This window comes from Geodermatophilus sp. SYSU D01106 (genome assembly GCF_054049995.1).
On the sequence record NZ_JBJGYM010000001.1, the window covers coordinates 334,657 to 391,486 of the forward strand.

At 76.4% G+C, this 56,830-nt stretch carries 55 protein-coding genes and 1 tRNA gene (2 of these 56 running past the window's edge); 31 read left to right on the forward strand and 25 right to left on the reverse strand.

Annotated elements, in window-relative coordinates; genetic code table 11:
- From ACI78R_RS01745 to ACI78R_RS01775, 7 genes are all read right to left on the reverse strand, one after another.
- Positions 1–293: the 5' portion of a MarR family winged helix-turn-helix transcriptional regulator gene (locus tag ACI78R_RS01745; RefSeq protein ID WP_336030901.1), read on the reverse strand. Its footprint begins 184 nt before the window's first position; only the first 293 of its 477 coding nucleotides appear in the window; it begins with the start codon at positions 291–293; its stop codon lies beyond the left edge, outside the window.
- 153 nt (positions 294–446) lie between these two features.
- A complete protein-coding gene (locus ACI78R_RS01750) occupies positions 447–992 on the reverse strand; it encodes a MarR family winged helix-turn-helix transcriptional regulator (RefSeq protein WP_245794620.1) in 546 nt (181 codons plus the stop codon).
- The gene (locus tag ACI78R_RS01755) at positions 989–1,459 is read right to left on the reverse strand and encodes a heat shock protein transcriptional repressor HspR (protein WP_457039444.1); all 471 of its coding nucleotides are present in this window, start codon (positions 1,457–1,459) and stop codon (positions 989–991) included. Before ACI78R_RS01755 ends, ACI78R_RS01750 begins: the two co-directional genes overlap by 4 nt.
- Positions 1,456–2,688 carry a molecular chaperone DnaJ gene (gene dnaJ / locus ACI78R_RS01760; protein ID WP_073421036.1) on the reverse strand — a complete coding sequence of 411 codons (1,233 nt, stop codon included), beginning with the start codon at positions 2,686–2,688 and terminating at the stop codon, positions 1,456–1,458. Before dnaJ ends, ACI78R_RS01755 begins: the two co-directional genes overlap by 4 nt.
- Before the next feature lie 46 nt (positions 2,689–2,734).
- Positions 2,735–3,304: a nucleotide exchange factor GrpE gene (gene grpE / locus ACI78R_RS01765; protein WP_457039445.1), complete on the reverse strand. Its 570-nt coding sequence runs from the start codon at positions 3,302–3,304 to the stop codon at positions 2,735–2,737.
- 149 nt (positions 3,305–3,453) lie between these two features.
- Positions 3,454–5,334: a molecular chaperone DnaK gene (dnaK, locus tag ACI78R_RS01770; RefSeq protein ID WP_073421033.1), complete on the reverse strand. Its 1,881-nt coding sequence runs from the start codon at positions 5,332–5,334 to the stop codon at positions 3,454–3,456.
- Positions 5,335–5,598: 264 nt separating this feature from the next.
- Positions 5,599–6,627: a type IV toxin-antitoxin system AbiEi family antitoxin domain-containing protein gene (locus tag ACI78R_RS01775; RefSeq protein ID WP_457039446.1), complete on the reverse strand. Its 1,029-nt coding sequence runs from the start codon at positions 6,625–6,627 to the stop codon at positions 5,599–5,601.
- Between the two features lie 486 nt (positions 6,628–7,113).
- Here ACI78R_RS01775 and ACI78R_RS01780 point away from each other — a divergent pair, with 486 nt between their 5' ends.
- The 3 genes from ACI78R_RS01780 (at position 7,114) to ACI78R_RS01790 (ending at position 11,806) form a co-directional block, all read left to right on the forward strand.
- Entirely contained in the window at positions 7,114–9,405 is a 2,292-nt protein-coding gene (locus ACI78R_RS01780; protein WP_457039447.1) for a heterodisulfide reductase-related iron-sulfur binding cluster, read from the forward strand.
- A 101-nt stretch (positions 9,406–9,506) separates the two neighbouring features.
- Positions 9,507–10,478: a DUF389 domain-containing protein gene (locus tag ACI78R_RS01785; RefSeq protein WP_457039448.1), complete on the forward strand. Its 972-nt coding sequence runs from the start codon at positions 9,507–9,509 to the stop codon at positions 10,476–10,478.
- A gap of 59 nt (positions 10,479–10,537) precedes the next feature.
- Entirely contained in the window at positions 10,538–11,806 is a 1,269-nt protein-coding gene (locus ACI78R_RS01790) for a CynX/NimT family MFS transporter (protein WP_457039449.1), read from the forward strand.
- Here ACI78R_RS01790 and dcd read toward each other — a convergent pair.
- Positions 11,781–12,362, reverse strand: coding sequence for a dCTP deaminase (dcd, locus tag ACI78R_RS01795; protein WP_073421027.1), 582 nt, complete (start codon positions 12,360–12,362; stop codon positions 11,781–11,783). The two genes, ACI78R_RS01790 and dcd, sit on opposite strands and share 26 nt — an antisense overlap.
- 157 nt (positions 12,363–12,519) lie before the next feature.
- On the opposite strand from dcd, the gene ACI78R_RS01800 reads away from it, so the two are divergent.
- The 4 genes from ACI78R_RS01800 (at position 12,520) to ACI78R_RS01815 (ending at position 19,813) form a co-directional block, all read left to right on the forward strand.
- A complete protein-coding gene (locus ACI78R_RS01800) occupies positions 12,520–15,345 on the forward strand; it encodes a S8 family serine peptidase (protein ID WP_457039450.1) in 2,826 nt (941 codons plus the stop codon).
- Positions 15,346–15,459: 114 nt separating this feature from the next.
- A complete protein-coding gene (locus ACI78R_RS01805) occupies positions 15,460–16,032 on the forward strand; it encodes a PAS domain-containing protein (protein ID WP_073421025.1) in 573 nt (190 codons plus the stop codon).
- A gap of 1 nt (position 16,033) precedes the next feature.
- Positions 16,034–16,984: a methyl-accepting chemotaxis protein gene (locus tag ACI78R_RS01810; RefSeq protein WP_457039451.1), complete on the forward strand. Its 951-nt coding sequence runs from the start codon at positions 16,034–16,036 to the stop codon at positions 16,982–16,984.
- A 132-nt stretch (positions 16,985–17,116) separates the two neighbouring features.
- The gene (locus tag ACI78R_RS01815) at positions 17,117–19,813 is read left to right on the forward strand and encodes an ATP-binding protein (RefSeq protein WP_457039452.1); all 2,697 of its coding nucleotides are present in this window, start codon (positions 17,117–17,119) and stop codon (positions 19,811–19,813) included.
- Positions 19,814–19,819: 6 nt separating this feature from the next.
- Here ACI78R_RS01815 and ACI78R_RS01820 read toward each other — a convergent pair whose 3' ends face one another.
- Positions 19,820–20,458, reverse strand: coding sequence for a maleylpyruvate isomerase family mycothiol-dependent enzyme (locus tag ACI78R_RS01820; RefSeq protein WP_457039453.1), 639 nt, complete (start codon positions 20,456–20,458; stop codon positions 19,820–19,822).
- Between the two features lie 123 nt (positions 20,459–20,581).
- Here ACI78R_RS01820 and ACI78R_RS01825 point away from each other — a divergent pair.
- Positions 20,582–20,652: transfer RNA gene (locus ACI78R_RS01825), tRNA-Gly, on the forward strand.
- Here the strand turns inward: ACI78R_RS01825 and ACI78R_RS01830 are convergent.
- A complete protein-coding gene (locus ACI78R_RS01830) occupies positions 20,644–21,117 on the reverse strand; it encodes a VOC family protein (RefSeq protein WP_457039454.1) in 474 nt (157 codons plus the stop codon). The genes ACI78R_RS01825 and ACI78R_RS01830 overlap by 9 nt on opposite strands.
- Positions 21,118–21,231: 114 nt before the next feature.
- Here ACI78R_RS01830 and ACI78R_RS01835 point away from each other — a divergent pair, with 114 nt between their 5' ends.
- From ACI78R_RS01835 to ACI78R_RS01850, 4 genes are read left to right on the forward strand one after another with little or no spacing between them, the layout of a single operon-like run.
- Positions 21,232–21,786, forward strand: coding sequence for a TOPRIM nucleotidyl transferase/hydrolase domain-containing protein (locus ACI78R_RS01835; protein WP_457039455.1), 555 nt, complete (start codon positions 21,232–21,234; stop codon positions 21,784–21,786).
- A 47-nt stretch (positions 21,787–21,833) separates the two neighbouring features.
- On the forward strand, positions 21,834–22,694 hold the full coding sequence (locus ACI78R_RS01840) for a putative protein N(5)-glutamine methyltransferase (protein WP_457039456.1): 861 nt from the start codon (positions 21,834–21,836) through the stop codon (positions 22,692–22,694).
- Between the two features lie 10 nt (positions 22,695–22,704).
- Positions 22,705–23,124 (forward strand): hypothetical protein, encoded by a 420-nt coding sequence (locus ACI78R_RS01845; protein WP_457039457.1) that lies wholly within the window; start codon positions 22,705–22,707, stop codon positions 23,122–23,124.
- Positions 23,125–23,162: 38 nt separating this feature from the next.
- Positions 23,163–24,830, forward strand: a complete 1,668-nt coding sequence (locus ACI78R_RS01850; protein WP_457039458.1) for a GAF domain-containing protein — start codon at positions 23,163–23,165, stop codon at positions 24,828–24,830.
- Between the two features lie 12 nt (positions 24,831–24,842).
- On the opposite strand, the gene ACI78R_RS01855 is transcribed toward ACI78R_RS01850, so the two are convergent.
- The 4 genes from ACI78R_RS01855 to ACI78R_RS01870 form a co-directional block, all read right to left on the reverse strand.
- The gene (locus ACI78R_RS01855; RefSeq protein ID WP_457039459.1) at positions 24,843–25,481 is read right to left on the reverse strand and encodes a response regulator; all 639 of its coding nucleotides are present in this window, start codon (positions 25,479–25,481) and stop codon (positions 24,843–24,845) included.
- A gap of 66 nt (positions 25,482–25,547) precedes the next feature.
- Entirely contained in the window at positions 25,548–26,576 is a 1,029-nt protein-coding gene (locus ACI78R_RS01860) for a type III polyketide synthase (RefSeq protein ID WP_457039460.1), read from the reverse strand.
- Between the two features lie 40 nt (positions 26,577–26,616).
- A complete protein-coding gene (locus tag ACI78R_RS01865; RefSeq protein WP_457039461.1) occupies positions 26,617–27,372 on the reverse strand; it encodes a methyltransferase domain-containing protein in 756 nt (251 codons plus the stop codon).
- Between the two features lie 7 nt (positions 27,373–27,379).
- Positions 27,380–27,721: a DUF3140 domain-containing protein gene (locus tag ACI78R_RS01870; protein WP_073421002.1), complete on the reverse strand. Its 342-nt coding sequence runs from the start codon at positions 27,719–27,721 to the stop codon at positions 27,380–27,382.
- Between the two features lie 90 nt (positions 27,722–27,811).
- Here ACI78R_RS01870 and ACI78R_RS01875 point away from each other — a divergent pair, with 90 nt between their 5' ends.
- The 10 genes from ACI78R_RS01875 (at position 27,812) to ACI78R_RS01920 (ending at position 34,614) form a co-directional block, all read left to right on the forward strand.
- The gene (locus ACI78R_RS01875) at positions 27,812–28,363 is read left to right on the forward strand and encodes a DUF6328 family protein (protein WP_073421001.1); all 552 of its coding nucleotides are present in this window, start codon (positions 27,812–27,814) and stop codon (positions 28,361–28,363) included.
- 28 nt (positions 28,364–28,391) lie between these two features.
- A complete protein-coding gene (locus tag ACI78R_RS01880) occupies positions 28,392–29,570 on the forward strand; it encodes a PfkB family carbohydrate kinase (RefSeq protein ID WP_457039462.1) in 1,179 nt (392 codons plus the stop codon).
- 128 nt (positions 29,571–29,698) lie between these two features.
- Positions 29,699–29,839: a hypothetical protein gene (locus ACI78R_RS01885; protein ID WP_175562896.1), complete on the forward strand. Its 141-nt coding sequence runs from the start codon at positions 29,699–29,701 to the stop codon at positions 29,837–29,839.
- Positions 29,840–30,014: 175 nt separating this feature from the next.
- Positions 30,015–30,653 (forward strand): TetR/AcrR family transcriptional regulator, encoded by a 639-nt coding sequence (locus tag ACI78R_RS01890; RefSeq protein WP_073421000.1) that lies wholly within the window; start codon positions 30,015–30,017, stop codon positions 30,651–30,653.
- 107 nt (positions 30,654–30,760) lie between these two features.
- Positions 30,761–31,183 carry a hypothetical protein gene (locus tag ACI78R_RS01895; RefSeq protein ID WP_073420999.1) on the forward strand — a complete coding sequence of 141 codons (423 nt, stop codon included), beginning with the start codon at positions 30,761–30,763 and terminating at the stop codon, positions 31,181–31,183.
- Positions 31,184–31,229: 46 nt separating this feature from the next.
- Positions 31,230–31,415 carry a hypothetical protein gene (locus ACI78R_RS01900; RefSeq protein WP_073420998.1) on the forward strand — a complete coding sequence of 62 codons (186 nt, stop codon included), beginning with the start codon at positions 31,230–31,232 and terminating at the stop codon, positions 31,413–31,415.
- Between the two features lie 59 nt (positions 31,416–31,474).
- Entirely contained in the window at positions 31,475–31,873 is a 399-nt protein-coding gene (locus ACI78R_RS01905; protein ID WP_073420997.1) for a lipopolysaccharide assembly protein LapA domain-containing protein, read from the forward strand.
- 203 nt (positions 31,874–32,076) lie between these two features.
- On the forward strand, positions 32,077–33,921 hold the full coding sequence (locus ACI78R_RS01910) for an acyl-CoA dehydrogenase (RefSeq protein ID WP_457039463.1): 1,845 nt from the start codon (positions 32,077–32,079) through the stop codon (positions 33,919–33,921).
- Positions 33,922–34,175: 254 nt separating this feature from the next.
- Complete coding sequence (locus tag ACI78R_RS01915) at positions 34,176–34,412, forward strand: hypothetical protein (RefSeq protein WP_073421883.1); 237 nt, start codon at positions 34,176–34,178, stop codon at positions 34,410–34,412.
- Positions 34,413–34,422: 10 nt separating this feature from the next.
- Entirely contained in the window at positions 34,423–34,614 is a 192-nt protein-coding gene (locus ACI78R_RS01920) for a hypothetical protein (RefSeq protein ID WP_073420995.1), read from the forward strand.
- 7 nt (positions 34,615–34,621) lie between these two features.
- Here ACI78R_RS01920 and ACI78R_RS01925 read toward each other — a convergent pair whose 3' ends face one another.
- From ACI78R_RS01925 to ACI78R_RS01945, 5 genes are all read right to left on the reverse strand, one after another.
- Complete coding sequence (locus ACI78R_RS01925; protein WP_336030845.1) at positions 34,622–35,227, reverse strand: response regulator transcription factor; 606 nt, start codon at positions 35,225–35,227, stop codon at positions 34,622–34,624.
- The gene (locus ACI78R_RS01930; protein WP_457039464.1) at positions 35,224–36,438 is read right to left on the reverse strand and encodes a sensor histidine kinase; all 1,215 of its coding nucleotides are present in this window, start codon (positions 36,436–36,438) and stop codon (positions 35,224–35,226) included. Before ACI78R_RS01930 ends, ACI78R_RS01925 begins: the two co-directional genes overlap by 4 nt.
- A 41-nt stretch (positions 36,439–36,479) precedes the next feature.
- Positions 36,480–37,295 (reverse strand): ABC transporter permease, encoded by an 816-nt coding sequence (locus tag ACI78R_RS01935; RefSeq protein WP_457039465.1) that lies wholly within the window; start codon positions 37,293–37,295, stop codon positions 36,480–36,482.
- Positions 37,296–37,319: 24 nt separating this feature from the next.
- Entirely contained in the window at positions 37,320–38,267 is a 948-nt protein-coding gene (locus tag ACI78R_RS01940) for an ABC transporter ATP-binding protein (protein WP_083628703.1), read from the reverse strand.
- Positions 38,268–38,435: 168 nt separating this feature from the next.
- Complete coding sequence (locus ACI78R_RS01945) at positions 38,436–39,797, reverse strand: MFS transporter (protein WP_457039466.1); 1,362 nt, start codon at positions 39,795–39,797, stop codon at positions 38,436–38,438.
- 243 nt (positions 39,798–40,040) lie between these two features.
- Between ACI78R_RS01945 and ACI78R_RS01950 the strand changes: the two genes are divergently transcribed.
- The 4 genes from ACI78R_RS01950 to ACI78R_RS01965 all read left to right on the forward strand — a co-directional run bounded on the left by ACI78R_RS01950 (position 40,041) and on the right by ACI78R_RS01965 (position 44,746).
- A complete protein-coding gene (locus tag ACI78R_RS01950) occupies positions 40,041–40,793 on the forward strand; it encodes a 3-hydroxybutyrate dehydrogenase (protein WP_457039467.1) in 753 nt (250 codons plus the stop codon).
- Positions 40,794–40,810: 17 nt separating this feature from the next.
- Positions 40,811–42,748 carry a helix-turn-helix domain-containing protein gene (locus tag ACI78R_RS01955; RefSeq protein WP_457039468.1) on the forward strand — a complete coding sequence of 646 codons (1,938 nt, stop codon included), beginning with the start codon at positions 40,811–40,813 and terminating at the stop codon, positions 42,746–42,748.
- A 283-nt stretch (positions 42,749–43,031) separates the two neighbouring features.
- Positions 43,032–43,925 carry a 3-methyladenine DNA glycosylase gene (locus ACI78R_RS01960; RefSeq protein ID WP_457039469.1) on the forward strand — a complete coding sequence of 298 codons (894 nt, stop codon included), beginning with the start codon at positions 43,032–43,034 and terminating at the stop codon, positions 43,923–43,925.
- On the forward strand, positions 43,922–44,746 hold the full coding sequence (locus ACI78R_RS01965) for a tyrosine-protein phosphatase (RefSeq protein ID WP_457039470.1): 825 nt from the start codon (positions 43,922–43,924) through the stop codon (positions 44,744–44,746). Before ACI78R_RS01960 ends, ACI78R_RS01965 begins: the two co-directional genes overlap by 4 nt.
- 4 nt (positions 44,747–44,750) lie before the next feature.
- Here the strand turns inward: ACI78R_RS01965 and ACI78R_RS01970 are convergent, their stop codons facing one another.
- The 3 genes from ACI78R_RS01970 to ACI78R_RS01980 all read right to left on the reverse strand — a co-directional run bounded on the left by ACI78R_RS01970 (position 44,751) and on the right by ACI78R_RS01980 (position 49,044).
- A complete protein-coding gene (locus ACI78R_RS01970) occupies positions 44,751–46,865 on the reverse strand; it encodes a diguanylate cyclase domain-containing protein (protein WP_457039471.1) in 2,115 nt (704 codons plus the stop codon).
- A gap of 171 nt (positions 46,866–47,036) precedes the next feature.
- A complete protein-coding gene (locus ACI78R_RS01975; protein ID WP_175562895.1) occupies positions 47,037–47,189 on the reverse strand; it encodes a hypothetical protein in 153 nt (50 codons plus the stop codon).
- Between the two features lie 160 nt (positions 47,190–47,349).
- The gene (locus tag ACI78R_RS01980; protein ID WP_457039472.1) at positions 47,350–49,044 is read right to left on the reverse strand and encodes a putative PEP-binding protein; all 1,695 of its coding nucleotides are present in this window, start codon (positions 49,042–49,044) and stop codon (positions 47,350–47,352) included.
- A gap of 171 nt (positions 49,045–49,215) precedes the next feature.
- Here ACI78R_RS01980 and ACI78R_RS01985 point away from each other — a divergent pair, with 171 nt between their 5' ends.
- From ACI78R_RS01985 to ACI78R_RS02000, 4 genes are all read left to right on the forward strand, one after another.
- Positions 49,216–49,983 (forward strand): DeoR/GlpR family DNA-binding transcription regulator, encoded by a 768-nt coding sequence (locus ACI78R_RS01985; RefSeq protein WP_457039473.1) that lies wholly within the window; start codon positions 49,216–49,218, stop codon positions 49,981–49,983.
- On the forward strand, positions 49,980–51,005 hold the full coding sequence (locus ACI78R_RS01990) for a 1-phosphofructokinase family hexose kinase (protein ID WP_457039474.1): 1,026 nt from the start codon (positions 49,980–49,982) through the stop codon (positions 51,003–51,005). The genes ACI78R_RS01985 and ACI78R_RS01990 overlap by 4 nt, the downstream gene beginning before the upstream one ends.
- An 18-nt stretch (positions 51,006–51,023) precedes the next feature.
- Positions 51,024–53,165, forward strand: coding sequence for a PTS fructose transporter subunit IIABC (locus tag ACI78R_RS01995; protein WP_457039475.1), 2,142 nt, complete (start codon positions 51,024–51,026; stop codon positions 53,163–53,165).
- A gap of 67 nt (positions 53,166–53,232) precedes the next feature.
- Entirely contained in the window at positions 53,233–53,493 is a 261-nt protein-coding gene (locus tag ACI78R_RS02000; protein ID WP_073420985.1) for an HPr family phosphocarrier protein, read from the forward strand.
- A 62-nt stretch (positions 53,494–53,555) separates the two neighbouring features.
- On the opposite strand, the gene ACI78R_RS02005 is transcribed toward ACI78R_RS02000, so the two are convergent.
- Together ACI78R_RS02005 and ACI78R_RS02010 are read right to left on the reverse strand one after the other, a co-directional pair.
- Complete coding sequence (locus ACI78R_RS02005; RefSeq protein WP_457039476.1) at positions 53,556–54,023, reverse strand: SRPBCC family protein; 468 nt, start codon at positions 54,021–54,023, stop codon at positions 53,556–53,558.
- Between the two features lie 79 nt (positions 54,024–54,102).
- Complete coding sequence (locus ACI78R_RS02010; protein ID WP_457039477.1) at positions 54,103–55,266, reverse strand: AGE family epimerase/isomerase; 1,164 nt, start codon at positions 55,264–55,266, stop codon at positions 54,103–54,105.
- A 37-nt stretch (positions 55,267–55,303) separates the two neighbouring features.
- Here ACI78R_RS02010 and ACI78R_RS02015 point away from each other — a divergent pair, with 37 nt between their 5' ends.
- Complete coding sequence (locus tag ACI78R_RS02015; protein ID WP_457039478.1) at positions 55,304–56,074, forward strand: SDR family NAD(P)-dependent oxidoreductase; 771 nt, start codon at positions 55,304–55,306, stop codon at positions 56,072–56,074.
- 39 nt (positions 56,075–56,113) lie between these two features.
- On the opposite strand, the gene ACI78R_RS02020 is transcribed toward ACI78R_RS02015, so the two are convergent.
- Positions 56,114–56,830: the 3' end of a dihydrolipoamide acetyltransferase family protein gene (locus tag ACI78R_RS02020; RefSeq protein ID WP_457039479.1), read on the reverse strand. 816 nt of this gene lie beyond the right edge of the window; only the last 717 of its 1,533 coding nucleotides appear in the window; the start codon falls outside the window, past its right edge; its stop codon occupies positions 56,114–56,116.

A 56,830-nucleotide genomic window follows, 5' to 3' on the forward strand; every position in this document is an offset into this window, starting at 1 on the left:
CCGATGAGGCTGGCGCGGCCGTCGTGCGGGTCGGGCCGGCGCTCCACGAGGCCGGACCGCTCGAGGGCCGCGACCTGGCGGCTGGCGACCGACACGTCGACGCCGACCTGGGCGGCCAGCGCGCTGCAGCGCTGCTCGCCGTCGCGCTCGAGCGGCACGAGCAGCGCCCAGCCGAAGGAGGGCAGGTCGCCGTGGACGGCGTCGGCGGCGCGGGCGGAGACGTGCCGGCCGCTGCGCAGCAGGCGGGCGATGCCGGCGGTCAGCCGGTCCCGGGTGGCGGGAGTGAGGGGCATGGCGTCCTCGGGATGGTGCGATGAGTGCAGACTGCAACCATACATCCGGTTGGTTGTTGTCTGCAACCAGCTACCCCGTGCACCTGTCCCCACACGTGACGACGGCGCCCGGACCTCGGGGGTCCGGGCGCCGTCACAGCATGGGTTCGGCGGTCAGCGCCGGGTGGTCACGGCCTCTCCCGCGTCGGCGGGGTCGGCGGCGGCCTGCGCCTCACGGGCCTCGCCGAGCCGGTTGAACCGGCCGAGCAGGTCGGCGAGCGTGGTGACGTCGTCGGCCGGCCAGTCGGACATGTCGCTCTCCCAGCGGGCCCGGCGCACGTCGCGGATCCGCGCCAGCCGCGCGGCGCCGTCGGGCGAGGGGCGCAGCACCTGGGCGCGGCCGTCGGCCGGGTCCGGCTCGCGGTCGACCATGCCGAGCGCCACCAGCGAGGCCACCTGCCGGCTGACCGTGCTCTTGTCGAGCCCGAGCCGCGCGACGAGGTCGCTGGCGCGCAGCGGGCCGGCGTCGGCCAGCAGCGCGAGCAGGCCGTAGGCCGCGCCGTCGAGGTCGGGGTGCAGCTCGCGCGCCAGGCGCGCGGAGATGGCGCGGGAGCGCCGCAGCAGCAGGCCGATCTCGCGCTCGAGCCGCACGAAGGTCGCGTGCAGGTCGTCGTCCACGTCCTCCTGCACGACGGCGCCGCCCGCCGGGTTCCCGCTCACCGCGGCTCCCGCGGCCGCCAGACCACGAGCGCCGAGCTCGCCCGGCGCAGCGGGACGAGGTCGGCGCGGCCGAAGGCGGTCCCGAAGCCGGAGGCCGCCGACTCGGCGGCGGCCGCCCGGCGCTCGGCGTCCTCGACCTCGCCGAGCAGCTCGTGCACGCGGCGCTGCAGCGCCTCGACCTGCGACTCCAGGTCGATGATCCGCTTGATGCCGGCGAGGTTCACGCCGTCCTCCTGGGACAGCCGCTGGACCTCCCGCAGCAGCGCGACGTCGCGCGGGCTGTAGCGGCGCCCGCCGCCGGCGGTGCGGCCCGGGGTGACCAGGCCGAGCCGGTCGTACTGGCGCAGCGTCTGGGCGTGCATGCCGGCCAGCTGGGCCGCCACCGAGATGACGAAGACGGGTGCGTCCTCGGCCACCGCCCGCACGCCGTCGGAGTGGCGGCGCTCCCCGGCGCCGGGGGCGCTCACCGGGTGCCCCCGCGCTCACCGCCACGGTCGACGGCGGCGGTGATCTGCGGCCGCGGGTCGCCGAGCTCGGCGTCGAGGGTCTTGAGCGCCCGCTCCCCCTCGGCCGACAGCCGCTGCGGGACGGCGACCTCGACGGTGACCAGCAGGTCGCCGGAGCGTCCGCGGCCGGGGACGCCCCGCCCGCGCACGCGCAGCGTGCGGCCGCTCGCGGTACCGGCGGGCACCTTGAGGGTCACGTTGCCGTCGAGCGTGGGCACGGTCAGCGTCGTACCGAGCACCGCCTCGGGGAAGGTGACGGGCACGGTGAGCGTCAGGTCGTCGCCCCGGCGGCCGAAGAGCTCGTGGTCGCTGACGTGCACGACGACGAACAGGTCGCCGGCCGGGCCGCCGCGCCGTCCCGGGGCGCCCTTGCCCGCCAGCCGGATGCGCTGCCCGTCCTTGACGCCCGCGGGGATCCGCACGGTGATGGTGCGGGTCTGCGTGGTCACGCCGTTGCCGGCGCAGGTCGGGCACGGGTCGTCGACCACCTGGCCGGTGCCGCGGCAGTTGCGGCACGGCTCGGAGAAGGCGAACGCCCCCTGGCTGCGGCTGGTGACGCCGGCACCGCCGCAGACCTCGCAGGTGTGCGGCGACGTGCCGGGCTTCGCGCCGCTGCCGGCGCAGGTGGGGCAGGTGCCCGGGCTCTGCATCCGCAACGGCACGGTGACGCCGAGGACGGCCTCGTCGAAGGACAGGGTCGCCTCGGTCTCGACGTCCTGGCCCCGGGCCGGCCCGGACGCCGCCTGCGAGCGGGCCCGGGCCGAGCCGGGGGCGGCACCGGTGGCGCCGCCGCCGAAGAGGTTGCCGAAGATGTCGCCGATACCGCCGGCCCCGCCGCGCGCGGCACCGCCCGCGGCGCCGAACAGGTCGCCGAGGTCGAACGGCTGGCCGCCGCCCGCGCCGCCGCCCGGGAACCCGCCGGGGAAGCCGGCCCGGGCCCCGGCACCGCCGGAGCCGAACAGCCGCCGGGCGTCGTCGTACTCGGCGCGCCGCTTGGGGTCGCTGAGCACGTCGTAGGCCTCGGAGACCTCCTTGAACCGGGCCTCGGCGTCGGCGTTGCCGGGGTTCTTGTCCGGGTGCAGGTCCCGCGCGAGCTTGCGGTAGGCCTTCTTGATCTCCGCGGCGTCGGCGCCCTGGGAGACGCCGAGCGCCCCGTAGTAGTCCTTCTCGATGAAGTCCCGAGTGCTCATCGGGCGCCTCCTCCCCTCGGGGTCTCCACGAACGGTCCGGGGCCGGTCAGCCGGCGGCCGGGGTCTCCCCCGGCGCACCGCCGTCGGCCGGCGCGTCGGCGGTGGCCGCGGGAGCCGCGGCGGCGCCGGACGGCTCGCTCACCGAGACCATCGCGGTGCGCAGCACGCGCTCGCCCCGGCGGAAACCCTGCCGCAGGACCGTCGTCGCGGTCGGCACCGTCACCTCGTCGGATGTGTCGTGCAGGACGGCCTCGTGCAGCGCGGGGTCGAACGGGTCGCCCGCGACGCCGAAGGACTCCACGCCCAGGCCGTCGAGCAGGCCCAGGACGCGGTCGGCGACCACCTTGAAGGCGCCGGTGAGGTCGCCGTGGTCCCGCGCCCGCTCGATGTCGTCGACGATCGGGAACAGCTGGGCGGCGAACCGCTCGGCGGCTTGGTCGACGACCAGGCCGCGGTCGCGGTCGACGCGCCGCCGGTAGTTGGCGTACTCGGCCGTGACCCGCTGGAGGTCCTCGGTCCGCTCGGTCAGCTGGCGGGCGAGGTCGCCGTCGCCGGTGGCCGGGACGGCCTCCTGCGCGGTCACCTCGGGGCCGGCGGCCGTGTCGTTCTCGGTCATGCGCTCCCCTGGCGATGGGTGGGCTGTCGGTGCCGGGCCCGGCGGGGCGCCGGCCGGCTGCTCGCCGGCCGGCGCCCGCACCGCGCCGCTGACGGGGTCGATCCGCCGCTTGTCACGGATCACGACCCGCGGCTGCTCGTCCCCCTGGCTCATCGGCGGTCGGTGTCCTCGTCGACGATCTCGGCGTCGACGACGTCGTCGTCGGCGGCCGTGGCGCCACCGGCACCGGTACCGGCTCCGGCCGCACCGGCCCCGCCGGGGGCACCCTCACCGGGAGCGCCGGCCTCGGCCTGCTGGGCGTAGAGCGCCCCGCCGACCTCCTGCGAGATGCGCGCGACCTTCTCCTGCGCCGACTTGATCGCGGCGATGTCGGAGCCGCCGAGGGCGGAGCGCAGCTCGGTCAGCGCCTCGCCGAGCTCGTCCTTCTTGTCGGCCGGGATGCGCTCGCCGTTCTCCGCGAGGAACTTCTCGGTCTGGTACTGCAGCGACTCCGCCAGGTTGCGGGTCTCGGCCTCGTCGCGGCGGCGCTTGTCCTCCTCGGCGTGGGCCTCGGCGTCGCGCATCATCCGCTCGATGTCCTCCTTGGGGAGGGCCGAGCCGCCGGTGATGGTCATCGACTGCTCCTTGCCCGTGCCCAGGTCCTTGGCGGACACGTGCACGATGCCGTTGGCGTCGATGTCGAAGGCGACCTCGATCTGCGGGACGCCGCGGGGCGCCGGGGGCAGACCGGTCAGCTCGAACATGCCGAGCTTCTTGTTGTACATCGCCATCTCGCGCTCGCCCTGGAACACCTGGATCTGCACGGACGGCTGGTTGTCGTCGGCCGTCGTGAAGATCTCGGAGCGCTTGGTCGGGATCGTGGTGTTGCGCTCGATGAGCTTGGTCATGATCCCGCCCTTGGTCTCGATGCCGAGGGACAGCGGGGTGACGTCGAGGAGCAGGACGTCCTTGACCTCGCCCTTGAGGACACCGGCCTGCAGCGCGGCGCCGATGGCGACGACCTCGTCGGGGTTGACGCCCTTGTTGGGCTCCTTGCCGCCGGTCAGCTCGCGGACCAGGTCGCTGACGGCCGGCATGCGGGTCGAGCCGCCCACCAGGACGACGTGGTCGATCGCGCCGACGGAGATGCCGGCGTCACGGATCGCCTGGTTGAACGGCGCGCGGGCGCGGTCGAGCAGGTCCTGCGTGAGGCGCTGGAACTCGGCGCGGGTCATCGTGACGTCGAGGTGCAGCGGGCCCTCGGCGCCGGCGGTGATGTAGGGCAGGTTGACGTTGGTCGACTGCGCGCCGGACAGCTCGATCTTGGCCTTCTCGGCGGCCTCGCGGAGGCGCTGCATGGCCAGCTTGTCCTTGGACAGGTCGATGCCGTTCTGGGCGTTGAACGTCTGCACCAGGTGCTTGACGACGCGCTCGTCCCAGTCGTCGCCACCGAGGTGGTTGTCACCGGCGGTGGCCTTCACCTCGATGACGCCCTCGCCGATCTCGAGCAGCGAGACGTCGAACGTGCCGCCGCCGAGGTCGAAGACGAGGATCGTCTGCTCGGTCTCGCCCTTGTCCAGGCCGTAGGCCAGCGCGGCCGCGGTGGGCTCGTTGACGATGCGCAGGACGTTGAGGCCCGCGATCTCACCGGCCTCCTTGGTGGCCTGGCGCTGTGCGTCCTCGAAGTAGGCCGGGACGGTGATGACGGCGTCGGTCACCGGCTCGCCCAGGTAGGTCTCGGCGTCGCGCTTGAGCTTCTGCAGGACGCGGGCGCTGATCTCCTGCGGCGTGTACTGCTTGCCGTCGATCTCGGCGGTCTTCCACGTCGTGCCCATCTCGCGCTTGACCGAGCGGATGGTGCGGTCGACGTTGGTGACGGCCTGGTTCTTGGCCGACTGGCCGACGAGGACCTCGCCGTTCTTGGCGAAGGCGACGACCGAGGGCGTGGTGCGCGAGCCCTCGCTGTTGGCGATGACCGTCGGCTCGCCGCCCTCCAGGACGGTGACGACGGAGTTGGTGGTCCCGAGGTCGATACCGACCGCTCGTGCCATGGAGCTGGCTCCTCTTCCGTGTGCGTGCGGGTGGTGCGCTGGGTCTGCGGGGGTCGGTCGAGGGACCTCCGACCGCCTTGCGCGGGGTCCGCTCAACTTTCCTGCCCACCGTAACGGCAGACCCGCGGGTGGTGTTCCCCGCCCTCCCCCACCACTCCCCCGTGACACGCCCCACACCGCCGGCCGTCGCAGCACGATCAGGCCGCCTGATCGTGCTGCGTCCTGGCTCACCGCCGACGGTGAGCCAGGAGGCGCTGGGGTGAGCTAGGACGCCGGACGGGCGCCTGCGTCGTCGGCCCCGGCGGGCCGACCGGCGGGACGGTGGACGACGACGAAGTGACGCACCCCGACGGACGGGGCGGCGAGCAGCGCGGTCAGGCGGGCACGGAGGTCGGCACGAGCCCCCGGACCGACGTCGGCCTGCGCGAGGCGCACCACCCGGATCCCGAGCTCCCGCAACTGGTCCTCGCGGCGCTTCTCCCGCCAGAGGACCTCCCCGGGGTCCCGGCCGCCGTGGGGCTCGGAGTACTTCACCCGACCGTCGAACTCGACGGCGACCGCGGCCTCCTCGTACCAGCCGTCCACCCGGGCGACGAAGCCCCGCGGACCGTGCACCTCGGCCTGCAGGTCGGGAGCCGGCAGGCCTGCCGCCAGCAGCGCCAGGCGCCCACGTGTCTCCAGCGGCGACTCCGCCCGGCCGTCCGCGAGGCCGAGCGCCCGCGCGGCGTCCCCGATGCCCAACCAGTGCGTCGCGCGGAGCACCGCCGCACGCAGGTCCGCCGGGTCGACGAGGCGCCCGTACAGAGCGGCGTCCATGGCGACGACGGAGTCGGTCAGGTCCCACTCGCGGGCACAGTCGACGAGCGTCCGCGCCGGCGTCGTCACGGGGAGTCCGTGCACCGATCCGACCTCCGCGGCCGTCAGGGACGCGCGCGCGACGACGTAGCCGCGCCCCCGCCGCCACTGCCCCTCGTCGGTCAACCGGACGACCGCCTCGGCGTCGCGGGGCAGGACGACGCCGTGGAGCCGCGCGGCCGAGTCGTGGCTGACGACCGGGCCCGCGCCCAGGGAGGCCAGCACCGCGAAGCAGTCCACGGCGTGGCGGCGCCGGTCGTCGTCTTCCGCGTCGCGCAGGTCCCGGGCCTGGATGTAGACGCCGCGACGCAGCCGACACCAGCGGCGGGCGCCGAGCTCCGCCCGGATCTCGTCGGGGCGGTAGCCGGCAGCCACGGCCTCTCGCGCGGTGAAGACGCCGGACCTCGGTTCGGCGACGCGCGCCAGCTCGGGATGCATGGCGGGAGTCTCGGGCCCTCCGGACGCCCGCCGGGCCCGCCGCAGCCATCTGTGGACGCCGCCCGGACGGCGTCCTGGCTCACCGCAGCGCATCCTGGCTCACCGCCGACCGTGAGCCAGGACGCGGCACGATCAGGCCGCCTGATCGTGCTCTCGGCGCGGCGGGCGTGAGCCGGGTCACCTCCGTGTCGCCTGCGGCGCGCGTGGAACGGACGGCGGGACTGTTCCACCGCGGCGAAGATGCAGGTCAGCGCGCCGGCACGAGCAGATCCGGCACGGCGCCGAGCCGTCTCGACGGGGCGCGGCGCGCCGGGTTACCGGCGAGTAACCTGACCTCCGGCCAGCTATCGTGCTGGGCTGCGCGGGCACAGGCGCCCGCGCGCGATCCGCCGCCGGTCACACGCACCGGTGACGGCGGCGAGACCGCCTCTCGCCGTCCGCGGCGGACGAGCCAACCGACGCCGCGAGGCGTGGGGAGAGGGAATCATGACGGGCCCCCTGCAGATCGTGCTCGGCACGATCAGCGTGCTGTTCCTCATCGTCTCGGTCGTCCTGGCCTACCGGGCCGTGCGCGCCATGGTGCGGATCATCCGCACCGGCCAGCCGGACTCCACCCGGAACGGGCCGGTCGGCCCGCGGCTGAAGACGCTCGTGGTCGAGTCGCTCGGCCACACCCGGATGCTCAAGTGGTCGGCCATCGGCGCCGCCCACTGGTTCGTCTTCGTCGGCTTCTACGGCCTGTTCCTGACGCTGGTCGAGGCCTTCGGCGAGGTCTGGGACCCGGCCTTCCACCTGCCGCTCATCGGCGAGTGGGGCCTGTGGAACCTCTTCGCCGACGTCATCGGCACCGGCACGATCCTCGGGATCCTGTACCTGATCTACCGGCGCCAGAAGGACCACCCGCGCCGGCAGGGCCGCAGCAGCCGCTTCTCCGGCTCCAACGAGGGCCGCGGCTACTTCGTCGAGGCCGTCGTCCTCACCGTCGGCGTCTGCATCCTGCTGATCCGCGCGCTCAAGGTCTCCTCGGACCTCACCGAGGCCCCCACCTGGTCGCACCCAGTCGCGAGCCTGCTGGCCACCGTGCTGCCGAACAGCCCCGACCTGCTCAGCGTCGTCGCGTTCGTGAAGATCGTCGTCTCGCTGACCTGGCTGGTCGTCATCAGCCGGATCCTCAACATGGGCGTGGCCTGGCACCGGTTCAGCGCCTTCTTCAACATCTACTTCAAGCGGAACGACGACGGCACCGTCGCCCTCGGCCCGCTGCAGCCCATGACCTCGAACGGCAAGCCGATCGACTTCGAGGACCCGGGCGAGGACGACGTCTTCGGTCGCGGCAAGATCGAGGACTTCACCTGGAAGGGGATGCTCGACTTCACCACCTGCACCGAGTGCGGGCGGTGCCAGAGCCAGTGCCCTGCCTGGAACACGGGCAAGCCGCTGTCTCCCAAGATGGTGATCATGGACCTGCGGGACCACCTGTACGCCAAGGCCCCGTACCTGCTCGGTGAGAAGACGGCGTCGGAGACCGCGCCGGACTACGACGTCCTGAAGCCGAGCGACGAGCAGGTCTGGTCCTCCGGCTACGCCCGCATCGAGGGCACCAACGACGCGCAGGCACACCGGCCGCTCGTCGGCACGCTGGAGGAGGGCGGGGTCATCGACCCCGACGTCCTGTGGAGCTGCACCAACTGCGGCGCCTGCGTCGAGCAGTGCCCGGTCGACATCGAGCACATCGACCACATCGACGACATGCGCCGCTACCAGGTGCTCATCGAGTCCAACTTCCCGTCCGAGGCCGGCGTGATGCTGCGCAACCTCGAGAACCGCGGCAACCCCTGGGGCGTCAGCCCGAGCACCCGCGAGGACTGGATCAAGGAGATGGACTTCGAGGTGCGGATGGCCGACGGCCCGCTGCCCTACGACGTCGAGTACCTCTTCTGGGTCGGCTGCGCCGGCGCCATCGACGACCGCGCCAAGAAGGTCACCAAGGCCGTCGCGGAGCTGCTGCACACCGCCGGCGTCGAGTTCGCCGTCCTGGGCTCGGGCGAGACCTGCTCGGGCGACCCGGCCCGCCGCATGGGCAACGAGTTCGTCTTCCAGATGATGGCGCAGGAGAACGTCGAGACCCTCAACGGCGTCTTCGAGGGCCGCGTGCCGGGCACCCGCAAGATCGTCACCACCTGCCCGCACTGCTTCAACTCGCTGGGCAAGGAGTACCCGCAGGTCGGCGGCGAGTACGAGGTCGTGCACCACACGCAGCTGCTCAGCCAGCTGGTGGAGGAGGGCCGGCTCACCCCGGTCACCCCGGTCGACCGCAAGGTCACCTACCACGACCCGTGCTTCCTCGGCCGGCACAACAAGGTCTACACGCCGCCGCGGGAGATCCTCGACAGCGTGCAGGGCCTCTCCACCCAGGAGATGCACCGCTGCAAGGACCGCGGCTTCTGCTGCGGCGCCGGCGGTGCGCGCATGTGGATGGAGGAGAAGATCGGCAAGCGGATCAACGTGGAGCGCACCGAGGAGGCCCTCGGCCTCGACCCGGACGTCATCTCCACCGCCTGCCCGTTCTGCATCACGATGCTCTCGGACGCCCTGACGTCGAAGAAGCAGAACGGCGAGGCCGCCGAGCACGTCGAGGTCCTCGACGTCAGCCAGATCCTGCTGCGCTCGATGGCCCCGGTCGGCACGCCCGGCACCGAGCACGGCGCCGAGGTGGGCACCGCCGACGACGACGTCGCCGGCACCGGCTCGGCCGCCACCGGGCACGGCCAGGCCTAGCCCGCACCGCGCACCACCCCGACGGACGCCGTCGGCGAGGCAGCCCCTCGCCGGCGGCGTCCGTCGTCTGCAGGGGCCTGCGCTCCGGTAGAACACGCGTCGTGCTGCTGCACCTGAGGGTCACCGTCCCGCCGGACCGCACCGACGACGTCCGGGACCTGTTCGAGCGCTGCCCCGGGACGGCCCACCTCGCCGTGTTCCCCGGCTCCTCGCTCGACCCGCCGGGCGACCTGTTCCTCGTCGACGTCGCCCGGGAGTCCGCCGACGCGCTGGTCGCGGGCCTGCGGCGGCTGCACGTCGACCGCGACGGCGGGATCACCATCGAGACCGTCGACACCGCCGTCTCCGCCCGCGCCGAGCGCGCCGAGGAGGAGGCGCCCGGCGACGGATCCGACGCCGTCGTGTGGGAGCAGGTGGTGCGGACGACGGCGGCCGACTCGTCGCTGTCGGTCTCCTACCTGGCGTTCCTCACGATCGCGACGCTGCTCGCGGCGGTGGCCATCGTCAACGACTCGGCGATCCTGGTGATCGGGGCGATGGTGCTCGGGCCGGAGTTCGCGCCGCTGGCCGGGCTCGCCGTGGCGCTCGTGCACCGGCGCCGGGGCATCGCGCGCACGGCCGCCAAGGCACTCGTCGTCGGCTTCGCCGTGGCGATCGCCGTCACCGCGCTGGTCACCCTCGCCGGCCGCGGGCTGGGCTGGTTCGGCCCCGAGGTGCTCGCCATGGAGCGCCCGCAGACCGGGTTCATCACCCGGCCCGACCGCTGGTCGGTCGTCGTCGCGGTGCTGGCCGGCATCGCCGGGGTGCTGTCGCTGACGTCGGCCAAGAGCGGCGCGCTGGTCGGCGTGTTCATCTCCGTCACGACCGTCCCCGCGGCCGCCGACATGGCGGTGGCGCTGGCCCTGGGCGGCGGCACCGAGTTCTGGCGGGCGACGGCGCAGCTGGGGATCAACCTCGCCGGCATCCTCGTCGCCGCGGTGGCCACCCTGGCGCTGCAGCGGGCGCTGTGGCGGCGGGTGCCGCAGGTCGTGCCCCGGCTGGAGGCGACGGACGGCGCCCGGCTGCACGTCTGAGGCGGTTGCACGCTGCACCCAGTGGCGGGCGCCGACCCGGCGGGGCGCACCATCGACGGGTGACCCGCACCGCCGCCGCTCCCCCGACCACCCCCGGCACCGCCGACCGGCGGCGGGGCCTGGTGCTGGTGGCGACGGCGATCGTGCTGACGGCGGCCAACCTGCGGACGGCGGTCAGCACCGTCGGCCCGGTGCTCGAGGAGATCGAGCGCGGCCTCGGCGTCTCCAGCGCCGCCGCCGGCGTGCTGACGACGCTGCCGGTGCTGTGCTTCGCCGCGATCGGCTTCGCCGGGCCGCCGCTGGCCGCCCGCTTCCGGGACGCGCACGTCCTCGCCGGCGCGCTGCTCACCATGGCCGCCGGGCTGGTGCTGCGGGCCGTCGTCGACTCCTTCCCGCTGTTCCTCGCCGGCACCGTGCTGGCCATGGTCGGCGGGGCGCTGGGCAACGTGCTGCTGCCCGGCCTGGTCAAGCGCTGGTTCCCCGGGCGCACGGGCCTGCTGATCGGCGCCTACAGCGCGAGCATGGCCATCGGCGGCGCCGTCGCCGCGGTGAGCACCGCGCCCATCGCCGCCGCCGTCGGCCCGTCCGGCTGGCGCTGGGCGCTCGGCGTCTGGGCGGTGCTCGCCCTGGCCGCCGCGGTGCCGTGGTTCCTCGTCCCGCGCCAGCCCGGCACCGGGCGCGCCGCGCACCGCTCGGTCCGGATGCGCCCGCTGGCGCGCAGTCCGCTCGCCCTCACCATGGCCGCCTTCTTCGGGCTGCAGGCGATGCAGGCCTACGTGGTCATGGGCTGGTCGGCGCAGTACCTGCGCGACTCCGGGCTCAGCGCCGCGACCGCCGGCCTCCTGCTGGGGATCAACTCGATCGTCGTCATCCCGGTGAACGCCGTCGTCCCGTCGCTCACCGTGCGGCAGAGCTGGCAGCGACCGCTGCTGCTGGGCTTCATGGCCTGCTACGCCGTCGGCTGGACGGGGCTGTGGCTGGCCCCCCGCACGCTCCCGTGGCTGTGGATGAGCGTCCTCGCCGTCGGCATGGGCACCTTCAGCATGGTGCTGGCGCTGATCGGCCTGCGCGCCCGCACACCGGAGACGGTCGCCGCGCTCTCCACGGTCACCCAGGGCTGGGGCTACGTGGTCGCCGGCACCGGCCCGCTGCTCGTGGGCGTGCTGCGCGGCGCGACCGGCGGCTACACCGGCATGTTCGTGCTGGTCGGCGTCGCCACCGTCGGGCTGACCGTCACCGGCTGGCTGGTCACCCGCGACCGGTACGTCGACGACGAGGTGCCCGGCTGGTCGCCCGCGGAGGTCAGCGCCGCGTCTCCGCGCGGGTGAAGTTGCGGAAGGACCGCGACGGCGTCGGACCGCGCTGGTCCTGGTAGCGGGAGCCGTAGACCGCCGAGCCGTAGGGGTGCTCGGCCGCCGAGGTGAGCCGGAACAGGCACAGCTGGCCGATCTTCATCCCCGGCCACAGCGTGATCGGCAGGTTGGCCACGTTGGACAGCTCCAGCGTGATGTGGCCGGAGAAGCCCGGGTCGACGAAGCCCGCCGTCGAGTGGGTGAGCAGCCCGAGCCGGCCCAGGGAGCTCTTGCCCTCCAGCCGGGCCGCCAGGTCGTCGGGGATGCTCACCAGCTCGAGCGTGGAGCCCAGCACGAACTCGCCCGGGTGCAGCACGAACGGCTCGTCGCCGTCGGGCTCGACCAAGGTGGTGAGGTCGTCCTGCTGCTGGGCGGGGTCGATGTGGGTGTACCGGGCGTTGTTGAACACCCGGAAGTAGCGGTCGAGCCGGACGTCGATGCTCGAGGGCTGCACCAGCCCCGCGTCGTGCGGCTCGATGCCGAGACGCCCCTCGGCGATCGCGGCGCGGATGTCGCGGTCGGACAGCAGCATGGCGCGGAGTCTAGGGAGACGGCGCCTCACCCCTCCGGGTTCCTCCCGCGCCCGCCGGCTCCACCCCGCCCGCCGGCACGCCGAGGACCGTCGTGCCGGCCCGTCGGGGCGCCGGCCGCCGGCCGGGCGGGGGACCCGGGCCGGCAGGGAGGCGGACGTGTCCACCCTCAGCAGGCGCACGCAGGCAGCCGTGCTCGTGTCGGCCGTCGTGGTCGGCTACGCCGGCGCGGCGGCGTACACCGCGCTGGCCGCACCGGCGCTGCCGGTCGCCGAGGACTTCGGGCCCGGTGACGGCCTGGACCGCTACGTGGTGACGGCGGACAGCGGCGACGCCGCCGGGCTGCTCGGCGCGCTGGAGGCCCTCGACGGCGTCGAGAACGCGCAGCGGCTGAGCGACGGCCGCGCGCTCGTCGCCACCGCAGAGCTGTCCGCCGCCGACCTCGGGGCCGTCGACGGCGTGGCGGCGGTGGAGCGCTCGCCCGAGGTCCCGGTGCTCGGCACCGTCAGCGACCCCTACTGGGCGCAGTACGGCTGGAACCTCGAGAACACCGGGGCCAACGCCTACAACCAGGCCGCGGTGGCCGACGCCGACGCCGACGCCACCGACGGCTGGGCCGTCGGGACCGGCGCGGGCACCGTGGTGGCGGTGGTCGACACGGGCTTCGACTCCGACCACGAGGACCTCGCCGGGGCCCTGTGGACCAACCCGGCGGAACCCTGCGGCACCGTCGACACCGACCGCAACGGCAAGGCCGGCGACTGCCACGGGTGGAACTTCACGACGAACTCCCCCGACGTGGACAACGGCGCGCAGGGCACCCACGGCACCAACGTCTCCGGGACGATCGGTGCCCGGGCCGGCAACGGCCGGGGCACCGCGGGCATCGCACCCGACGCGACGATCATGCCGCTGGTGATCGGCAGCGGGAGCGGCGTCGACGCGTACCTCGGCGCCGAGGCGATCCGCTACGCCGCCGACCACGGCGCGGACGTCGTCAACGCCTCCTGGGGCGGGGCCTTCACCGGCGCGCCGCTCGAGGCGGTCCGCTCGGCCATCGCCTACGCCGGGTCCAAGGGGGTCCTCGTGGTCGCGGCGGCCGGCAACGACGCGGGCAACCGCGACACCCAGCCCGTGTACCCGGCCAGCTACACCGAGGCGAACCTGGTGACCGTCGGGTCCAGCACCGCGTCCGACACCGTCACCCCCTCGTCCGCCTACGGCGCGACGTCGGTCGACCTCTTCGCCCCGGGCAACCTGGTGGCGACGACCTGGAACGACGGCGGCTACCGCCTCGTCGGCGGCACCTCGATCGCGGCGCCGCACGTGGCCGCTGCCCTGGCGCTGTACCGGGCTGCGATGCCGACCGCCTCGATCGCCGAGCTCAAGCAGGCGCTGCTCGAGGACACCGACCCGGTCGCCGCCTTCCGCGGCCGGTCGGTGAGCGGCGGGCGCCTGTCGCTGACCGGCCTGGCCGAGCGGGTGCTCGACTCGGTCGACTACACGTTCACCGGCATGTCCGCCCCGGCCGGCGTGGTCAGCCCGACGGTCGCGGTGAGCGGCACGACGGCGCCCGGGACGTTCAGCGTGACCCTGGGCCTCGGCATGCAGCACGAGGGCGAGGTGTGGGCCGTCGCCGGCGCCGAGATGGGCCTCGACGGCGCGACCGTCACCACCGGCGACGACGGCCGGGCCGTCTTCAGCCTGGGCGCCCGGACCTCCCTCGACGGCCTGGCGCTGCGGCCCTCGGTGTCGCTGGGCGACGGCAGGTACGTGCTCACCGTCCAGCTCACCCGCGACGGCGCCGCGCTCGGCGGCACGCGGGCGGCCCCGCTGCTCGTGGGCACCGCGGCCGAGGCGGGACCCGACCGGCCGGCCGACGGGTCCGGCACGGGCGGCTCGGGCACGGGCGGCTCCGGCACCGGCGGCTCGGGCACCGGCGGCTCGGGCACCGGCGGCTCCGGCACCGGCGGCTCGGGCACCGGCGGCTCGGGCACCGGCGGGTCCGGCACCGGCGGCTCGGGCACCGGCGGGTCCGGCACCGGCGGCTCGGGCACCGGCGGCTCGGGCACCGGCGGCTCCGGGACGGGTGGCTCCGGCACCGGCGGCTCCGGCACCGGCGGCTCCGGCACGGGTGGCTCCGGCACCGGCGGCTCCGGCACGGGTGGCTCGGGCGCCCCGGGCGACGGCGCGCAGACGCCCGACACGGACAACGGGTCGGGCACGGGCGGGTCCGGCACCGGAGGATCCGGCACGGGCGGGTCCGGCACCGGAGGATCCGGCACCGGCGGCTCGGGCACCGGCGGCTCGGGCACCGGCGGCACCCCGCCGTCGTCCGGCACGGGCACGGTGACCTACCCCGGGGTGGGCGACTTCCGGATCACCTCGATCACCCCCGTCACCGTCGGGGCGTCGGGCGGGACGCGGGTGCGGGTCAACGGCCAGGCGCTGCCCTCGGGCGCACGGGTCCGGATCGGCGACTCGGCCGCCGCGACGGTGGTCCGCTCGTCGACGACGTCGCTGGTGTTCACGACGCCGGCGCGGGTGGTCGGCCGCTACGACGTCACGGTCTTCGCGCCGGACGGGCGGTCGCAGGTGCTCGAGGACGTCCTCGAGTACGTGGCGGCCCCGGCGGCCGGCGCGACCCCCGCTCCGGACGGCGGCAGCGGCTCCGCCACCCCGCCCCCGGGCGGGTCCGGCACGGCACCCGGCGGCACGGCGCCGGGCGGGGGCTCCGCACCGGGCGGCGGCACGGCTCCCGGCGGGACGGCACCCGGTGGCGGCACCGCGCCCGGCGGCGGCACGGCTCCCGGCGGGACGGCCCCCGGCGGCACCCCAACCGGCGGCGGCTCGGCGACGCCCGAGACCCGCACCGGCCCGGACGGCCAGCGGCTGGTCCGCTCGGCCCGCCTGGGCGGCATCCCGGCGTCGCTCTGGGCGATGGACTGCTCGGTCTCCTGCCGCGGCCTCGTCGTCGGCAGCTGACCCCTCGGGCCGCCCGGTCAGGGACCGAGGTCCCGGACCGGGCGGTCCGGCTGCACCCGGAACGCCACCTGCCGATATCTGCGGGGAGGACCACCCGACGCAGGAGGACACCGCGTGCTCGACACCCGCCCCCGGACCGGCCGCAGCGGCCGCACGGCCGTGCGGCCCACCGGCGAGGAGCGCAGCTTCGCGGCCGAGGAGCTGATCGTCTCCAAGACCGACCTGCGCGGCGTCATCACCTACGCCAACGACGTGTTCCTCCGCGTGGGCGCCTACTCCCTCGACGAGGTCATCGGGCAGCCGCACAACCTCATCCGGCACCCCGACATGCCGCGCGCGGTGTTCAAGCTGCTGTGGGACACCCTGGCCGCCCGCCAGGAGCTGTTCGCCTACGTGAACAACCTCGCCGCCGACGGCGCGAACTACTGGGTGCTCGCCCACGTGACGCCGTCCTACGGCCCCGACGGCGCGGTCGTCGGCTACCACTCCAACCGGCGACGGCCCTCGCGCCGCGCGCTCGACCGCATCCGCCCGCTCTACGAGCGGCTGCTCGCCGAGGAGCGCCGCCACCCCCACGCGCGTGCCGCCGTCGCGGCGTCGTCGGAGCTGCTCGGCCAGGTCGTCGCCGAGCAGGCCGCCTCCTACGAGGACTTCATCTGGACGGTCATCAGCCAGGAGGAGAACTGACGTGGCGCGCTCCCGGAACCGCTCCGACGCCGCCGAGCTGGAGGCCTACCGCGCCTTCGTGCGCCGCCTGACCGAGACGTGCGAGGCCGCCGCCCGCGGCGACCTCGAGGCCCGCGCCGTGCCCGTGGCCGGCTCGGAGGACGTCCCCGAGCTCGTCGCCCTGCAGCACGGCGTCAACCGCGCGCTCGACGTCAGCGACGCCTTCGTCCGCGAGTCGCGCGCCGCGCTGACCTCGGCCGCCGAGGGCCGCTACCACCGCAAGGTGCTGCTCACCGGCCTCAGCGGGGCCTACCGGCAGGCCGCGACCGACATCAACACCGCCCGCGACGCCATGCGCGAGACCGCCGGGCGGGTCACCGACGCGCAGACCTCGCGGCTGCGCCTGGCCGACGACTTCGAGTCCGTCGTGCTGGCGATGAGCGAGCAGGTGGCGACGGCGGCCACCGAGATGAGCGCCTCGGCCGCCGGGCTGACCACCGCGTCCTCGGCCGCCTCCGGCGCCGTCGGCGACGCCTCGGCCACGCTGACCTCGCTCACCCGCACCTCCGCCGAGATCCGCCAGGTCATCGCGCTCATCGAGTCGGTGGCCGCCCAGACCCGGCTGCTGGCGCTCAACGCCACCATCGAGGCCGCGCGCGCCGGGGAGGCGGGCAAGGGCTTCGCCGTCGTCGCCTCCGAGGTCAAGGACCTCGCCGACCAGACCGCCTCGGCCACCGAGCGGGTGACCACGCAGGTCGAGGCGATCCGCGCCGCGTGCGACGAGGTCACCGCGGTCATCGGCTCGGTCGGCACCACCGTGGGCGAGATGAACGGCCTCGTCGACGGGATCGCCGCGGCCGTCGACGGGTCGGCGTCCCTGGGCACCACCGACACCGACGTCACCGGCCTGTCGCAGATGGCCGAGCGGCTGCGGTCGGAGGCCATCGGCTTCCTCGGCGAGATGCGGCGCTAGGGGCCTCCACCGTCGCGGCGGCTCCCCAGCGGGCGGATGTACCGTGCAGCCAGTCGGTGGCCGTACTCGGCCGCCAGTTCCGACGCCGTCCCGTCCCCGGCGGGCCGGCGCTGCTGTGCCGTGGAGGTGTGCGTGGCCCCGGATGCCGCCGCGCGCCCCGGCGTCCAGGACATCCCGTCGGGGCCCGACGTCGCCGACGTGTTCGCCGGCGGCAGCGAGAACGGCCGGCTGATGGCCGCCGTCGACTGGGCGGCGACGCCGGTCGGTCCGGTGGGGACGTGGCCGGCGAGCCTGCGCTACGCCATCCGCACCGTGCTGGCCTCGCGGTTCCCGATGATCCTCACCTGGGGACCGGAGTTCACCCAGTTCTACAACGACGGCTACGCCACCCTCATCGGCGCCAAGCACCCCGCCGCCCTCGGCGGCGACCTCCGCGTGACCCAGGCCGAGCACTGGACCTCGCTGCAGGGTCCGATCGAGCAGGCCATGGCCACCCGCGTCCCGACCTGGATCCCGCAGCTGCTCCTGCTCCTCGAGCGGGCCGGGTACCGCGAGGAGACCTACTTCACCGTCTCCCACGCCCCGGCCTTCGGGGACGACGGCGAGGTGGCCGGCATGCACGCCGTCTGCACCGAGGTCACCCGGCAGGTGCTGGCCGAGCGGCGGCAGGTGCTGCTGCAGGAGGTGGCCGGCGCCGGCGGGCGCCGCGAGGACGAGCACGACCTCGCGACACAGGTGTGCGCCGCCCTCGCCACCGGTCCGCTCGACGTCCCGTTCGCCGCCGTCTACCTCACCGACGACGACGGGCGGCTGCAGCGGGCGGCCACCTGCGGGGTCGACGCCGGCCTGCTGCCCGCGACCGCCGGCGGCCTGCCCGACCTCGCGGCGGTCCCGGTCGCCGGCCTGGGCGTCACCGGCGGGCCGTTCGGCGAGCCGGTCACCGACGCCGTCACCCTCCCGCTGTCCGGCGGGTCCGGAGGTGAGCCGGTCGGCGCGCTGCTGGTCGGCGTCAGCCCGGCGCGCGCCCTCGACGCCGAGTACCGCTCCTTCCACCAGCTGCTCGCCGGGCAGGTCGCCGGGGCCGTCGTCGACGCCCGCGCCTACGCCGGCGAGCGCGCCCGCGCCGAGGCCCTCGCGGAGCTCGACCGGGCCAAGACCACCTTCTTCGCCAACGTCAGCCACGAGCTGCGCACCCCGCTGACCCTGCTGCTCGCCCCCATCTCCGACGCGCTCGACGAGGCCGGCGACCAGCTGCCGCCCGCCGCGCACGACCAGCTCGTCCTCGCGCTGCGCAACGGCCAGCGCCTGCAGCGCCTGGTCAACGACCTGCTCGAGTTCGTCAGCATCGAGGCCGGCCGGACGGCCGCGGTGCGGGTGGCCACCGACCTCGCCGCCGACACCGCCGAGCTCGCCGGCGTGCTGCGCGCCGCCGCCGAGCGCGCCGGGCTGACGCTCACCGTCGACTGCCCGCCGCTCCCCCGGCCGGTCGCCGTCGACCCGCGGATGTGGGAGAAGGTCGTCCTCAACCTGGTCGCCAACGCGGTCAAGTACACGTTCGTCGGCGGCATCACCGTGCGGCTGGCCGCCGTGGACGACGGGGTCGAGCTGACCGTCTCCGACACCGGCGTGGGCATCCCCGCCGAGGAGCTGCCGGCGCTGTTCGACCGGTTCCACCGGGTGACCGACTCCCCCGCCCGCAGCCGCGAGGGCACCGGCCTGGGCCTCGCCCTGGTGCGCGAGCTCGTCGACCTGCACGGCGGCACCGTCGGGGTGCGGAGCACGCCCGGCGCCGGCAGCACCTTCACCGTCCGGCTGCCCTGGGGCGAGCCCGACGCCGCGAGCGCGCCGCCGTCGACCCCGGCCGCCGTCCGCGCCGCCGCCCTGACGCCCTGGGACGACGACCCCGGCCGGCGGGCGCGCCCCGCCGCGGCGGAGGAGGCGCTGGGCACCGTCCTGGTCGTCGACGACAACGCCGACATGCGCTCCTACCTCACCCGGCTGCTCGCGCCGTCGTGGACGGTGCGGACCGCCGCCGACGGCGAGGAGGCGCTGCGCGAGACCCGGGCCGCCCTGCCCGACATCGTGCTGACCGACGTGATGATGCCGGGACTCGACGGGTTTGGGCTGCTCCAGGCGCTGCGGGCCGACCCCGGCACCCGCGACGTCCCGGTGGTGATGCTCACCGCCCGCGCCGGCCAGGAGGCCGCCGTCGAGGGCTTCGACGCCGGCGTCGACGACTACCTGCCCAAGCCGTTCGAGTCCGCCGAGCTGCTCGGCCGGCTGCGGGCCGTCCTCGAGCGCGCGCGGGGACGCCGTGCCGCGCTCCCGCCGCCGGCGCACGCGCACCGGCCGGCTCCCGCGGCCGCCCCGCCGCCCCCGCGGCCCCGCGCCGGCGACGCGGCCGACCTGGCGCCGTCGAGCGCGCCGGCCCCGGCCGTCCCGGCCGACGGCGCTCGGCGGGCCACCTGGCGGTTCCCCTCGGCGGCGGCGTCGATCCCGCCGCTGCGCCGCCGGCTGCGCGGCTTCCTCGCCGACGCCGGGATCGACGACGACCGCGCCTACGACCTGGTGCTGGCCTCCTGCGAGGCGGCCACCAACGCGATCGAGCACGCCCAGGACCCGCGGGAGCCGGTGGTCGAGGTGCGGGTGTCGGTCGACGACGGCGCCGTGGAGATCGCGGTGCAGGACACCGGCCAGTGGCGGGAGCGCACCTCGAGCATGGACCGCGGCCGCGGCTCGATGCTGATGAGCGCCTTCGCCGAGGTCACCGCGGTGCCCGGCCCGGACGGCACCACCGTCACGATCCGCAGCCCGCGCCCGCGGGACTGAGCGGCCTCACCGTCGGCCGGCGAGCACGGCGGCGCCCGGGCCGGCGAGGTCCCCCAGGGCCGCCCGGCGGCCGGCGGCGACGAGCAGCAGCGAGAGCACCGGCCCCTCGGCCACCGGGCCCGTGCCGTGCCGCAGGTCGGTGTCGGTGGCCACCAGGGTGACGCCCGCGACCCGCTGCCGGCCGCCGCCCACGGCCTCCCCGCTGCGCACGTGCGCCAGCAGCGCCCGGGCCACGACGTCGCGGGGCGGGTCGGAGGGGATGCCGAGCGGGCGCCGCACGTCCTCCCCGTGCACGAACGCCTCCACCAGCCGGGTGTCCCGCGGGGCGGGCGGGCCGGTCCGGCGGCCGGCGACGGCGCGGAAGGCGGCCAGCGTCTCCTCCGGGTCGGCGGCCCGCGCGGCGCGCAGCTCGGCCTCGTTGGCGGCGTCGAAGTCGAACCGGGCTGCCACCATGCCGGCCAGGAACCGCAGCGGCGTCGTCCGCGCGCTGCCGAGCAGGTGCGCGAGCACGTCGTGCACGTCCCAGCCGGCGCACAGCGACGGCGTGGCCCACTGCGCGGGCGTCAGCCCGGTGAGGTCGTCGGCCAGCGCCCGGCGCTCGGCGGCGACGACGGGCCAGACGTCCTGCGGCGCGGTCCTCGGCACGGTCGGTGCTCCCGTCGGTCGGCGGCGGGCGGTCGGCTGACCCTCCCGGGGGACAGACCGGCACCGGCCGCGGGACTCATCGCCGGGCGCCTTGCTACGCTGGCGACCGGCCTCCGGGCCATCGCGGGTGTAGTTCAATGGCAGAACATCAGCTTCCCAAGCTGACAGTGCGAGTTCGATTCTCGTCACCCGCTCTCCGAGTCCCCGAGCGGCTTCCCTCGGCGGAGCTCCTCCGCCAGTCCGACGACGATCCCCTCGGGGCCGCGGACGTAGCACAGCCGGTACAGGTCCTCGTACTCCACGATCTCCCCGACGAGTTCCGCCCCGTGGGCGCGGAGCCGGGCGACGGTCTCCTCGACGTCGTCGACGGCGAACATGACCCGCCGGATGCCGAGCGTGTTGGCGGGTGCGTCCACCGGCCCGGAGCGGACCGCCGCCGGCGTCCGGAACGACGCCAGCTCGATCCGGCCGGGACCGCCGGGCACCCGCAGCACCGCGACCTCCTGGCGGACGTCGTCGAGGCCGATGACCCGCTCCACCCACCGCCCCTCGGCCGGTCCCCTGCCCTCGAGCTCCATGCCGAGCGCGACGAGGAACGCGATGACCGCGTCCAGGTCCTCGACGACGACGAGCACGTTGTCCATCCGCGTGAGCGCCACGTGGTCCTCCTGTCCGTCGCGCGGCCCCGTCGGCCGCTCCGTCCGGGGGACGACGCAGCCCGGCCGGTCTCGACATCCTGGGCGCCCGGCGCGCCGTCTGGGACAGTCCCGCGGGTGACCGCGCCCGATCCCCTCCCCCGGGCCGTGGTGCTGGTCGAGGGGGCCAGCGACCGTGAGGCCGTGCTCGCCGCCGCCCGCGCCCTGGGCCGGGACCTGGCCGCAGAGGGCGTCCGGGTCGTCGCGCTGGGCGGCGCCGGGGGCGTGGCCCGGCAGGTGGCGGAGCTGACCGCCGCCGGTCTCGGCGACCGCCTGCGCGGCCTCTACGACGTCGGCGAGGAGGCGTTCTTCCGGCGGGCGCTGGGCGCCGCCGACGCCGGCGACCTCGCGGCGCGCGGCTTCTTCGCCTGCGTGGCCGACCTGGAGGAGGAGCTGGTCCGCGCGGCGGGGGTGGCCGGCGTCGAGGCGGTGGTGACCGCCCAGCGGGAGGCCCGCGCGCTGGAGACCTTCCGCCATCAGCCGGCCCAGCGCGGCCGCAGCCCGGAGGCCCAGCTGCGCCGGTGGCTCGGCACCACCAGCGGGCGCAAGGCCCGCTACGCGCGGGCCCTCGTCGAGCACCTGGACCCGGGCGCCCTCCCGCCGCCGCTGCGCCGCCTCCTCGCGGCGACCTGACCCGGCGCACAGGGCGTCCCGGCCCGCCGCCCTGGCAGCCTGGCCCCGTGCACCTCTCCCCCGCCGGCACCGCGGCCCTCGTCGCCCGGCTGCGCGCGGCCGGCTGCGTCTTCGCCGAGGACGAGGCCCGCCTGCTCGCCGAGGCCGCGGCGACGCCCGGCGAGCTGGAGGCGCTGGCCGCCCGCCGGGCAGCCGGGGAGCCGCTGGAGCACCTGCTGGGTGCGGTCGAGTTCTGCGGCCTGCGGATCGCCGTCGGCCCGGGGGTGTTCGTGCCGCGGCAGCGCACCGCGGCCCTCGTCGCCCGGGCCGCCGGTGCGGCCCGCGCCGCCCGGGCGCGGACCGGCCGGCCGCCGGTCGCCGTCGACCTGTGCTGCGGCTGCGGCGCCGTCGGCCGGGCGCTGGCCGAGGCCGTCGAGCTCGGTGAGCTGCACGCGACCGACGTCGATCCGGCGGCCCTGCCCTGGGCGTGGCGCAACCTCGACCCCGTCGGCGGGACCGTGCACGGCGGCGACCTCTACGCCGCGCTGCCCGACCGGCTGCGCGGGCGGGTCGACGTCCTGGTCGCCAACGCGCCCTACGTGCCCACCGGCGCGCTCGCCCTCCTGCCGCCCGAGGCGCGGCTGCACGAGCCGGCCGGCGCGCTCGACGGCGGCGACGACGGCCTCGACGTGCACCGGCGCATCGCCGCGGGCGCGCCGGGCTGGTTGGCGCCGGGCGGGGTGCTGCTCGCCGAGGTGGGCGAGGAGCAGGCGCCCGTCCTGACCGCCGTCCTGACCCGGGCGGGACTGCGGCCCGTCACCTGGCCGCCCGAGGAGGACGGGACGACCGTGGTGACCGGGACCCGAGCGGGCGGTCCGGTTCCGGATACCGGGCCCTTGGTCCCTGTCCGGCGGGACGGACGCGGGTGAGGATCCGGTCATGGCCGCCGATCCGCACCTCGAGCCGATCCGGCTGCTGCCCCTGCCGTCCCGCCGGCCCGTCCCGTCGTTCCTGGTCGACGTCGACGGCACCGCCGCCGCCGACCGCGCGCTGACCTGGGCGCTGCGCGAGGCCGCCCGCCGGGAGGGCACCGTGCTCGCGGTCGCCGCCGTCGACGCCCCCGGGGAGGCCGGCCGCGCCGCCGCCCTGGCGCGGGCCGACGCCGCGGTGGTACGCGCCGTCGCCGAGACCGGCGTCGCCGGCCGGGTGCGCACCGTCGTCGCCGAGCGGGCACTGCTCGACGCGCTGGGCACCGCCGGACGCGGCGGCGACCTCGTCCTCGTGAACGGCACCGGCCGCGCCCTGCTGCGCCCGGTCGCGCCGCGCTTCCCCGGCCGGCGCCCGGGCTCCGGCGCGTGACCCCGACGACTCCCCCTGCGTCCTCCTCGGGACGGGCCGTGCCCCCGCCTCCCCCCGGGGACCGACCGGACCGCACCGCCGCGGGCCCCGAGCCCGGCCTCACCGCCGGCGTGCGCGCCGCCGCGGCCGGCGAGCACCTGGAGGCCACCCTCCGCGAGATCGTGGAGGCGGCGGTGGCCCACGCCGACGCCACCTACGGCGCGATGGGCGTGCTGACCGCCGACGGCCGCGAGCTGGACCGCTTCGTCATCGTCGGCATGGACGACACCGTCCGGGCCGGCATCGGCCGTCCCCCGGCCGGCGCGGGGATCCTCGGCCTGCTGGTCGAGCGCCCGGAGCCGCTGCGGCTCGCCGACCTGGGCGCGCACCCCGCCTCGGTCGGCTTCCCGCCCGGCCACCCGCCGATGGCGTCGTTCCTGGGCGTCCCGGTGTGCGTGCGCGAGCAGGTGTTCGGCCACCTCTACCTCACCGAGAAGCGCGACGGCGGCGAGTTCACCGCGGCCGACGAGGAGGCGGTGCAGGCGCTGGCCGCGGCCGCGGGCCTCGCGATCGGCAACGCGCGGCTGGCGGAGGCCGCCGAGCAGCGCCGGGCCTGGACGCAGGCGGCCGTCGAGGTCTCGACCGCGCTGCTGTCGGGCGCGGAGCCGGTCGCGGCCCTCGAGTCGATCGTGCAGCAGGTGGTCGCGCTCACCGGCGCCGACGGCGCGTCCCTGCTCGTCGCGCGCGAGGGCGACCCCGACGCGCTCACCATCCTCGCCTCCGCCGGCGTGTACGCCGGCGAGCTGGAGGGCGTCCGGGTCCCGCTCGAGGACACCCACGTCGGGCGGGTGCACCGCAGCGGCGTCGGCGAACTGGTCGAGGACATGAGCGCCGACCCGGTGCGGGGGCGGCACGCGGAGGTCGCCGTCGAGCTGACCCGCGGCGCGCGCTCGGGCGTGGTCGTCCCGCTCGGCCGGTCGCTGGGGACGCTGGTGTGCGTGCGGGGCGAGGACCGCGAGCCCTTCGGCGCCGACGTGCTCGACGCCCTGACCTCCTTCGCGACCCAGGTGACGGTCGCCCTCGAACTCGCCCGCAGCCAGCGCCGCGAGCGCGAGCTGCAGGTCCAGGCCGACCGCGACCGCATCGCCCGCGACCTGCACGACCACGTCGTCCAGCGCATCTACGCCACCGCGCTCTCGCTGGACCGGATCGCCCGCTCGCTGGAGGAGGCCGACCCCTACGCGGCCCGCCGCGTCGAGCGCAGCGTCGACGAGCTCGACGAGACGATCACGCAGATCCGCTCGGCCATCTTCGAGCTGCACGACCCCGCCGACGCCCCCGACCACCTCGGCCTCCGGCTCACCGACGTCGTCACCCGGGTCACCGAGAACAGCGGCCTGGACTGCCGCGTGGACGTGACCGGCGACGTCGACGGCCTGACCGGCGCGCTGGCCCACGACCTGCTGGCGGTGGTCCGCGAGCTGGTGACCAACGCCGTCCGGCACGCCCGGGCCTCGCGACTGACGGTCACGGTGGACGCCGGGCCGCCCGGCGGGGCCGACGTCACGGTCGTGGTGGCCGACGACGGCCGCGGCCTGCCCGCGGTGCCCCTGCGCAGCGGCCTGGACAACCTCACCGACCGTGCGCAGCGGCGCGGCGGGCGGCTGGCGGTGCGCAGCGCACCCGGCGGGACCGAGGTGACCTGGACGGTGCCGCGCCCCGCGTGAGGGCACGGGCGGTCAGCGGCCGGGACGGGGTCCGCGCAGCTCGGTGGCGAGGATGGCCGCCTGGGTGCGCCGCTCGAGGCCGAGCTTGGCCAGCAGGTGGCTCGTGTAGTTCTTCACCGTCTTCTCGGCCAGCCCCATCCGGGCGCCGATCTGCCGGTTCGTCAGCCCCTCCCCGATGAGCGCGAGCACCGTGCGCTCCTGCTCCGTCAGCCCGGCCAGGCGGCGGTCCGTCCCCGCCCGCTGCGGCTGCCCGGTGCCGGCGAGCGTCCCGCCGGCCGCCACGGTGCGCACCGCCGAGACCAGGTCCGCGCCGCGCACCTGCTTGACCAGGTAGCCGGCGGCCCCGGCGGCGAGGGCTGCGGCCACCGCCTCGTCCTCGGCGAAGCTCGACAGCACCAGGAACCGGCAGCCGGGCAGCCGGTCCCGCAGGCCCCGGACCACCTCGGCGCCGTCGCCGTCGGGCAGCCGCATGTCCACGACCGCGACGTCGGGCCGCACGGCGGGACCGCGCGCCAGGGCCTCCGCGACGGTGCCGGCCTCGCCGACGACCACCAGCCCGGGGTCGTCCTCGAGGACCTCCGCCACGCCACGGCGGACCACCTCGTGGTCGTCGACGAGGAAGACGCGGACCGGGCGCTGCGGAACTGCCACGACCACCCTCCCTCCGACCGTGACTGCGGTCACAGAGGGTAGTGCCTGGAACGGCTGTCCTGCGCGTTAGGCGGGCAGCAGTAGCGCTGCGTACAGGGTCAACCCCGGACCGAAGGCCATGGCGACCACCGGGCCGTCGACGTCGGCCAGCTCCTGCAGCACCAGGAGCACGGTCGCCGACGAGCAGTTGCCGTGCTCGGCGAGCACCCGCCGGGAGGCGGCGATCTGCTCCTCGGCCAGGCCGAGCTCGTCGCGGACCACGTCGAGGATCCGCGGGCCGCCGGGGTGCACCGCCCAGCCGGCGACGTCCTCGACGCGCAGCCCGGCGCCGTCCAGCAGCTCGGCCACCACGTCGCCGACGTGCCGGGAGAGCACGTCGGGCACCCGCGGCGAGAGCCCCATGCGGAACCCGAGGTCGGTGACGTCCCAGGTCATGTGGTCGGCCGTCGAGGGGTCCGTGCGGGCGACGACGCCGGCCAACCGGCGGCCGCGGCCCGCGCCGGGCTCGACGACGACGGCCGCCGCGGCGTCGGAGAACAGCGCGTGCGCCACCACCTGCTCGAGGTCCCGCACGGCCGGCTGCACGTGCAGGCTGGTCAGCTCGCAGCACAGCAGCACCGCGGGCCGGGACCGGGCGGTGACGAAGTCGCCCACCGCCGCCAGCCCCGGGACGGCGGCGTAGCAGCCCATGTGCCCCACCAGCAGCCGCTGGAGGCCCGCCGGCATGCCGAGGTCGCTGGCCAGCCGGATGTCCAGCCCCGGGGTGGCGTACCCGGTGCAGGTGGCCACGGCGAACAGGCCGACGTCGCCGGGGGCGAGGCCCGCGGAGTCCAGCGCCGTCGCCACGGCCTGCTTGCCCAGCGGCAGCGCCTCCTGGACGTAGCGCGCCATGCGCGCGCCGGTGCCCCACCCGCTGAGGTCCTCGTCGACGGGGTTGGCCACCGCGTGGCGGCGGCGCACGCCGGCGCTCGACCAGATCCGCTTCGCCGCCCGGACGCCGTCGTAGTGGCGGGCGAAGAAGCCCTCCCAGGCGGCGTCCTGGTCGAGGGTGGCCGGCAGGGCGGCGCCCGCGCCGGTCAGCACGGCGGCGCTCACCCGCGCGGCCCCCGCGGGAACGGGCTGGTCGGGGAGGCGGTCACCCCTCGACCGTACGTGCGGGCGGGGCGGCGCGCCGCCCGGGCGCCTCCCGCTTGCGGCCGTAGCCGGCGAACAGGACGGCGGTGGTGCGCAGCGGCCGCATCCGGACGACGTCGCGGCGCCCGAGCCGCCAGGCGACGACGTCGCGCACCGAGGGCCGCAGGCCGACCAGCCTCAGGTCCAGTCCGAGCCGGTCGGCGGCCGCCAGCAGCCGGCGCCGGTCGACGAACAGCGCCGGGTCGTGGATGCCGGGCGGCGGCCCGCCGGGCAGGCGCTCGGCGATCCGGACGGCGACCACCTCCGCCAGCCGGGTCGCGGCGATCGCGTCGACGACCAGCGTGCCGCCGGGGCGCAGCAGCCGTGCCGCCTCGGCGAGCACCGCCTCGTGCTCGGCGACGTGCTCGAGGATCTCCCCCGCGACGACGACGTCGGCGCACCCGTCGCGCAGCGGCACCGCGAGCACCGACCCGCGCACCGCGAGGACGCCGTGGTCCGCGGCGACCCGGAGCCCCGCGGCGCCGAGGTCGACGCCGACGTGCCGGTAGCCCAGGCGCGCGGCGTGCGGCGCCATCAGCCCGCCGCCGCAGGCGAGGTCGACCAGCAGCGCGTCCGGGCCGGCCGCCGGCGGGACGTGCCCGGCGCGCGAGGCGGCCAGCCAGTGCAGCATCGCGAACCCGCCGGCGGCCTCCCACCACTGGTCGGCCAGCCCGTCGTACTGGGCGAGGTCGTTGCGCCGCGGGTCGCCGATGCGCACCCGCCGGCTACTTCTTCAGGGGGTCGTGGCCCCAGTTCATCAGCGAGTACCGCCACTTCGAGGACTCGACGTCCTCCTTCTTCGGCTCCTGCGCCATGTGCCGCTGCACGTAGCCGTGGACCTTCTTCATGGCGGCGTAGTCGTCGTCGTCGAGGTCGCCCTTCTTCTTGCCCAGCAGCTCGACGATGCGGCGGCCCATCTCGTGCCCGGTCGACTCGCCGGACCCGCCGCTCTTCTGGCCGACCTCCTGCGACTCGTCGGTGTCCAGCCACTTCCTCAGCTCCGAGGCGCTCATGTTGACCGCCTCGTCGAAGTCCTTCCGGATGGCGTCCCGGTCGTCGTCGGCCACGGTTCCTCCTCGGTCGCGTCCCCCGCCGGTACCTCGCTCCCGACCTCGGGAAACGGGTGCGGCGCGCGGCGGCCGGGTAGGGCACCCCGTGTGAGCGTCGACGGGACGGGGCAGCGGTACACGCCGTCGGCCGCGCGCAGCGCCCAGGAGCGCGGGGAGACCCTCGACCAGCTGCTCGACCGGAACCTCGCCGAGCTGCTGCAGGAGCTCCGGGTGGCCATCACCGGCGTCCAGGTGCTGTTCGCCTTCCTCCTCGGCCTGGCCTTCACCGCGCGCTTCCGCGAGCTCGACGACGTCCAGCTGACCGTCTACACCGTCACCCTGCTGGCCACCGCGCTCGCGACCGTGGTGCTCATCGCGCCCGTGTCGTTCCACCGGCTGGTCTTCCGCCGCCGCCGCAAGGCCGCGCTGATCCGCGTCGCCGACCGGATGCTGCTGGCCGGGCTGGCGCTGCTGGTGCTGGCCATCAGCTCCGGGGTGCTGCTCATCCTCGACGTCGTCCTCGGGCGCTGGGCGGGCGTGCTCGGCGGCGGCGCGGTGCTCCTCGTCGGGCTGGTCACCTGGTACGCGCTGCCCCTGGCCGCCCGCCGGCACGAGGCCACCCCCTCCCCCGACGCCGACGCGGGGCCGCCCGCAGGATGAGGGCCCCGCCCGCACCCGGAGGTCGCCCGTGTCCGTCACCGTCGTCGGCAGCCTGAACGAGGACGTGCTGGTCGCCGTCGACCGGCTGCCCGGGCGCGGCGAGACCGTCGTCGGCCGCGACGCCGCGCTCGCCCCGGGCGGCAAGGGCGCCAACCAGGCGGCGGCCGCGGGCCGGCTCTCCGGCGCGGGGGTCGCCATGGTCGGGCGCGTGGGCGAGGACCCCGCGGGCGGGCGCCAGGTGGCCGCGCTGCGGGAGGCGGGCGTGGACACCGCGGGGGTGCTCGCGACGCCGGGGACGCCGACCGGCTCGGCCACCATCCCCGTGGAGGACGGCAGCGGCGAGAACCTCATCGTCGTCGTGCCGGGCGCCAACGCCGCCCTGGCCCCCGCCGACGTCGACGTGCCGGCGGTGCGCGGCGCCGACGTCGTCCTCCTGCAGCTCGAGGTGCCGCTCGAGGCGGTGCGGGCCGCCGCGGACGCCGCGTCCGGCACCGTGGTGCTCACCCCGGCACCGCCCCGGCCGCTGCCGGGAGAGCTGCTGCGGCGGGTGGACGTGCTGGTGCCCAACGAGCACGAGCTCGTGCAGCTGGCCGGCGCCGGCCCGGCCGGGCGTTCGCCCGCCGAGCTCGCGGAGCTGGCCCGCGGTCTCGGCGTCGCGGCCACCGTGGTCACCCTCGGCGCGCGCGGGGCGCTGGTCGTGCCGGCGGACGGCCCGGCGCTGCTGCAGGCGCCGCCGCCGGTGCGTGCCGTGGACACCACCGGCGCCGGTGACTGCTTCACCGGCGCCCTCGGCGCCGCCCTCGCCCGGGGTGACGACCTGCCCGGCGCCGTGCGCGAGGCGGTGGCCGCGGCGGCACTGTCGACGACGGGCCCCGGCGCGCGCGGGGGTCTGCCCGACGCCGCCGCGGTGCGCGGGCTGCTGCCGCGGGTGCCCGGGGCGGAGCAGGTCGGGGCGCGCGAGGTCGGGGCGCGCGCGGTCGACGGGGGTTCGGCGGCGGGCCGGGCTGGGCAAGGCCCCCTCGACCACCAGGACGGACCCGAGGAGGACGCCGTGACCGAGCCCGAACGGCCGCCACGCTCGCCGGAGCGCGCGGAGGGCGACCCCGCCGGCGAGCAGCCCGACGACGACGGCCGCACGCCCCGCGCCGAGGACCCCGCGGAGGGTCAGCCGATGGGCGACGGCCCCGCCGACACCCCCGGCAGCTGACGCCGGACGGACCCGTCCGGTCCCCGGGCCGGACGGGTCCCGGGGTGACGTGGATCACCTCACCCGCTGGGGGTCCGCGCAGCTCAGGGCCTGTTTCCGGGTCCGGCGGCTCGGGCAGGCTGGGCCTCATGGAGGACACCCAGCACGAGGACCGGCCGGCGCACGAGACCCCCGGCGAGCCCACCGGAGAGCCCGCGACGACGGCGCAGGCCGCCGCCGAGCGCGTCGTACGGCTGCTCGCCAACCCCCGCCGGACCCGCCGCGCCTGACCCGCGCGGCACCCCCGGCCACTCCGGTCCCGGAACCGGGTCGTCACAGCGGTCCCACCCGGCACCGGCGTCCCGACCTGCGCGTTCGCCTCTCGGGACCCCAGTGGGATCACCCGTGCCGGGGGTCCGGCGTGCCGCGAACTGATCCGTCACGGGAGGCGGCAGAGTCGCCGTCGTGACCGCCGCCCTCTCCCTCGCCGACGCCGACAGCCCGGCCCCGGTCCGCCGCAGCCGCGCGGAGCGGGAGGCCATCGTCCTGGACACCGCCGAGCGCCTGTTCGCCGCCCGCAGCTCCCGCAGCGTGGGCATGGACGAGCTCGTCCGCGAGACCGGTCTGGGCAAGATGACCGTCTACCGGCTGTTCAAGAGCAAGGACGAGCTCGTCGGCGCTTACCTCGCCCGCAAGGCCGCCACGGTGCTCGGCCACATCGACGAGCTGCTCTACCTCGCGCCGGACCCGCGCGCCGCGCTGCTCGCCGTCGTCGACTCGGTGCAGGCCGACGTCACCCGCGCCGGCTTCCGCGGCTGCCCCTTCACGAACGTGAGCAGCGAGTACGACGACCCGCAGCACCCCGCCCGCAGCGCGGCCGCCGACTACAAGTTCGAGCTGCACGCCCGGCTGGAGCGGCTGGCCGAGGAGGTGGCCCCCGGCGTCGGTGAGGACCTCGCCGCGCAGGTCCACCTGATCATCGACGGCATGTACCTCTCCGGCGGCCTGCTCGGCCCCGACGGCCCGGCCTCCCACGGCCGCGACCTCGCCGAGCGGCTGATCGACATCGCCACCGCCCGCTCCGCCGCCGGCGACGCCGCCTGACCCGCGTCGGCGGGGGCCCTCCGGCCCCTCCTCCCCCCGCGGCGACTGCCCGGCGAGCGCACCCCGCTCGCCGGGCAGACGTGTCCGTGGACCCGCAGGATGAGCCGGTGACCGACCGCACCCGTCCCGACCTCGACGACACGACCGTCGAGGGGCTGGGCAAGCTCTCCGAGGCCCTGGAGACCATCGAACAGGCCCGCGGCCAGCTCTACGGCTTCCACCAGCACTCCGGCAAGGCCGACCGGCTGCTGCAGGAGGCCGTCGAGAAGTTCCGCGAGGCCGGCCACACGCAGCTCGCCGACGACCTCGACCGCGACCTCGTCGGCCGCAACGTCATCGCCGACCGCTGGACCTTCCAGATCGTCGAGGACTACGACGCGTCCTACTGGTCGGCGTTCCGCGACTTCGACGAGCGGGCCCGCACGGAGCTCTCCGGCGGGGACCGGCACGTGTTCGAGGCGCGGATGAAGCAGCGCGAGCGCACGGCCGGGCACCCGGCGCACGAGGCCGGCCCCGCGCTCGATGACTGAGCCGCCCGGGTCGCCGTCGCCACGGGGCGCGCGCAGACTCGGGCCGGTGAGCACGCGCGAGCAGAAGATGCCCGAGCCGGACTCCCCGCGCTCGGTCGGCCCCCTCGGCAGCGACACGTCGGGCCCGCCGGCCCCGGACTCCGACGGCCCGGAGGCCACCGGCCCGGCCGACGGCGCCGCGGGCCCGTCCTGGCCGCCCGCGGAGACGGAGCCGGCGGCGCACCGGGACTGAGCTCCCCCGGCGGGGTGCCGGCCGTTTGAGCGGGGCCTCCAGCGGACAGACCGTCGGGCGTGACCGCTCCCGGAACGCCCGCCGAGCCCCGGCCCTCCGCGCCGGGCACCGATCCCTTCGCCACCGGCTACGGGACGACCGCCTCCGGCCCGACGGCCGGCACCCCGGCCGCCACGTCGGGTGGCACGTCCGGCGGCACCACCCCGGCCCCGCGGCCCTCCCGCGCCGGGTCCGCCGGCCGCACCATCGGCCGCGGCCTGGCGCTGGCCCTGCTCATCGCCGTCACGGTGGTCCTGGTGCTGTTCATCGTGTTCAACGGCGAGACGGTGCCGATCAGCTTGGTCTTCACCGACGTCCGCGCGCCCCTGGTGGTGGCGCTGCTCATCGCCGCGGGGCTCGGCGCCTTGTTCGCCGCCCTGCTGGGCGCGGTGCTGGCCGCCCGACGCCGCAACCGCTGACCCCCGCCGGGCCCGCCCGGCACCTCCCAGCCCGCCGGGCCTCCTCCCCGGCGCCGACGGCCCGGGACACCCCGCTCTGACCCCTGCGGGCGTGTCCCGGGCCGCGCCCTTGCTCCTGGTTACCCGCCGGTAATAACGTTCGTTACCGGCGAGTAGGCACACCTGCCGCCGCCCACCGGCACGGAGCACGGGAGCGACACCGCATGAGCCACTACACCGCGAACCTGCGGGACCTCGAGTTCAACCTGTTCGAGTTCCTCGACACCAAGGACCGGTTCGGCACCGGCCCGTTCGAGCAGATGGACGCCGAGACCGCGCGGGGCGTGCTCGCCGAGATCCGCCGGCTGGCCGAGGGCCCGATCGCCGAGAGCTTCACCGACGCCGACCGCAACCCGCCGGTGTTCGACCCGGCCACCTCCTCGGTGACGCTGCCCGAGAGCTTCAAGCGGTCGGTGCGCGCGATCGAGGACGGCGAGTGGTACCGCCTCGACCTGCCCGAGCACCTCGGTGGCTTCGGCGCCCCGCACGCCCTGACCTGGGGCGCCTTCGAGATGGTGCTCGGCGCCAACCCCGCCGTCTTCATGTACGGCTCGTGGGCCGCCTTCGCCGCCGTCCTGCACGAGCTCGGCACCCCCGACCAGAAGCGCATGGCCGAGCTGATGCTCGAGCACAAGTGGGGCGCCACCATGGTGCTCACCGAGCCCGACGCCGGCTCCGACGTCGGCGCCGGCCGCACGAAGGCGGTGCGCCAGGACGACGGCTCCTGGCACGTCACCGGCGTCAAGCGGTTCATCACCTCCGCCGAGCACGACCTCTCCGACAACATCGTCCACCTCGTGCTGGCCCGCCCCGAGGGCGCGAAGCCGGGCACCAAGGGCCTGTCGCTGTTCGTCGTCCCCAAGTTCCACGTCGACCTCGAGACCGGCGAGCTCGGCGAGCGCAACGGCGTGTACGTGACCAACGTCGAGAAGAAGATGGGCCTCAAGGTCTCCACGACCTGCGAGCTCACCTTCGGCGACGGCCCGGTGCCCGCCAAGGGCTGGCTGGTCGGCGAGGTGCACGACGGCATCGCGCAGATGTTCAAGGTCATCGAGCACGCCCGGATGTTCGTGGGCACCAAGGCGATCGCCACCCTGTCGGCCGGTTACCAGCAGGCCCTGGCCTTCGCGAAGGAGCGGGTGCAGGGCGCCGACCTCACCGCGACGTCGAAGGACGCCCCGCGCGTGACCATCACCCACCACCCCGACGTGCGCCGCTCCCTGATGCTGCAGAAGGCGCACGCCGAGGGCATGCGGGCGCTGTACCTCTACACGGCGAGCTTCCGCGACCAGGTGACCGAGGCCGAGGCCGCCGGCACCGCGGACAGCGAGGAGGCGCGGCTGGCCGCCCGCGTCAACGACCTGCTGCTGCCGGTGGTCAAGGGCTACGGCTCCGAGCGGGCCACCCAGCTGCTCACCCAGGAGTCGCTGCAGACCCTCGGCGGGTCGGGCTTCCTGCAGGACTACCCGATCGAGCAGTACATCCGCGACTCCAAGATCGACACCCTCTACGAGGGCACGACGGCGATCCAGGGCCAGGACTTCTTCTTCCGGAAGATCGTCAAGGACGGCGGCGTCGCGCTGACCTGGCTCGCCTCGCAGATCCAGGCCACGATCGATGCCGAGGTGGGCAACGGTCGCCTCAAGGAGGAGCGGGCGCTGCTGGCCACCGCCCTCGCCGACGTCCAGGGCATGCTCACCGCGATGTTCGGCCAGCTCACGGCCGCGCAGGAGGACATGGCCAACGTCTACCGGGTCGCCCAGAACACCTCGCGGCTGCTGCTCGCCGCCGGTGACCTGGTCACCGGCTGGCTGCTCGTGCGCCAGTCGGAGGTGGCCCTCGCCGCCCTCGCCGGCGAGGTGGGCGAGAAGGACCGCCTGTTCTACGAGGGCAAGCTCGCCGCCACGCGCTTCTTCTGCACCCAGGTGCTGCCGAAGCTCACCGCGGAGCGGGCCATCGCCGAGGCCACCGACAACGCGCTGATGGAGATCCCCGAGGCCGCGTTCTAGGAGGACCCGCCTGCCCCCCACCGCTCGCACGCTCGCGGCGGGCCCCTGCAGGCGGGCCGTTCCAGCACCTCACCGAGATGGCCGCCGTCCCCACCCGGGGGCGGCGGCCGTCGTCATGTCGGGCCGTCGTGTGGGTCCGGCCTCGCGGTGTGGTGCCCGACCTCGCGCTGCGGGGCGCGGTCGGGCACCACACGGCGAGGCCGGCAGCCGGGGAAGGGCCGTTTCGGGGGGACGACGGCGGGCATGCCCCTCCCGTGACCGACCCGCAGGGCAGCGACCGCATCCAGCAGGACGTCCCCACCGCGTCGGGGACCGGCGACAACAGCGACAGCGGCTCGTCCTTCGAGGACGTGCCCCTGACGCGCGAGGACGCGCTCGAGCGCGACGCGGCCGCGGGCGACGACCTGCCGGCCCGCGCGGACAGCGACGTCGCCCGCGCCCGGGGCGGCGACGCCTCCGGCGAGGTCGAGGGCCCCACCCCCCGTTCCTGAGGAGGACCAGATGAGCGAGACCGACCACAGCGGCTACGGGGAGTCCCCCGACACCACCGACGGGCCGACCGAGTCGAACATGGTCGACGGCGTGCCCGGCGAGGACCGCTCCGACGGCGGCGAGGCCGACGTCACCCTCACCACCGACGCCGAGGCGCAGCGCGACGACTCGGTCGTGCGCGGCGGCAACCAGGCCGGCTGAGCGCGGCTCAGATCCAGCCGTGACGGCGGGCGACCTCGACGGCGACGTGCCGGTTGGCCGCGCCGAGCTTGCCCGCCGCCGAGGACAGGTGGTTGCGCACCGTCCCCGGTGACAGGTGCGCCCGCGCGGCGATCTCCTCGACCGGCGCCCCACCGGCGGCGAGCTCCAGCACGTCGGCCTCGCGCGGCGTCAGCGGGCTGTCCCCCGCGCTGATCGCCTCGGCGGCGAGCTCGGGGTCGACGTAGCGGCCGCCGCGCGCCACGGTGCGCACGACGTCGGTGAGCACCGCGGCGGGCACGGTCTTGGGCAGGAACCCGCGCACGCCCGCGGTGAGCGCCCGCTTGAGGTGCCCGGCCCGCCCGTGCCCGGTGACGATCACGACCGCGCAGCCGGGCACCAGGCCCTGCAGCTGGGCGGCCACGGAGATGCCGTCGAGGTCGGGCATCTGCAGGTCGAGCACCGCGACGTCGGGCGTGTGGCGGCGGGCCATCGCGAGCGCCTCGTCGCCCGACGCCGCCTGCGCGACCACCTCCAGGTCGTCCTCCAGCGCCAGCAGGGCCGCCAGCGCCGAGCGGATGAGGTTCTCGTCGTCGGCGAGCAGCACGCGGATCACGGCACCTCCTCCACGGCCGGCACGCGCGCCGGCACCCGGGCCACGACGACGAACCGCTCGCCCACCGGCCCGGCCGACAGCTGCCCGGACGCCGCCGTCAGCCGCTCGGCCAGGCCGCGCAGCCCGCTGCCCCAGTCCGCCCCGGCGCCGGTGACGCCGTCGTTCTCCACCCGCAGCTCGACAGGGTCGCCGGGGACGAGGGTGATCGTGCAGGTGCCGGCCGAGCTGTGCCGCAGCACGTTGGTGACCGCCTCGCGCACCACCCAGCCCAGCGCCGCCTGCGCCGCCGCCGACAGCGTGGTGCCGGCCTCCTCGCCGCGCACGGTGCAGGCGATGCCGGCGGCGCGCAGCACCGAGCGGGCACCGGCGAGCTCGCCGGCCAGGTCGGTGGAGCGGTAGCCGCGGACGACGTCGCGCACCTCGCGCAGCGACTCCTCGGCGATCCGGCTGATGTCGGCCACCTCGTCGGCGGCGCCGGGCCGGCCGCGGCGCACGAGCTCGCTGGCCAGCTGGCTCTTCACCGCGATCGCCGAGAGGTTGCGGCCCATGACGTCGTGCAGGTCGCGGGCGAAGCGCAGCCGCTCCTCGGCGACGGCGAGCTGCAGCTGCACGCCGCGGCTGCGGTCCATCTCGACGACGACGTCGAGGATCCAGACGGAGAACCGGAAGGCCAGGGTCGTCGCGGCCACCGCCACCCCGATCGAGACCGCGCCGACCACGGCGGCCGGCACCGCGCTGCCGTCGAGCAGCGCGACGACGGCGGTGAGGACCGTGACCCCGGCGGCGCCGGCCACCAGACGGCGGGTGGCGACGGTGACCGACAGCGCGAGCAGCACCTCGGCGCCGACGAACCCGACCGCCCAGGGCACCGCGGGCGAGGGCCCGCTCGCCGTCCCCGCGGCGCCGACCACGACCACACCGACGACGACCAGTCCGGCGAGGACCCCGACCGCGAGCGCCACCCGGTCGGGGCCGGCGGCGCGGTCGGCGAACCCGCGCCGGCTCAGCTGCACGGCGGCCGCCGTCGTCGCCAGGGTGGCGGCGAGGAGCAGCAGCTCCAGCCAGCGCGGGGCACCGGCCCAGTCCGAGGCCACGGCGAGGAGGCCGAACAGCGGCAGCGCGGCGAGGAAGGAGTAGTACGACCACCGGGTGTAGAGCTCGATCCGCTGGGGATCGCTGCGGCTGCGCCACCAGCGTGCGACGGTCGGCACGGCGCCCATGCTGCCGTACCGACCGTCGCGGGCGGGGTCGCTCACCGGCGCGGGGCCCACCGGAACACCTGGCGGGACACCGACGCGGCGACGGCGATCCAGGCGCCGAGCACCAGCAGGGGCTGCGGCGCGGCCGCCCAGGCACCGGCCCAGTCGACGGCCTGCCCGTCCCAGGTCTGCCCGGCGAGACCCAGGCGGGCGAGCTCCACGACCGGCTCCACCGGGGTGAACCGCAGCACCTCGGCGACGCGGTCGGGGAAGACGTCGAGCGGGTACAGCAGGCCCGAGGCCGCGGTGGCCACGAGCACCAGCGGCAGCGTGGTGATCTGCGCGGACTCCGGGGTGCGGGTGAACGACGTGCTGGCCACGGCGAGCAGCGTCATGAGCGCGGTCCCGCCGAGCAGCGCGAGCAGCGGCAGGACGACGTCGACCGGCGCCGCCCACTCGCCGATCACCGCGCTGCCGGCCAGCACGAGCACGACCTGGGCGACGGTGACCAGCAACGTCGGGACGGCGGTGCCCAGCAGCACCTCCGCGCCGCTGAGCTCGCCGCTGCGCATCCGCTGCAGCACCAGCTCCTCGCGGCGGGCGACGAACGTGGTGACCAGGTTGTAGTAGGTCAGGAAGACCAGCGTCACGCCGAGCGAGGTCACCACCAAGCGGGGACCGAGCGCGCCCTCGCCGCCGATGTCGGTGAGCGGGACGAGCGCGACGAAGAACAGCGGCAGCAGCAGCGAGTTGACGACGGCGGTGCGGTTGCGCAGCAGCAGCCGGGTCTCGGCGCCGGCCAGCGCCAGCGTGCGGCGCAGCCGGGACGGCGCGGGACGGGGCGGGGCGAGGACGGTGGCGGTGGTCATCGGGGCTCCTCTCGGGGGCGGGGGTCAGGAGGGGTCGGCGCCGTCGGCGACGGCCAGGAAGGCCTGCTCGAGCGAGGCCGCGCGGGCCTGCAGTCCGCCGAGGACGACGCCGCGCTCGGCGGCCTCGACGAGCAGGCGGGTGAGCACCGGCTGCAGCGCGCGGGTGTGCAGCTCCACCCGCGGGCCGTCCGAGACGACCTCGGCCCCGGGGACGGCGGGCAGCGGCGCGGCGCCGTCGGGCAGGGTGAAGCGGATCGTGGCCGGCTGGGTGGCGGCGATCTCGGCGGCCGTCCCGGACAGCACGATCCGGCCGGCCCGCATGACCGCGATGCGGTCGGCCAGCTCCTCGGCCTCCTCGAGGTGGTGCGTGGTGAGCACGACGGCGGCACCCTCGGCCACCCGCTGCCGGACCAGCGCCCAGACGGTGCGCCGGCTCTCCGGGTCCAGGCCCGTGGTGGGCTCGTCGAGGACGATCACCCGCGGGGAGCCGAGCAGCGCGAGGGTGAGGTCCAGGCGGCGTCGCTCGCCGCCGGAGAGGCTGCGGACGCGGACGTCGGCGCGGCCGGTGAGGTCCACCTGCGCCAGCGCCTCCTCGACCGGGCGCGGGCCGGTGAGGGTGGCCGCCCACATCGCGACGGTCTCGCGGACGGTGAGGTCGGCGGGCAGGCCGCTGGTCTGCAGCAGGACGCCGAGGTGCGGGCGGACGGCGGCGCGCTCCCGGACCGGGTCGGCGCCGACGACGCGCACCGTCCCGCCGGACGCCGGCGCCAGGCCCTCGAGCACCTCGAGGGCGGAGGTCTTGCCGGCGCCGTTGACGCCGAGCAGGGCGAACACCTCGCCGGGGTGGACCTCGAAGCTGATGCCCCGGACGGCCTCGACGTCGCCGTAGCGGCGGCGCAGGTCGGTGACCTCCACGACGGGGGCGGCACGGCCGGTCGCGGCCGGGACGGGAGCCGGGTGGGTGAGCGGCACGGGGCCTCCTCCTCGTGCCCCGCCGGCCGCTGGTCGGCCGGTCCTCCGGGGCACGTCCCCACGCTCCCGCCGACCCCGGCCCGGCGCGGGTGCCGTCTCTCACGACCTGGCGCCGGGCGCGCACGGGCCCCCCGTGACGCGTGTCATGGGGGGCCCGTGGACCGGGGGTCAGACGGCGGCGGTGCGGCGCTCCCCGGCGGAGGCCACGGCGTCGTCGGCGCCGAGGTCGCGCACCCGGGTCTCGCCGTAGGAGAGGACGGCGACCAGGGTGACGACGGCGCAGGCGGCCACGTACAGCGAGACCCGGCCCGGGGTGGGCTCGGAGAAGCTGCCGAGCAGCGCGACGGCGATCAGCGGCGCGGGGGCGCCGGCGATGACCGAGGCGAGCTGCGCGCCCACGGAGACGCCGGTGTAGCGGGCCTTGGTGCCGAACAGCTCGGCGAAGAACGCCGCCTGCGGCCCGTACATGGCGCCGTGGAACAGGAAGCCGACGACGAGGGCGAGCACGACCAGCCAGAAGCTCCCGGTCTCGTAGAGCTCGAACAGGGCGAACGCCCACACCCCGGTCCCGGCGGCGCCGAGCAGGTAGACCGGCCGGCGGCCGACCCGGTCGGACAGCGCGCCCCACAGCGGGATGGTCACCAGGTGCACCGCCGAGGCGACGAGCAGCGCGTTGAGGGCGAAGGAGGAGTCCAGGCCCAGCGCCTGGGTGAGGTACGCCGTCGTGAACGCCGTCAGGACGTAGAAGGACACGTTCTCCGCGATCCGGGCGCCCATGGCCACCAGGACCTCCCGCTTGTAGCGCGCGAGGACGACGGCGATCGGCGCCTGCTCGGCGGCACCGGTCTCGCGCGCCCGCGCCTCGGCGGCCCGCTGGGCCTCGAGGAACACCGGCGACTCGCTGACCGCCAGCCGCACCCACAGGCCGACGAGGATGAGCACGGCCGAGAGCAGGAACGGGATCCGCCAGCCCCAGGCCTCGAACGCCGCGTCGGACTGGAAGGCCGCGAGCAGCGCGAGCACCGCGGTGGACAGCAGCTGCCCGGCCGGGGCGCCGGCCTGCGGCCAGGACGCCCAGAAGCCGCGGTGCTCGGGGCGCCCGTGCTCGGACACGATGAGCACCGCGCCGCCCCACTCGCCGCCGAGGGCGAAGCCCTGCACGAGGCGGAGGAACACCAGCAGCAGCGGCGCGAGCGCACCCACCGTGGCGTAGGTGGGCAGCAGGCCGATGGCGAAGGTGGCGCCGCCCATCATGAGCAGCGAGACGACGAGCAGCTTCTTGCGGCCCATCCGATCGCCGTAGTGGCCGAAGACCAGGGCGCCGATCGGGCGGGCGGCGAAGCCGATCGCGTAGGTGCCGAACGCCAGCAGGACGCCGGCGAAGTCGGACGAGTCGGGGAAGAACAGCGGGCCGAAGACGAGCGCGGCGGCCGAGCCGTAGAGGAAGAAGTCGTACCACTCGACGGTGGTGCCGATGATGCTCGCGCCGACGACGCGGCCGAAGCGCCCTCGCTCTCGGGGTGCGGTCATGCGGGGTCTCCTGGGGGGACGTCGGGGTCCGGTCGTCCCGACGCTAGGAAGCCGATCGCGATCCGCCCATGTGGCCGGGGACAGTCCTGTGACGTGGTTCATGTGGTCCAGGCCCATGCACTCGCGCCGACGACCGGTGGCGGGGCACCGGGCACCCGGTGTGGCCGGACACCACCGCGACGGCGCCGAGTGTGTGGCCGCGAGCCGTGGGAGCCGCGGCGGCGGGGTCCTACCCTCGCCGCCATGGCTGCGCAGGACCTGGCGGGACGGCGGGCGCTCGTGACGGGCGGCGCCTCGGGCATCGGCCGGGCGGTCGCGGCCCGGCTGGCGGAGGCCGGCGCGGTGGTCGTCGTCGCCGACCGGGACGCCGCGGCGGCCGGGCGGGTCGCGGCCGAGGTGGGCGGCACCGCGGTCGCCGTCGACCTGACCGACCTCGCCGCCGTCGACGCGCTGGACCTCGACGTCGACGTGCTGGTCAACAACGCCGGCTTCCAGCACGTGGCGCCGCTGCACGAGTTCCCGCCCGACGTCTTCGCCACCATCCTGCGGCTGATGGTGGAGACGCCGTTCCGGCTGGTCCGCGGCGCGCTGCCGCACATGTACGCGCGCGGCTGGGGCCGGGTGGTCAACGTGAGCTCCGTGCACGGCCACCGCGCCTCGCCGTACAAGTCCGCCTACGTCACGGCCAAGCACGCGCTGGAGGGCCTGTCGAAGGTGGTGGCGCTGGAGGGCGCGGCGCACGGCGTCACGTCGAACTGCGTGGCCCCGGCCTACGTGCGCACGCCGCTGGTCGAGGGGCAGATCGCCGACCAGGCGCGCTCGCACGGGATCTCCGAGGACGAGGTGGTCGAGCAGGTGATGCTCGCCCCGGCCGCGCTCAAGCGGCTGATCGAGCCCGCCGAGGTGGCCGACGCCGTCGCCTGGCTCTGCTCGCCGGCCGCGGCCTCGGTCACCGGCACGTCGCTGCGGATGGACGGCGGGTGGACCGCCCACTGACGAGGCGGCCGGGCAGGATGCCGCACGTGACCCGGACCACAGCGCTGCCCGCCGACGGCGCTGGCCCGCCGCCGCGGGTGCCCTCCGCGGCCGCCGAGTACCTGCAGCTCGTCCTCGACGACGCCGCCGCGATCGAGTACGAGGGTCCGCTGGTGCGCGCCCGCTCGGGCGGCGCCGACCCCGAGAGCCTGGCCGAGCTCGAGCGGGTGCGGCTGCTGGCGCTGCAGGTGCGGGCCGCGTTCGCCGCCCGGCGGCGGCGCGAGTCGGAGCTCTCGGCGCTGTTCGACACGGCCAGCGACCTGGCCACCCTGCGCGGCGTCGACTCGGTGCTCACCGCGATCGTGCGGCGGGCCCGGCAGCTGCTCGGCACCGACGTCTCCTACCTGACCCTCAACGACGACGCCCGTGGCGACACCTACATGCGGGTGACCGACGGGTCGGTGTCGGCGCGGTTCCAGGCGCTGCGGCTGCCGATGGGCGCGGGCCTCGGCGGGCTGGTGGCGCAGACGGCCGCGCCCTACTCGACGGCCAGCTACTTCACCGACTCCCGGTTCCACCACACCGACGCGATCAACAACGGCGTGCGCGAGGAGGGCCTGGTCGCCATCCTCGGCGTGCCGCTGATCCGCGGCTCGCAGGTGATCGGCGTCCTCTACGCCGCCGACCGCACCGAGCGCACCTTCGACCGCTCCGAGGTGGCGCTGCTCGGGTCGCTCGCAGCGCACGCCGCGATCGCGATCGACAACGCCCGGCTGCTGGAGGAGACCCGCACGGCGCTCGAGGAGCTGTCCGCGGCGACCCGGGAGCTGCGGGCGCACACCGAGTCGGTGGAGCGGGCGGCCGGGGCGCACGACCGGTTCATCGACCTGGTGCTGCGCGGCGGCGGCGTGGAGGACGTGGCGGCGGCGGTGACCGAGGCGCTCGGCGGGCGGATCACCGTGCTCGACGAGGAGGGCCGCCCGACCTCCGGCGACGACGGCGCGCTGCCGCCGGACCCCGCCGGCGCGCTGGCCCTGGCCCGCTCGACCGGGCGCACGGTGGGCGACGGCGGGTGGTGGACCGCCGCCGTCACCGTGGGCAGCGACCTGCTCGGCGGCCTGGTGCTGCAGCGCGACGGTGACCTCGCCGAGGGTGACCGGCGGATCCTCGAGCGCGCCGCGCTGGTCACCGCCCTGCTGCTGCTCATCCGGCGGACGGCCAGCGAGGCCGAGGGCCGGGTGCGCGGCGAGCTGCTCGACGAGCTGCTCACCGTGCCGCTGCGCGACCCTGAGGGGCTGCGCGAGCGGGCGCGGCGGCTGGGCGCCGACCTCGACCGCCCGCTCGCGGTCGTCGTCGTCCGGGTGGAGGAGCGCTGCCGCGGGCGCGCGCTGGCCGCGGCCGGGCACCTGGCGGCCACCCGGGCGGGGCTGGCAGGGGTCCGCGACGGCCGGCTGGTGCTGTGCCTGCCGGACCTGGAGGCGGGCGAGGCGGCGGCGCTGGCGCGGCGGGAGGTCGCCGCGGCCGTGGGGCGGCCGGTGACCGCGGGCGGCGCCGGCCCGGTGCCGGGCCCGGCCGCGGTGGCCGCCGCGGCGGCGGAGGCGGCGCGCTGCGCGTCGACGCTGCTGGCGCTGGGCCGCGACGGGCAGTCGGCGAGCGCCGGGGAGCTGGGCTTCGTCGGCCTGCTGGTGGGCGAGGGGCGCGACGTGCCGGGCTTCGTGCAGGCGACGCTGGCGCCGGTTCTCGACTACGACGCCCGCCGCGGCACCGACCTGGTGGCCACGCTGCGGGCGTGGTTCGACACCGGCGGCTCGCCGGCGCGGGCCGCCGAGGCGCTCAACGTGCACGTCAACACGGTCACCCAGCGGCTGGACCGGGTGGGCCGGCTGCTCGGGCGGGGCTGGTCCTCGCCCGAGCGGGCGCTGGAGGTGCAGCTGGCGCTGCGGCTGCACCGGCTGACCGCGGCCGAGGACGGCTGACCGGTCAGCTCGGGCCGGCACCGCCCGGGACGATCGTGGTCACGATGTCGCTGCGCCTGCCGCAGCGGCGGCACACCTTCTGGTCCGGGCCGCGCAGGCGCTCGTCCTCGGGGTGGCGCTGCACGTAGGCGTGCAGCCCCAGGCGGCACCGCAGGGGCCTGCGGCTGGTCGTCGCGTCGCCGGCCGCGTTCCGGGCATGGCGATCGCCTCCTCGGCGGGGTGCCCAGCGTGGCAGCGTCCCGCGGTCCGCGGCAGGGCCGTGCGTCCCTCCTACCCTGGTCGGGTGCCCGTCGCCGTCCTGCTGCCCGCGGCGGAGTGGACGGCGCGTGCCGCGGCCCACGACGCGCGCGTCGAGCGCTGGACCGCCCCGCACCGCGAGCGCCGCCGGCGCGGCGAGAGCCACCCGGTGCTCGACTTCCTGTTCACCTACTACTCCCAGACGCCGAGCCGGCTGCGCCGCTGGCACCCGGGGCCCGGCGTCGCCCTGGCGCCCGGTGACGGCGGTCCCGCCCCGCACGCGGCCTGGCGCTGGTACGCCACCGGCGGCGACGGTGCGGTGACCCTCGACGTCGCCGCGTACCTCGCCGACCGCGCCGCCACCGTGCGGTTCGTCCGCGACCTGCTGGCGGCCACCGCGGCGCGGCCGGCGCAGACCGGCTGCCTCGGCCTGCACGAGTGGGCGATGGTGTACCGCGCCGACGAGCGCCGGCACGCGGTGCCGCTGCGGCTGGGCCGGGCGGGCACCGACGCCGTCGTGGAGTCCCACCCCGTGCGGTGCAGCCACTTCGACGCGTTCCGCTTCTTCACCCCGGACGCCGTCGGCCTCAACCGGCTGCGGCCGACGCGGGAGACGCAGGTCGCGATGGAGCAGCCGGGCTGCCTGCACGCCACGATGGACCTCTACAAGTGGGCCTACAAGCTCTCCCCCGCGGTGCCCGGCGAGCTGCTGGCCGACTGCTTCGCCCTGGCCGTCGAGGTGCGCGAGCTGGACATGCGGGCCTCCCCCTACGACCTGGCCGACCGCGGCTACGCGCCGGTGCGGATCGAGACGCCGGAGGGCAAGGCGGAGTACGTGGCCGCGCAGCGCGGGTTCGCCGAGCGCGCCGCGCCCCTGCGGCGGCGGCTCGTCGAGGTCTGCGACGCCCTCCTCGGGGCGCGCTCTACCGTCGGGGCGTGAGCTCACCGCACCCCGACCGCTGGCTGCGACTCGACGGCACCACCAACACGCGCGACCTCGGCGGCCTGCCGACCACCGACGGCGGGCGGACGCTGCCGGGCCGGGTGCTGCGCAGCGACAACCTGCAGACCCTCAGCGACGACGACCTGCGCCGGCTGGCCGAACTCCCGCTGCGCGACGTGATCGACCTGCGCACCACCGCTGAGGTGCTGCTCGAGGGCCGGGGGCCGCTGCGCTCGGTGGAGGGCGTCACGCACCGGCACCTGAGCCTGCTGCCGGAGAAGGGCCGCCACACCGACGTCTTCGCCGTCGAGGAGGACGACCTCCCGGAGCTGCCGGCCGACTGGGTGGAGACGCTGCTGCCGCGGCAGACCACCGAGGCCGACGAGGTGGAGCCGCCGGCCGTGCGCGCCTACCTCGGCTACCTGCACCACCGGCCGGAGAACGTGCTGGCCGCGCTGCGGGTGATCGCCGGCGGCGAGGGCGCGGCGGTGGTGCACTGCGCAGCGGGCAAGGACCGCACCGGCGTCGTCGTCATGTTCACCCTGGCCGCGGCCGGGGTGCCCGAGGAGGAGATCGTCGCCGACTACGCGCTGACCGCCGAGGTCATCGAGGCGCTGGTGGCCAAGCTGCGGAGCTCGCCGACCTACGCCGAGGACATGACCCGGCGCGACGTCGCGAGCCACACCCCGCGCGCGGAGACGATGCGGCGGCTGCTGGAGGTCCTGCACGAGCGGCACGGCGGGCCACTGGGCTGGCTCACCGAGCACGGCTTCGGCCCCGACGAGCAGGCCGCCCTGCGGGCCCGGCTGCGCGACTGACGCCTCAGGTCGCCGAGCGGGGCTCGGGCGCCGGCGGCCGGTCGCGGTGCTTGGTGCGGTACATCGCCGCGTCGGCCTCGCGCAGCAGCCGCTCGGCCACGGCGCGCGGGTCGGCGGCCTCCCCGGAGTGCACGGCCACGCCGGTGCTCGTGCCGACGTCGACCGGGATGCCGTCGAGCCGGAACGGCTCGTCGAACGCCGCGGCGACCCGGGCGACCACGCCGTCGGCGGCGCCCGGCCCGGCCAGCCGGGGCACCAGGACGGCGAACTCGTCGCCGCTGAGCCGGCCGATCGTGTCGCCGGGCCGGACGGCGGCGCGCAGCCGGGCCGACACCTGACGGAGCAGCTCGTCGCCGGCGGCGTGGCCGAGGCCGTCGTTGACCGCCTTGAACCGGTCGAGGTCGCTGAACAGCACGGCGACGTGACCGCCGGCCGGAGAGGCGGCGAGCGCCTCGACCAGCCGGTCGCGGAAGAGCACCCGGTTGGGCAGCCCGGTCAGCGCGTCGTGCGTGGCCTGGTGGCGCACGGTCTCCAGGAGCCGGGCCTTCTGCAGCGCCGTCGAGGCCTGGTCTCCCACGCCGCGCAGGCGGGTGAGCACCTCGCCGTCGAGGGCGTCGGCGGTCTGGCCGGCGGCCCAGCTGGCGGTGACCACGCCGAGGAAGGTGGCGCCGGCCTGTAGCGGCAGGGCGACGACGTCGGTGAGGTCCAGCGCGGTGAGCAGCTCCCGCATCGGCGCGCTGGACCCCCGCGCGGTGAGGACGCGGGGCTCGCGGTCGGTGAGCATGGCGAACAGCTCGGGGACGTCGGCGGCGCGCAGGTCGGCCGCGCGCAGCACCCGCTCCTGGGCGGGCGCGAGCCCGTCGCACGCCGCCGCCCGGAGCACCGCCCCCGCGGGGTCCCACAGCAGCACGCCGGAGCTGCCGCAGCCGACGATGCTGGGGAGCGCGCGGGCGACGACGTCGGCGACCGCGGGCGCCTCGGCGGCCTGCGCCAGGCCGTGGGCCAGGTCCAGGAGCGCGCCCGCGCGCCGGGCCTCGGCACGGCTGGTCTCCAGCGCCATCACCATGTCGAGGGCGGCGGCCACGTGACCGGCGTAGGCGGCGAGCATGGCCCGCTCGTCGCCCAGGCCGCCGTCGGCCCGGCCGAGAGCGGCCAGCCGGCCGTGGGTGCGCCGCGCGGAGGCGACGTCGACGACGACGGAGCCCGGGCCGAGGTCCTCCCCGGCGAGCAGGCGGGCGGCGAGACCCGGGACCTCCGCCGCGGGGAGGCCGGCGCTGTGCACGAGGGGGGCGCCGCCGTGCGGTGAGGCGACGGCGAGCAGGTAGGCGGGTGCCAGGACGGCCGCGGCGGCGCGCTCGACGATGCGCGGGAGGACGGTGCCCAGGTCCTCGCCGTCGACGAGGTCGGTGGCCGCGGACTGCAGGGCCCGCACCTGGTCGCGCAGGGCGGCGAGCTCGGGGTCGCTCCCGGCGCGGCGGCGCCACGGCAGCCGCGACCGCCGGTCCCAGGACAGGGAGTAGACGCAGGCCGGGTGCCCGTCGGACTCGCACTCCTCGTGCACGACGCGCGCGGGGGCCAGCCCGAAGACGGTGGGGACCATGGTGATCAGGCCCCGGGCGTAGTCGCAGTCCAGCCGCGAGTGCACGTGGCCCTCGTGCAGCCGGTAGCGGAGGGTGGCCGAGGTGGCGTCGGCGTCGAGCACCTCCATCGTGGAGGTGGTGGAGAAGTTGGCGACCGCGCGCGGGAGCCTCGCGTAGACCTGCCGCGGGGACCCGAGGGCGCGCACCAGCACGACCACGCTCGCGTTCAGGCCTGCGCGCAGCGACTCCGCGCCCACGCGGAACATCACGCCGGGGTCGCCGAGCACCTCGGTCGCCGCGGTGAACAGCCGGATGCGGGTGTCGTAGCTCGTCCAGGTCGACGGGAGGCTCAGCTCGGCCGCGCTGAACGGCACGCCCGCCCGGCGCAGCAGCTCCTCCACCCCCGCCTCGCCGGCGTGCGCGCGGACGAAGGACAGCACGAGCCCGGTCGTGGCGCCCGACGTCTCGCGGGCCTCCCCGGCCGCGTGGCCCGTCCCGCCGCCCCGCGGCTCCCCCGGCTCCCCGTGCGCTCCCGTCACGGGCGGGTCATCGGCACGACGCGCGGGCCGGTTGAGCCGCCGACCCGAAGGGGGGAGGCCGGCCGGAGGTCCCCGAGAGGACGGCCCGGGCGCCCCCGGACAGCAGTCGGCCCCGGGCTGCGGAGCAGACCGGGGCCGTGCGGATCGCGTCCCTCCGGGGGACGCCGCGCGTCAGAAGTCGCGGGTGTGGAACGCGCTGCTGTTGGCCATCGTGAGCAGCTCGTCGCGCATCGCCGGGCTGCTGCTGCGCGCGAGCGCACGGTCCAGCGCGCGCCGCGTACGAGCCGCCTGCCGACGCTGCCGCCAGGTGGTCGTGATCGACATCTCGTCGTCTCCTCTTTCGGTGCCGGTGTGGGGTGCACCTGTAGTAAAGCAGGCACGGGCCACATCATTCCGACGATCCGTAGGGAGTGTCGTCACATCTCCGACGATCGTTCACCCCTGAGGGTGGGGCGGGCGACCTCCCGGCCACCCGCCCGACGCCTCAGCCCCGGGATAGCGCGGCGCGGGCCGCGGCCCGCGCGGCCCGCGGGTCGTCCGCGGCCAGCGCGGCATCGGCCGCCTCCCGGCAGGCCGCGGAGTCGACGGTGGCCAGCCGGGCACCGACCCCGGCCACGGCCGGCGCGGCACACGACAGCGAGGTGACGCCGAGTCCGGCGAGCACGCAGGCCAGCAGCGGGTCGGCCGCCGCCTCGCCGCAGACGCCGACCGGCTTGCCGGCGCGGCGGCCCGCGGCCGCGGTGGCCGCCACCAGCGCGAGCAGCGCCGGCTGCCAGGGGTCGGTCAGGTCGGCGAGGTCGGCGGAGAGCCGGTCGGCGGCCAGCGCGTACTGCGACAGGTCGTTGGTGCCGATCGACAGGAAGTCGACGTGCTGCAGGAACCGGTCGGCCAGCAGCGCCACCGACGGCACCTCGACCATGATCCCCGGCACCAGGCCGCGGTCGCGCACCCGTGCGGCGAAGTCCTCGGCCTCCCCGACGGTGGCCACCATCGGCGCCATCACCCACGGCGTGCTGCCGGTGCGGCGGGCGGCCTCGGCGACGGCGTCGAGCTGGCGGTCGAGCAGCCCCGGGTCGCGGCGGGCCACCCGCAGGCCCCGAACGCCGAGGGCGGGGTTGGCCTCCTCCGGCGGCGTCGCGAACTCCAGCGGCTTGTCGGAGCCGGCGTCGAGGGTGCGCAGCACCACGCGACGGCCCGCGGCGGCCTCGAACACCTCGGCGTAGCCGGCCGCCTGCTCCTCGACGGTCGGCTCGGCGGCGCGGCCGAGGAACGCGAGCTCGGTGCGGAACAGGCCCACCCCCTCGGCGTGGGCGGCCATCGCCGCGCGCGTGCCGGCGCCGTCCTGCACGTTGGCGTAGACGGGCACGGCGATCCCGTCGCGGGTGGCGGCCGGGCCGCGGTAGCCGGCCAGCGCCTCGGCGGCGCGGCGGGCGGCCTCCACCTGGGCACCGGCGGACGACGGCTCCGGGTCGACGGTGACCGTGCCCTCCTCGGCGTCGAGCAGCACGGTGGCGCCCTCGGGGACGGCGTCGAGGCCCTCGACCGCCACGACCAGGGGCAGGTTGAGCTGGCGGGCGATGATCGCGGTGTGGCTGGTCGTGCCGCCCAGCCGGGTGGCGAGGCCCAGGATGCGTGCCGGGTCGAGGCCCGCGGTGTCGGCGGGCGCGAGGTCGTCGGCGAGCAGGACCGACGGGGTGTCGGGGGCCGGCGCCCCGGGCTCGCCCTGGCCGGTCAGCTCGGCGACGACGCGGTCGCGCACGTCGCGCACGTCGGTGACCCGCTCGGCCATGACGCCGCCCAGCGAGGTGAAGACGTCGACGAACTGCTGGGCGGCCTGCACGGTGGCCACCGCGGCCGGGACCCCGGTGGCGATCCGCTGCTCGACGGCGCCCAGCAGGCCGCGGTCACGCGCCAGCCCCGCCGTCGCCGACAGCACCTCCGCGGTCATCCCGGTGGCGGCCGCGGCCCGCGCCGCCAGCCGGCCGGCGACCGCGTCCGCGGCGGCGGTGAAGCGCGCCCGCTCCTCCTCGCGCGCGGCCTCGGGCAGCGTCTCCGCGGACGCCGCGTCGGGCAGGCGCACCGCGCCGGCCGGGCGCACGACCGGGCCGAGGACGACACCGGGGACGACGGGCGTGCCCGTCAGCGGGGTGGTGGCGCGGCTGGTGGTGGTGCTGGACATGCGGACCTCCACGTCGGGGATGAGCTGGGGACGCCGTCGTCCGTCGGTGACCAGACTCACGAATCCCTGTTGACTTGTCAACGTAACCAACGTAGAACCACAGAGACACAAGCCAGTTACCACATGTTCGGGCGACCGAGACCAGGATCGGGCCGACGGAGGAGGTGGACGATGTACGCCGAGGAGCGCCAGCAGGCGATCGCCACGCTCGTCACCGAGCAGGGCCGCATCGCGGTCACCGCGGTGGCCGAGCAGTTCGGCGTGACCACCGAGACGGTGCGCCGCGACCTCGCCGTCCTCGAGCGGGCCGGCGTGCTGCGCCGGGTGCATGGGGGCGCGGTGCCGAGCGGCGCGCTGACCCTCGTGGAGACGGCGCTCGTCGAGCGCAACGCCACCCACGCGGAGGCCAAGCGCAAGATCGCGGCGGCCGCGGCCGACCTGCTGCCCGGCGCAGGGGGCAGCGTCCTGCTCGACGGCGGCAGCAGTACCGCCGCGCTGGCCGAGGTGCTGCCGGGCGACCGCGGCCTGTTCGTCGCCACCAACTCGGTGCCGATCGCCGCCCGCCTCGCCACCGCCCCCGGGATCACGCTGCACGTGCTCGGGGGCCGCGTGCGCGGGCTGACGCAGTGCGCCGTCGGCGAGTCCCCCGTGCGCGCGCTCGCCGACCTGCGCGCCGACGTCGCCTTCCTCGGCACCAACGGCATCACCCCCGGCCACGGCCTGACCACCCCCGATGAGGCGGAGGCCTCGGTCAAGCGGGCGATGGTCGCCGCCGGGCAGCGCGTGGTGGTGCTCGCCGACAGCAGCAAGATCGGCCGCGAGCACCTCGTCCGCTTCGCCGCGCTCGACGACGTCGACGTCGTGGTCACCGACGGCGGCGCCGACCCGGGCGACGTCGAGCGGCTGGAGGACGCCGGCGTCGAGGTCGTGGTCGCGTGAGCGCCGCTCCGCGACGGGGCCGGGTCGTCACGCTCACCGCCAACCCCAGCCTCGACCGCACGCTCGCGCTGCCCGGCGCGCTGGCCCGCGGCGAGGTCGCGCGGCTCGGCGCCAGCGTCACCGAGCCCGGCGGCAAGGGCGTCAACGTGGCCCGCGCGCTCGCCGCGGCCGGGGCCGACGTCGTCGCCGTCGTGCCGGCCGACGCCGGGGACCCCCTGGTCGCCGCGCTGTCGGCGCTGGCGCTGCCGCTGGTGACCGTCCCCACCGGCGCGCCGGTGCGCACCAACTACTCGCTCACCGAGCCCGACGGGACGACCACCAAGCTCAACGAGCCGGGCACCACGCTGGACGCCGCGGTGCGCGCCGCGCTCACCGGCGCGCTGGTCTCCGCCGCCGAGGGCGCCGCCTGGGTGGTGCTGTCCGGCTCGCTGCCCCCGGGCACGCCCGAGGACTGGTACGCCGACCTGGTCCGCGCCGTCCGCGGCACCGGCGCCCGGGTCGCCGTCGACACCTCCGAGGCGCCGCTGCGCGCCCTGCTCGCCGCCGGCCCGGACGCCGCTCCCGACCTGCTCAAGCCCAACGCCGAGGAGCTCGGGCAGGTCACCGGCACGAGCGAGGCCGAGCTGCTGGCCGACCCGGCGGCGCTGTCGGCCGCGGTCGCGCGGCTGCACGACGGCGGCGTCGCCGAGGTGCTGCTGACCCTGGGCGGCGACGGCGCCGTCCTGTCCACCGCGGCCGGCGAGGTCTGGTCGGCCCGCGCGCCGCGGATCGCCGTCCGCAGCACCGTCGGCGCCGGCGACTCCAGCCTGGCCGGCCACCTGCTCGCCGACCTCGTCGGCGCGCCCGCTGCCGACCGGCTGCGGCGCGCCGTGGCCACCGGCTCGGCGGCCGCGGCGCTGCCCGGCTCCGCCGTCCCGACGCCGGACCGGGTCGACCCGGCCGCCGTCGCGGTCACCCCCGGCCTGCCCGGGGTGCCCGGCTCCCCCGAACCCGTCCCGGCCGCCGGCCGCGACGTCCCCTGACGCCCCGGAAGGTCCGTCATGTCAGCACTGATCACCCCAGAGCTGGTCGTCCTCGACGCCGATCTCGGCTCCGAGAAGGCCGCGGTCGTCCGCCGCCTCGCCGGCCTGGTCGCCGACGCCGGCCGCGCCACGGGCGCCGAGGCGCTCGCCGGTGACGCCCTCGCCCGCGAGGCGCAGGCGGCCACCGGCCTGCCCGGCGGCATCGCCATCCCGCACTGCCGCTCGGCGGCGGTCACGCAGGCCTCGCTGGCCTTCGCGCGGCTCGACCCGAAGGTGGACTTCGGGGCCGCCGACGGCCCGGCCGACCTCGTCTTCCTCATCGCCGCCCCGGCGGCCGGCGACGCCGACCACCTGACGCTGCTGTCCGCGCTGGCCCGCGCGCTGGTGCGGCCCGACTTCGTGGCCGCGCTGCGTGCCGCCGCCACGCCGGCCGACGTCGTCGCGCTGGTCGAGGAGGTCGTCTCCCCCGGCCCGGCCACCGGCGCCACGGCCGCCACCAGCACCCCGGCGCCGGCCACCACCCCGGCCGCCGCGGCACCGGTGTCCACGGAGAAGACCCCCGCCCGCCGCCGCCTGGTCGCCGTGACCGCGTGCCCGACCGGCATCGCGCACACCTACATGGCCGCCGACAAGCTCACCGCCGCCGCGCAGGCCGCCGGTGTCGACCTCGTCGTCGAGACCCAGGGCTCCTCCGGCGCCACCCCGCTGGCCCCGGCGGTCGTCCGTGACGCCGAGGCCGTCGTCTTCGCCGTCGACGTCGGCGTGCGCGACCGCGACCGGTTCGCGGGCAAGCCGGTCGTGCAGGCCGGCACCAAGCGGGCCATCAACGACCCCGACGGGATGATCCGCGAGGCGCTGGCCGCCGCCGACGACCCGTCCGCGCGCCGCGTCCCCGGTGCCGGCTCGGGCGCCGGCTCCGGTGAGGCCGCCGCGCCGGCCGCGCGCCCGGGCACCGCGTCGGAGATCCGCCGCTGGCTGCTGACCGGCGTCAGCTACATGATCCCGTTCGTCGCGGCCGGCGGCCTGCTGATCGCGCTGGGCTTCCTCTTCGGCGGCTACCAGATCGTCAACCCGAACCCCGACGTCGAGGGCTCCAGCTACGCGCTGAGTTGGGTGCTAAACAACTCGTTCTTCGACCTGCCCACCGCCTCCGGCGTCGAGGGCCTCAACGACGGCTTCCTCGGCTACCTCGGCGCGGTCTGCACCGTGCTCGGCCAGGCGGCGTTCGGCTTCCTGGTCCCGGCGCTGGCCGGCTACATCGCCTTCGCCATCGCCGACCGCCCCGGCATCGTGCCCGGCTTCGTCGTCGGCGCCGTCTCGGTGAGCGTGGGCGCGGGCTTCATCGGCGGCCTGGTCGGCGGCATCATCGCGGGCTTCGCGGCCCGCTGGATCGCCTCCTGGAAGCTGCCCACCGGCGTCCGCGGCCTGCAGCCGGTCGTGATCATCCCGCTGCTGGCCACGCTGATCTCCAGCGGCATCATGGCCGTCCTGCTCGGCCGCCCGCTGGCCGCGGCGCTCGAGGGCCTCGGCAACTGGCTCAACGGCCTGACCGGCACCTCGGCGGTCCTGCTCGGGATCATCCTCGGCCTGATGATGTGCTTCGACCTCGGCGGCCCGGTGAACAAGGCGGCCTACGTCTTCGCCACCACCGGCCTCGCCGCCGGCAGCGGCGCCCCGCTGGTCATCATGGCCACGGTCATGGCCGCCGGCATGGTCCCGCCGCTGGCGATGGCGCTGAGCACGCTGGTCCGGCCCAAGCTCTACACGCCGGCCGAGCGCGACAACGGCAAGGCCGCCTGGCTGTTGGGCCTGTCGTTCATCTCCGAGGGCGCCATCCCGTTCGCCGCGGCCGACCCGCTGCGGGTCATCCCGTCGATGATGCTCGGCGGCGCCACCACCGGCGCGATCGTGGCGGCCAGCGGCGTGGAGCTGCGGGCCCCGCACGGCGGGATCTTCGTCTTCTTCGCGATGAACGGGGTGCTGATGTTCCTGGTCGCGCTGGTCGTCGGCACCGTCGTCGGCGCCCTGGCGGTCACCGTCGCCAAGAGCATCGGCGGGAGGAAGACGGGCACGGACGTCCCCGAGGACGCCGTCGACCTGGCCCACGCGCACACCGCCGGCGCGTCCGCGCCGGCCCCCGGCGCGCCGGCCCGCGTGTGACACGGCAGGCTCGACCCCACCACGACCGTTCCTGAGAAGCACCGTTCCTGAGAAGCGAGGACGACGCATGCCCAGTCAGACCGTCACCGTCGGCTCCCGGGTCGGCCTGCACGCCCGCCCGGCCGCGCTCATCGCCGAGGCCGTGGGCAAGGCAGGCGTCCCGGTCACCCTGGCCACGCCCGGCGGCGCGCCGGTCGACGCCGGGTCGCCGCTGATGATCATGACGCTCGGCGCCCAGAAGGGCGCGGAGGTCACCGTCACCAGCGACGACGCCGCCGTCGTCGAGCGGATCGCCGGCCTGGTGGCCGCCGACCTCGACGCCGAGTAGCCCCGCGCACGACAGCGGCGCCCGTCCCCCGCCGGGGCCGGGCGCCGCGGTCGTCGCGGCCGTCAGGCCTGGTCGGGCCGGGTGAAGTTGGCGCGCCAGGCGCCCGGCTCCGTGCCGCGCGGCTGCATGAACTCCTTGAAGCGCTTGGCGTCGGCCTTGACCTGGCGGTCGTCGAAACCCAGCGCCGCGCCGGCCTTCTCGACGATGCCCGTGGGCTCCCAGTCGATCTGGATCATGACCCGGGTCTTCGTGTCGTCGAGGCGGTGGAACGTCACCACGCCGGCGTGCTTGGCGTCGCCGGAGGTGCTCGTCCAGGCCACCCGCTCCTCGGGGTGCTGCTCGGTGATCTCCGCGTCGAACTCGCGCTTCACGCCGTCGATGTTGGTGATCCAGTGGGTGTGCGTGTCGTCGATCTGCGTGATGCGCTCGACGCCGCCCATGAACTGGGGGAACGACTCGAACTGGGTCCACTGGTCGTAGGCGACGCGGATGGGGACGTCGACGTCGACGGATTCCTGCACGCTGGCCACGGGAACGCTCCTCGTTGCTCGGGATGTCGTTGGGGTCCTCGAGCCCCTACCCCGCCCCGCCGGAGCGGACACACGCAGGTCAGCGCAGCGCGGCGGCCACGCTCCCCCGCACCGGCCGGCCGTCGAGCAGCAGCATCTGGGCCAGGTGGTAGGCGTCGGGCTGCCCGGCCCAGGTGCCGCTGGCGACCTCGCCGGACGGCGTCAGCTCGTGGTGCCAGCTGCCGGTGGCCGGGTCGGCGAAGCGCTCCTCGCCGTGCGCCCGCCAGGTGCGCGCGAGATCGCCGTAGCGCTCCTCCCCGGTCACCGCGCCGAGCACCCCGGCCGCCGCGACCGCCTCGCACAGCACCCAGTGCATGCGCGCCGGCACGACGGGGCGGTCGTCCCAGCCGAGCGTGTACGGGAACCCGGGGGCGCCGTCGGCGGCCCACCCCCGGCCGGCGGCCGCGCCGAACAGGGCGACGGCGTCGTCGAGCAGCCACGGCGGCGCCCCCTCCCCCAGCGCCGCGCGCAGGTGCAGGGCCAGGCGCGCCCACTCGAACTGGTGCCCGACCGTCACGCCGTAGGGGCGGAAGGGGTCGGCCGGGCGGTCGCGGTTGTGCTCGGGCAGCGGCTCCCAGCCGGCGGTGAAGTGCTCGGGGAGCCGCCAGTCGCGCTCGCGCGCCCAGCCGTGCACCACCCGCTCCACGCTGCGCAGGGCCCGCTGCCGCAGCCGGACGGCGTCGTCGCCGCCGAGGGCGTCGGCGGCGGCGAGCGTGGCCTCGACGCCGTGCATGTTGGCGTTGGCGCCCCGGTAGTCCGACAGCCGCGACCAGTCCGGTGTCCACTCCTCGGCGGCGAGGCCCTCGGCGTCGTCCCAGAACCGCCGGTCCCACACCTCGAGCGCCTCGTCGAGCAGTGCCCGGCCGCCCGCGATGCCCGCCGTCGTCGCCGTCGCCCCGGCCAGGACGGCGAAGGCGTGCACGTAGGCCGACTTGGTGCCGTCGTCCTCCGCGGCCCGCCACCCGCCGTGCTCCGCGTCGTGCAGCGGCCCGCCGCGCAGCGCCGCCACCCCGGACGCGGCCAGCTCCTCCGCGCCGGGCCGGCCCAGCAGGTGCGCCAGGCCGAAGACGTGCGTCATCCGGGCGACGATCCAGGTCTCCTGCGGGCGCGGGAGCACCTGCCCGTCGGCGCCGAGGTAGCCGAAGCCCCCGCCGGGCAGGGCGGAGCGGGCGGCGAAGGCGAGCAGCCGGTCGAGGTCGGTCACCCGCCCAGCCTGCCCTGGTCCCGGACAGGATGCCCGCGTGGACGCACACGTGGTGACCGGCGGCGGGCGCGGCGTCGGCCGGGCGATCGTCGAGCGGCTCCTCGCCGGCGGGGCCGCGGTGGTGGTCGTGGAGCTCGACCCGGCCGCCGTCGTCTGGGTCGCCGGGCACCCGGCCGGGCCGCGGGTCGAGGCGGTGGTGGGCAGCGCGGCGGACGAGGCGGTGGCCGGGCACGCGGCCGACCGCGCCACGGCGCTCGGGCGGCTGGCCGGCTGGGTGAACGACGCGGCCGTCTTCCGCGACGCCGCCCTGTCCACCGCGCCGGCCGGCGAGGTGCTCGACCTGATCGCCGCGAACGTGGCGCCCGCCGTCGTCGGCTGCGCCATGGCCGTGCGCCGGTTCCGCGCCGCCGGCTCCGGCGGGTCGATCGTCAACGTCTCCAGCCACCAGGCGCAGCGGCCGGTCCGCGGCGCGCTGCCCTACGCGACCGCCAAGGCCGCCGTCGAGGGCCTGACCCGCGCCGCCGCCGTCGACCACGGCCCCGACGGCATCCGGGTCAACGCCGTGGCGCTCGGCTCCATCCGGACCGAGCGTTCCGACGCCGCGCTCGCCGCGCAGGACGGCGCCGCCGCCGCGGCCACCCGCCGGCAGCTGGCCGCCCTGCACCCGCTGGGACGCGCCGGGGAGGCCGGCGAGGTGGCCGAGGCGGTGGCCTGGCTGCTGTCCGACGCCGCTGCCTTCGTCACCGGGGCGGTGCTGCCGGTGGACGGCGGCCGGTCGGCGTACGGCCCGGACCCCGAGGAGACCTGAGGTCCGGGCCGCAGCGCCCGTCAGGAGGGCAGCGCCCGGTCAGAAGGCGAGCGCCGTCCCGGGGTCGGACAGCAGCGCGCCGACGTCGGCGAGGAACCGGCTGCCCAGTTCGCCGTCGATGATCCGGTGGTCGAACGACAGCGCCAGCTGCGTCACCTGCCGGACCCGCACCTTCCCCTTGTGCACCCACGGCATCTCGCGGACGGCGCCGAAGGCGAGGATCGCCGACTCGCCGGGGTTGAGGATCGGCGTGCCGGTGTCGACGCCGAACACGCCGACGTTCGTGATGGTGATCGTGCCGCCGCTCATGTCGGCCGGCGCGGTCCGCCCGGCGCGCGCCGTCTCGGTGAGCCCGGACAACGCCCCGGCGAGCTCGACCAGCGACAGCCGGCCGGCGTCCTTGACGTTCGGCACGACCAGCCCGCGCGGGGTGGCCGCGGCGATGCCCAGGTTGACCTGCCCGTGGACGACGATCTCCTGCGCGGCCTCGTCCCAGGAACTGTTGACCATCGGGTGCCGCTGCGCGGCCAGGAGCAGCGCCTTCGCCACGAACAGCAGCGGGCTGACCTTGACGCCGGCGAACTCCGGGCGGGCGGCGATGCGCTGCCGGAGCTTCATCATCCGCGTGACGTCGACGGTGAGGAACTCCGTGACGTGCGGCGCGGTGAACGCGCTGGCCACCATGGCCGCCGCGGTCGCCTTGCGCACGCCCTTGACCGGGATCCGCTCGCCCGCGGCGGCCGCGGCGGCCGCGGC

Coding starts and splice junctions, on each gene's coding strand:
- ACI78R_RS01950 (WP_457039467.1), top strand. CDS start 40,041: ATGGCTGCGCAGGACCTGGCGGGACGGCGGGCGCTCGTGACGGGCGGC.
- grpE (WP_457039445.1), bottom strand. CDS start 3,304: ATGACCGAGAACGACACGGCCGCCGGCCCCGAGGTGACCGCGCAGGAG.
- ACI78R_RS01945 (WP_457039466.1), bottom strand. CDS start 39,797: ATGACCGCACCCCGAGAGCGAGGGCGCTTCGGCCGCGTCGTCGGCGCG.
- dnaK (WP_073421033.1), bottom strand. CDS start 5,334: ATGGCACGAGCGGTCGGTATCGACCTCGGGACCACCAACTCCGTCGTC.
- ACI78R_RS02000 (WP_073420985.1), top strand. CDS start 53,233: ATGCCCAGTCAGACCGTCACCGTCGGCTCCCGGGTCGGCCTGCACGCC.
- ACI78R_RS01920 (WP_073420995.1), top strand. CDS start 34,423: ATGAGCGAGACCGACCACAGCGGCTACGGGGAGTCCCCCGACACCACC.
- ACI78R_RS01935 (WP_457039465.1), bottom strand. CDS start 37,295: ATGACCACCGCCACCGTCCTCGCCCCGCCCCGTCCCGCGCCGTCCCGG.
- ACI78R_RS01995 (WP_457039475.1), top strand. CDS start 51,024: ATGTCAGCACTGATCACCCCAGAGCTGGTCGTCCTCGACGCCGATCTC.
- ACI78R_RS01980 (WP_457039472.1), bottom strand. CDS start 49,044: ATGTCCAGCACCACCACCAGCCGCGCCACCACCCCGCTGACGGGCACG.
- ACI78R_RS01985 (WP_457039473.1), top strand. CDS start 49,216: ATGTACGCCGAGGAGCGCCAGCAGGCGATCGCCACGCTCGTCACCGAG.
- ACI78R_RS01775 (WP_457039446.1), bottom strand. CDS start 6,627: ATGCATCCCGAGCTGGCGCGCGTCGCCGAACCGAGGTCCGGCGTCTTC.
- ACI78R_RS01955 (WP_457039468.1), top strand. CDS start 40,811: ATGCCGCACGTGACCCGGACCACAGCGCTGCCCGCCGACGGCGCTGGC.
- dnaJ (WP_073421036.1), bottom strand. CDS start 2,688: ATGAGCACTCGGGACTTCATCGAGAAGGACTACTACGGGGCGCTCGGC.
- dcd (WP_073421027.1), bottom strand. CDS start 12,362: ATGCTGCTGTCCGACCGCGACATCCGCGCCGCGATCGCCGAGGGGCGT.
- ACI78R_RS01885 (WP_175562896.1), top strand. CDS start 29,699: ATGGAGGACACCCAGCACGAGGACCGGCCGGCGCACGAGACCCCCGGC.
- ACI78R_RS01910 (WP_457039463.1), top strand. CDS start 32,077: ATGAGCCACTACACCGCGAACCTGCGGGACCTCGAGTTCAACCTGTTC.
- ACI78R_RS01975 (WP_175562895.1), bottom strand. CDS start 47,189: ATGTCGATCACGACCACCTGGCGGCAGCGTCGGCAGGCGGCTCGTACG.
- ACI78R_RS01780 (WP_457039447.1), top strand. CDS start 7,114: ATGACGGGCCCCCTGCAGATCGTGCTCGGCACGATCAGCGTGCTGTTC.
- ACI78R_RS01845 (WP_457039457.1), top strand. CDS start 22,705: ATGGCCGCCGATCCGCACCTCGAGCCGATCCGGCTGCTGCCCCTGCCG.